52 protein-coding genes and 1 riboswitch (1 of these 53 running past the window's edge) are annotated in these 57,671 nt (G+C 58.4%); of the genes, 33 read left to right on the top strand and 19 right to left on the bottom strand.

Translation table 11 applies throughout. From position 1 onward, the window contains the following. From MWU60_RS17335 to MWU60_RS19605, 3 genes are all read right to left on the bottom strand, one after another. Positions 1–346 carry the 5' portion of a universal stress protein gene (locus MWU60_RS17335; RefSeq protein ID WP_247228656.1) on the bottom strand. The gene continues 89 nt to the left of window position 1, outside the view, so only the first 346 of its 435 coding nucleotides appear in the window; its start codon is at positions 344–346; the stop codon falls past the left edge of the window. An 87-nt stretch (positions 347–433) separates the two neighbouring features. Then, the gene (locus MWU60_RS17330; protein WP_247228655.1) at positions 434–745 is read right to left on the bottom strand and encodes a chaperone modulator CbpM; all 312 of its coding nucleotides are present in this window, start codon (positions 743–745) and stop codon (positions 434–436) included. Positions 746–749: 4 nt separating this feature from the next. Beyond that, complete coding sequence (locus tag MWU60_RS19605; RefSeq protein ID WP_247228654.1) at positions 750–1,634, bottom strand: DnaJ C-terminal domain-containing protein; 885 nt, start codon at positions 1,632–1,634, stop codon at positions 750–752. 123 nt (positions 1,635–1,757) lie between these two features. On the opposite strand from MWU60_RS19605, the gene MWU60_RS17320 reads away from it, so the two are divergent. The 4 genes from MWU60_RS17320 (at position 1,758) to repC (ending at position 6,235) form a co-directional block, all read left to right on the top strand. Continuing rightward, complete coding sequence (locus MWU60_RS17320; RefSeq protein ID WP_247228653.1) at positions 1,758–2,609, top strand: universal stress protein; 852 nt, start codon at positions 1,758–1,760, stop codon at positions 2,607–2,609. 158 nt (positions 2,610–2,767) lie between these two features. After that, positions 2,768–3,958, top strand: a complete 1,191-nt coding sequence (repA, locus tag MWU60_RS17315) for a plasmid partitioning protein RepA (RefSeq protein ID WP_247228652.1) — start codon at positions 2,768–2,770, stop codon at positions 3,956–3,958. Continuing rightward, on the top strand, positions 3,948–4,868 hold the full coding sequence (gene repB / locus MWU60_RS17310) for a plasmid partitioning protein RepB (RefSeq protein ID WP_247228651.1): 921 nt from the start codon (positions 3,948–3,950) through the stop codon (positions 4,866–4,868). The genes repA and repB overlap by 11 nt, the downstream gene beginning before the upstream one ends. 182 nt (positions 4,869–5,050) lie before the next feature. Then, positions 5,051–6,235 (top strand): plasmid replication protein RepC, encoded by a 1,185-nt coding sequence (gene repC / locus MWU60_RS17305; RefSeq protein ID WP_247228650.1) that lies wholly within the window; start codon positions 5,051–5,053, stop codon positions 6,233–6,235. 19 nt (positions 6,236–6,254) lie between these two features. Here repC and MWU60_RS17300 read toward each other — a convergent pair whose 3' ends face one another. The 3 genes from MWU60_RS17300 to MWU60_RS17290 are packed head-to-tail and all read right to left on the bottom strand — an operon-like array spanning position 6,255 to position 10,547. Continuing rightward, positions 6,255–7,472 (bottom strand): HlyD family efflux transporter periplasmic adaptor subunit, encoded by a 1,218-nt coding sequence (locus tag MWU60_RS17300; protein WP_247228649.1) that lies wholly within the window; start codon positions 7,470–7,472, stop codon positions 6,255–6,257. 4 nt (positions 7,473–7,476) lie between these two features. Continuing rightward, entirely contained in the window at positions 7,477–9,840 is a 2,364-nt protein-coding gene (locus MWU60_RS17295) for an ABC transporter permease (protein WP_247228648.1), read from the bottom strand. Continuing rightward, complete coding sequence (locus MWU60_RS17290) at positions 9,840–10,547, bottom strand: ABC transporter ATP-binding protein (RefSeq protein WP_247228788.1); 708 nt, start codon at positions 10,545–10,547, stop codon at positions 9,840–9,842. Before MWU60_RS17290 ends, MWU60_RS17295 begins: the two co-directional genes overlap by 1 nt. A gap of 156 nt (positions 10,548–10,703) precedes the next feature. Between MWU60_RS17290 and MWU60_RS17285 the strand changes: the two genes are divergently transcribed. Genes MWU60_RS17285 through MWU60_RS17270 form a run of 4 tightly spaced genes read left to right on the top strand, consistent with a single transcriptional unit; the run spans position 10,704 to position 12,070 of the window. Then, entirely contained in the window at positions 10,704–10,919 is a 216-nt protein-coding gene (locus MWU60_RS17285) for a DUF2892 domain-containing protein (protein ID WP_247228647.1), read from the top strand. A gap of 14 nt (positions 10,920–10,933) precedes the next feature. Continuing rightward, positions 10,934–11,284 (top strand): spore germination protein GerW family protein, encoded by a 351-nt coding sequence (locus MWU60_RS17280; RefSeq protein WP_247228646.1) that lies wholly within the window; start codon positions 10,934–10,936, stop codon positions 11,282–11,284. Position 11,285: 1 nt separating this feature from the next. Then, positions 11,286–11,837 carry a DUF2953 domain-containing protein gene (locus MWU60_RS17275; RefSeq protein WP_247228645.1) on the top strand — a complete coding sequence of 184 codons (552 nt, stop codon included), beginning with the start codon at positions 11,286–11,288 and terminating at the stop codon, positions 11,835–11,837. After that, complete coding sequence (locus MWU60_RS17270) at positions 11,834–12,070, top strand: hypothetical protein (protein WP_247228644.1); 237 nt, start codon at positions 11,834–11,836, stop codon at positions 12,068–12,070. Before MWU60_RS17275 ends, MWU60_RS17270 begins: the two co-directional genes overlap by 4 nt. A 24-nt stretch (positions 12,071–12,094) precedes the next feature. On the opposite strand, the gene MWU60_RS17265 is transcribed toward MWU60_RS17270, so the two are convergent. The 5 genes from MWU60_RS17265 to MWU60_RS17245 form a co-directional block, all read right to left on the bottom strand. Beyond that, complete coding sequence (locus MWU60_RS17265) at positions 12,095–12,763, bottom strand: TenA family protein (RefSeq protein WP_247228643.1); 669 nt, start codon at positions 12,761–12,763, stop codon at positions 12,095–12,097. Further along, positions 12,760–13,566, bottom strand: coding sequence for a bifunctional hydroxymethylpyrimidine kinase/phosphomethylpyrimidine kinase (thiD, locus tag MWU60_RS17260; RefSeq protein WP_247228642.1), 807 nt, complete (start codon positions 13,564–13,566; stop codon positions 12,760–12,762). Before thiD ends, MWU60_RS17265 begins: the two co-directional genes overlap by 4 nt. Beyond that, the gene (thiE, locus tag MWU60_RS17255; RefSeq protein WP_247228641.1) at positions 13,563–14,177 is read right to left on the bottom strand and encodes a thiamine phosphate synthase; all 615 of its coding nucleotides are present in this window, start codon (positions 14,175–14,177) and stop codon (positions 13,563–13,565) included. Before thiE ends, thiD begins: the two co-directional genes overlap by 4 nt. After that, positions 14,174–14,962, bottom strand: coding sequence for a hydroxyethylthiazole kinase (gene thiM / locus MWU60_RS17250; protein WP_247228640.1), 789 nt, complete (start codon positions 14,960–14,962; stop codon positions 14,174–14,176). The genes thiE and thiM overlap by 4 nt, the downstream gene beginning before the upstream one ends. A 50-nt stretch (positions 14,963–15,012) precedes the next feature. Beyond that, positions 15,013–15,109, bottom strand: a riboswitch (TPP riboswitch). 111 nt (positions 15,110–15,220) lie between these two features. Beyond that, positions 15,221–16,252 carry an extracellular solute-binding protein gene (locus MWU60_RS17245; protein ID WP_247228639.1) on the bottom strand — a complete coding sequence of 344 codons (1,032 nt, stop codon included), beginning with the start codon at positions 16,250–16,252 and terminating at the stop codon, positions 15,221–15,223. Positions 16,253–16,439: 187 nt separating this feature from the next. On the opposite strand from MWU60_RS17245, the gene MWU60_RS17240 reads away from it, so the two are divergent. The 5 genes from MWU60_RS17240 to MWU60_RS17220 all read left to right on the top strand — a co-directional run bounded on the left by MWU60_RS17240 (position 16,440) and on the right by MWU60_RS17220 (position 18,501). Beyond that, positions 16,440–16,604: a hypothetical protein gene (locus MWU60_RS17240; RefSeq protein ID WP_247228638.1), complete on the top strand. Its 165-nt coding sequence runs from the start codon at positions 16,440–16,442 to the stop codon at positions 16,602–16,604. Next, positions 16,604–16,771 (top strand): hemin uptake protein HemP, encoded by a 168-nt coding sequence (locus MWU60_RS17235; RefSeq protein WP_247228637.1) that lies wholly within the window; start codon positions 16,604–16,606, stop codon positions 16,769–16,771. The genes MWU60_RS17240 and MWU60_RS17235 overlap by 1 nt, the downstream gene beginning before the upstream one ends. Then, entirely contained in the window at positions 16,768–17,250 is a 483-nt protein-coding gene (locus MWU60_RS17230; RefSeq protein WP_247228636.1) for a hypothetical protein, read from the top strand. Before MWU60_RS17235 ends, MWU60_RS17230 begins: the two co-directional genes overlap by 4 nt. 90 nt (positions 17,251–17,340) lie before the next feature. Then, on the top strand, positions 17,341–17,592 hold the full coding sequence (locus MWU60_RS17225; RefSeq protein ID WP_247228635.1) for a DUF1289 domain-containing protein: 252 nt from the start codon (positions 17,341–17,343) through the stop codon (positions 17,590–17,592). Positions 17,593–17,664: 72 nt separating this feature from the next. Next, positions 17,665–18,501, top strand: coding sequence for a patatin-like phospholipase family protein (locus MWU60_RS17220; protein ID WP_247228634.1), 837 nt, complete (start codon positions 17,665–17,667; stop codon positions 18,499–18,501). Between the two features lie 54 nt (positions 18,502–18,555). On the opposite strand, the gene MWU60_RS17215 is transcribed toward MWU60_RS17220, so the two are convergent. Then, on the bottom strand, positions 18,556–19,026 hold the full coding sequence (locus MWU60_RS17215) for a DNA starvation/stationary phase protection protein (protein WP_247228633.1): 471 nt from the start codon (positions 19,024–19,026) through the stop codon (positions 18,556–18,558). A gap of 108 nt (positions 19,027–19,134) precedes the next feature. Further along, positions 19,135–19,563, bottom strand: coding sequence for a hypothetical protein (locus MWU60_RS17210; RefSeq protein WP_247228632.1), 429 nt, complete (start codon positions 19,561–19,563; stop codon positions 19,135–19,137). A 162-nt stretch (positions 19,564–19,725) separates the two neighbouring features. Between MWU60_RS17210 and MWU60_RS17205 the strand changes: the two genes are divergently transcribed. Next, positions 19,726–20,250, top strand: a complete 525-nt coding sequence (locus MWU60_RS17205; protein ID WP_247228631.1) for a DUF523 domain-containing protein — start codon at positions 19,726–19,728, stop codon at positions 20,248–20,250. Between the two features lie 29 nt (positions 20,251–20,279). Here the strand turns inward: MWU60_RS17205 and MWU60_RS17200 are convergent, their stop codons facing one another. Continuing rightward, positions 20,280–20,906, bottom strand: coding sequence for a LysE family translocator (locus MWU60_RS17200; protein ID WP_247228630.1), 627 nt, complete (start codon positions 20,904–20,906; stop codon positions 20,280–20,282). Positions 20,907–20,981: 75 nt separating this feature from the next. Beyond that, positions 20,982–21,647, bottom strand: coding sequence for a DnaA N-terminal domain-containing protein (locus MWU60_RS17195; protein ID WP_247228629.1), 666 nt, complete (start codon positions 21,645–21,647; stop codon positions 20,982–20,984). A 410-nt stretch (positions 21,648–22,057) separates the two neighbouring features. On the opposite strand from MWU60_RS17195, the gene MWU60_RS17190 reads away from it, so the two are divergent. Both MWU60_RS17190 and MWU60_RS17185 read left to right on the top strand, forming a co-directional pair. After that, positions 22,058–23,368: an AAA family ATPase gene (locus tag MWU60_RS17190; RefSeq protein ID WP_247228628.1), complete on the top strand. Its 1,311-nt coding sequence runs from the start codon at positions 22,058–22,060 to the stop codon at positions 23,366–23,368. Continuing rightward, positions 23,365–24,435: a ParB N-terminal domain-containing protein gene (locus tag MWU60_RS17185; protein ID WP_247228627.1), complete on the top strand. Its 1,071-nt coding sequence runs from the start codon at positions 23,365–23,367 to the stop codon at positions 24,433–24,435. The genes MWU60_RS17190 and MWU60_RS17185 overlap by 4 nt, the downstream gene beginning before the upstream one ends. A gap of 60 nt (positions 24,436–24,495) precedes the next feature. Here the strand turns inward: MWU60_RS17185 and MWU60_RS17180 are convergent, their stop codons facing one another. Next, the gene (locus MWU60_RS17180; protein ID WP_247228626.1) at positions 24,496–25,551 is read right to left on the bottom strand and encodes a tyrosine-type recombinase/integrase; all 1,056 of its coding nucleotides are present in this window, start codon (positions 25,549–25,551) and stop codon (positions 24,496–24,498) included. Between the two features lie 395 nt (positions 25,552–25,946). On the opposite strand from MWU60_RS17180, the gene MWU60_RS17175 reads away from it, so the two are divergent. The 15 genes from MWU60_RS17175 to MWU60_RS17105 all read left to right on the top strand — a co-directional run bounded on the left by MWU60_RS17175 (position 25,947) and on the right by MWU60_RS17105 (position 51,842). Then, entirely contained in the window at positions 25,947–29,390 is a 3,444-nt protein-coding gene (locus tag MWU60_RS17175) for an endonuclease/exonuclease/phosphatase family protein (protein WP_247228625.1), read from the top strand. Positions 29,391–29,542: 152 nt separating this feature from the next. Beyond that, positions 29,543–33,241 carry a DUF4132 domain-containing protein gene (locus tag MWU60_RS17170; protein ID WP_247228624.1) on the top strand — a complete coding sequence of 1,233 codons (3,699 nt, stop codon included), beginning with the start codon at positions 29,543–29,545 and terminating at the stop codon, positions 33,239–33,241. A 33-nt stretch (positions 33,242–33,274) separates the two neighbouring features. Beyond that, positions 33,275–36,988 (top strand): DUF4132 domain-containing protein, encoded by a 3,714-nt coding sequence (locus tag MWU60_RS17165; protein WP_247228623.1) that lies wholly within the window; start codon positions 33,275–33,277, stop codon positions 36,986–36,988. Further along, the gene (locus tag MWU60_RS17160) at positions 36,982–38,073 is read left to right on the top strand and encodes an AAA family ATPase (RefSeq protein ID WP_247228622.1); all 1,092 of its coding nucleotides are present in this window, start codon (positions 36,982–36,984) and stop codon (positions 38,071–38,073) included. The genes MWU60_RS17165 and MWU60_RS17160 overlap by 7 nt, the downstream gene beginning before the upstream one ends. Then, entirely contained in the window at positions 38,066–40,456 is a 2,391-nt protein-coding gene (locus tag MWU60_RS17155; protein WP_247228621.1) for a DUF5682 family protein, read from the top strand. Before MWU60_RS17160 ends, MWU60_RS17155 begins: the two co-directional genes overlap by 8 nt. After that, on the top strand, positions 40,429–41,565 hold the full coding sequence (locus tag MWU60_RS17150) for a VWA domain-containing protein (protein WP_247228620.1): 1,137 nt from the start codon (positions 40,429–40,431) through the stop codon (positions 41,563–41,565). Before MWU60_RS17155 ends, MWU60_RS17150 begins: the two co-directional genes overlap by 28 nt. Beyond that, positions 41,562–43,481 carry a hypothetical protein gene (locus tag MWU60_RS17145; RefSeq protein ID WP_247228619.1) on the top strand — a complete coding sequence of 640 codons (1,920 nt, stop codon included), beginning with the start codon at positions 41,562–41,564 and terminating at the stop codon, positions 43,479–43,481. The genes MWU60_RS17150 and MWU60_RS17145 overlap by 4 nt, the downstream gene beginning before the upstream one ends. Before the next feature lie 111 nt (positions 43,482–43,592). Beyond that, positions 43,593–44,270, top strand: a complete 678-nt coding sequence (locus tag MWU60_RS17140) for a DUF4129 domain-containing protein (protein WP_247228618.1) — start codon at positions 43,593–43,595, stop codon at positions 44,268–44,270. Beyond that, a complete protein-coding gene (locus tag MWU60_RS17135; RefSeq protein ID WP_247228617.1) occupies positions 44,267–45,583 on the top strand; it encodes a hypothetical protein in 1,317 nt (438 codons plus the stop codon). Before MWU60_RS17140 ends, MWU60_RS17135 begins: the two co-directional genes overlap by 4 nt. Next, positions 45,573–46,529, top strand: a complete 957-nt coding sequence (locus tag MWU60_RS17130) for a MoxR family ATPase (protein ID WP_247228616.1) — start codon at positions 45,573–45,575, stop codon at positions 46,527–46,529. The genes MWU60_RS17135 and MWU60_RS17130 overlap by 11 nt, the downstream gene beginning before the upstream one ends. 32 nt (positions 46,530–46,561) lie before the next feature. Beyond that, on the top strand, positions 46,562–47,815 hold the full coding sequence (locus MWU60_RS17125) for a DUF58 domain-containing protein (protein ID WP_247228615.1): 1,254 nt from the start codon (positions 46,562–46,564) through the stop codon (positions 47,813–47,815). Then, positions 47,815–48,816, top strand: coding sequence for a stage II sporulation protein M (locus tag MWU60_RS17120; protein WP_247228614.1), 1,002 nt, complete (start codon positions 47,815–47,817; stop codon positions 48,814–48,816). The genes MWU60_RS17125 and MWU60_RS17120 overlap by 1 nt, the downstream gene beginning before the upstream one ends. Beyond that, positions 48,813–49,748 (top strand): RDD family protein, encoded by a 936-nt coding sequence (locus MWU60_RS17115; RefSeq protein ID WP_247228613.1) that lies wholly within the window; start codon positions 48,813–48,815, stop codon positions 49,746–49,748. Before MWU60_RS17120 ends, MWU60_RS17115 begins: the two co-directional genes overlap by 4 nt. Positions 49,749–49,855: 107 nt before the next feature. Then, positions 49,856–50,644, top strand: a complete 789-nt coding sequence (locus tag MWU60_RS17110; protein WP_247228612.1) for a hypothetical protein — start codon at positions 49,856–49,858, stop codon at positions 50,642–50,644. 106 nt (positions 50,645–50,750) lie between these two features. Continuing rightward, entirely contained in the window at positions 50,751–51,842 is a 1,092-nt protein-coding gene (locus tag MWU60_RS17105; RefSeq protein ID WP_247228611.1) for a helix-turn-helix domain-containing protein, read from the top strand. Between the two features lie 51 nt (positions 51,843–51,893). Here the strand turns inward: MWU60_RS17105 and MWU60_RS17100 are convergent, their stop codons facing one another. Beyond that, complete coding sequence (locus MWU60_RS17100; RefSeq protein ID WP_247228610.1) at positions 51,894–53,126, bottom strand: MFS transporter; 1,233 nt, start codon at positions 53,124–53,126, stop codon at positions 51,894–51,896. 66 nt (positions 53,127–53,192) lie between these two features. On the opposite strand from MWU60_RS17100, the gene MWU60_RS17095 reads away from it, so the two are divergent. Beyond that, entirely contained in the window at positions 53,193–54,203 is a 1,011-nt protein-coding gene (locus tag MWU60_RS17095) for a helix-turn-helix domain-containing protein (protein WP_247228609.1), read from the top strand. Between the two features lie 287 nt (positions 54,204–54,490). On the opposite strand, the gene MWU60_RS17090 is transcribed toward MWU60_RS17095, so the two are convergent. Both MWU60_RS17090 and MWU60_RS17085 read right to left on the bottom strand, forming a co-directional pair. Then, positions 54,491–55,528, bottom strand: coding sequence for an NAD-dependent epimerase/dehydratase family protein (locus tag MWU60_RS17090; RefSeq protein WP_247228608.1), 1,038 nt, complete (start codon positions 55,526–55,528; stop codon positions 54,491–54,493). Between the two features lie 201 nt (positions 55,529–55,729). Continuing rightward, positions 55,730–56,449 (bottom strand): hypothetical protein, encoded by a 720-nt coding sequence (locus MWU60_RS17085; RefSeq protein ID WP_247228607.1) that lies wholly within the window; start codon positions 56,447–56,449, stop codon positions 55,730–55,732. Between the two features lie 160 nt (positions 56,450–56,609). Here MWU60_RS17085 and MWU60_RS17080 point away from each other — a divergent pair, with 160 nt between their 5' ends. Then, on the top strand, positions 56,610–57,482 hold the full coding sequence (locus tag MWU60_RS17080) for a LysR family transcriptional regulator (protein ID WP_247228606.1): 873 nt from the start codon (positions 56,610–56,612) through the stop codon (positions 57,480–57,482). The last annotated feature ends 189 nt before the right edge of the window (positions 57,483–57,671 follow it).

Genomic DNA, 57,671 nt, shown 5'->3' with positions numbered 1-57,671 from the left:
CGCGCCTGCCCGTCACGATAAGATCAGAACCGGTCTCTTCGGCGGTGCGCACGGCCTCTGCTGAAGGGGTGCCGTTGCGAACGAATTGGCTGGTCGGTTCCACCCCCGCGTCGCGCGCAATGGTTGCCGCTTCTGCCATGACAACCTCACCCGCTTTGGCGATTTCGGCATCTGTTGGTGGGATTTCAACGGCACCTGACCCAACAGCAAGGCCGGTTGATCGAAGCTCGGGGGTGTGTATCAGATGGATTTTGCCGTCATAGTGCTTGGCCAGATCGCAGGCGATGCCCAGTGCTTTCCAAGCATGGTCTGATCCATCAATGGCAACGGTGATGTTCTTAAACATAACAAAGGTCCTCCTGTGTTCCTATGTTTATAGGTCCCCAGACAGGGTCGGACTTGACCAATATCAATTGCAACTATGGTCAATCCTTCAAACCGCCATCCCCAAGGTCGCCAGTTTGCGCGCCAGCGCGTCGCGTTCCTCAATCAGGTCCAGCACAAGGGCCACCCCCGCCACGTTCAACCCCAGATCGCGCATCAGGCGCGCGGCTTTGCGGGCGCGGGCGATATGGGTGGGGGTAAATTCCCATTCGGCGGTGTGGCGGGCAACCGGGGTGACGACGCCGTGGTCCACAAGGGTCACGACCCAATCCGCATTCGCGTCACAAAACACCATGAGTTCAGTCAGCGACAGCGTCTCGACGATATCAATGCGGGGGTTGCGGGGTTTTGCTTTTTTCATGGCGTTATACTCCTAGTTTCATACGGGGATTGAAGCTGTGTTCTTTGGCAAGCTGCTGATACAGATCGCGGGCTTTGGGTGACAGTTTTGGCGGGTTCACGATGTGCAGTTCGGCATAAAGATCGCCCTTTTGCGCGCCGGGCAGCCCCCTGCCCCGCAATCGCAACTTCTGACCTTGTTTGGCATCTGCCGGGATCGTCAGATCAACGGCCCCTGATGGCGTCGGCATCTTGACCTTGCCACCCAAGGCCGCCTCCCACGGGGTGACGGGCAGGTTCACATAAAGGTCACGCCCTTCGATGCGGTAGACGGGGTGCGGCTTGAATGCGATTTCCACGAACAGATCACCACCATCGCTGCCCTGCCCCCGCAAGCGCAACTGCTGGCCGGGCAAAATACCCTTGGGCACGCGCAGATCGACATTTCGGGTTTCAAGCGTCATCCGCCCTGCGTTATCAATCTGCGGCACCTGTAGCGTCAGGGTATGGCGTGCCCCGGCGATCGCGTCCTCAAGCGGGATTTCCAGCCGGGCATGTTGATCCTGGCGCATGCCCCCTGCCCCGAACCGCTGGCCAAAGAAGTCGCGGAACATGTCGGGGTTGATGTCGCGTTCGTCAAAGGCAAATCCACCCGGCCTGCGGGCCTCTTGCGCAGCGTCCGGGCGAGGTTGGTCCCAATTGGCACCATAGCGGTCATAGGCCGCCCGTTTTTCAGGGTCGCTCAGCACCTCATAGGCGGCACCTGCTGCCTTGAACTTCGCGTCGGCCTCCGGGCCGGGGTTCACGTCGGGATGATACTTGCGGGCCATCTTGCGATAGGCGCGTTTGATGTCATCCGCAGAGGCATCGGGTGGCACGCCAAGGGCCTGATAATGGGCTGTGTCGGTCACGGTGTTGTCTCGCTTTATTCTGCCGCGACACTGTCACGGGGCCGGGTGCGTGCAATTGACTAATCTCAATCAAGCATCTGGCCGCTGACCTAGACTGGGGGCCGCATAACCAAGAGGCACATCATGAAAAATTTCACATTCCTCGCGCTGCAAGGCCCCAATGGAAAACCTGACGATCTGGCCCGTATCGCAGAAAAGGCTGTCGCTGTGGGTGGGCGGCTGAATGTGCTGCACCTTGGGCCAGTGCCCCTTTTGCCCTACGCGCTGACGCCGCACCCTTACGGGATGCCGACGATCCCCGACAGTTGGGTTGAAAAGCGCAACACCATGGCCCGCAATCTGGCGGAGCATCAAAAAGAGACCCGAGAGTACCTTTTGAAACAAGGGCTTTCTGGTGAGGTAAGTACATTCTGCGTCGAACCCAGCGCCTTTCATGACATTGTCGGCCTGCGATCTATCTTTTGTGATGTGGGCATCGTGCTGGACAGTTTGCGCAGCAGCAAGGTGACGTTTGACAACATCGTCTATGGTCTGCTTTTTGATGGACCGGGTCCGGCGATCCTGAACACCGAAAAAAATCCCAAAGCGCTGTCGCCCGACAATGTGTTCATCGCGTGGGACAGCAGTGTGCCTGCGATCCGGGCTGTGCGCGCGGCCCTTCCATTGCTCAAAGAGGCCAAAGAGGTGACGATCGCTTGCCTTGACGCCGATCCGTCACGCTATGCGGACGGCCAAAGCCCGGGCTCTGATCTGGCCACATGGCTTAGCCATCACGGCGTGAACGTCACCGTGCAGGAATACGCCACCGGCCATGATAACGTCGGCGGCGCATTGCAAATGCGCGCCAAGGAAACAACCGCTGATTTGGTGGTCATGGGCGCCTATGGGCGCAGCCGCTGGAACGAGCGATTCTTTGGCGGCACCACCGAAACCATGATCGCGCAGCGTGACTTACCGGTATTGCTGGCGCATTAACCATCGCATTCTAACGATTTCTAGGGATTTGCGCCCCCTGCCCTACTATATCTAGACAAAACGCTTGCTCGAATCTCTCACCTGCGCCATTCATATACGCTAAGAGGCATATATAACGACAAAAACCGTAACAAGCGGATGTCGAATGAGGGTGAGCGATGACCGTTGAGCGGGACCGCATTGATTTTCTTGTGGGCGACCATGCCCAAAAGCTGTCCGAGCGTCTACAGGCGCATCGCGCACAGCTGTTTCCGCCTGACGCCAAGCGTGAGCTGCGCAAGTTCACCAGTGGCGAGGCGGCAGACCTGCTTGGCGTGAAAGACGCTTATCTGCGCAAGCTGCATCTTGATGGCCGCGGCCCCTCGCCCGAAGTACGCACAGGTGGGCGGCGCTATTATTCGCCCCATGATCTGCAAGCGCTGCGCGATATGCTGGAAGTCGGGGCCAAAGCACCCGGCACCTATCTGCCCGGACGGCGCGGGGATGATCATTTGCAGGTCATCACCGTCATCAACTTCAAAGGTGGCTCGGGCAAGACAACCACGGCGGCCCATCTGGCGCAGAAAATGGCGCTGGATGGCTACAAGGTGCTGGCGATCGACCTTGATCCGCAGGCCAGCCTGTCAGCCCTGCACGGGTTTCAGCCTGAATTTGATCTGCTGGACGGCGGCACGCTTTATGACGCGATCCGCTATGATGACCCTCTGCCTTTGCGCGATGTGATCCAGAAAACTTATTTTACCAATCTCGATATTGTGCCGGGAAATCTGGACCTTATGGAGTTTGAACACGATACACCTCGCGCGCTGTTGCAGCGCGACGGCAACCTGTTCTTTACCCGCGTCGGCGATGCGCTGTCCGAGGTTGAGCAGGATTACGACGTGGTGGTCATAGATTGCCCGCCGCAGCTTGGCTACCTGACGATGTCTGCACTGTCGGCGGCAACGGCGGTGCTGGTCACGGTGCATCCGCAAATGCTGGACGTGATGTCGATGTGTCAGTTCCTGCTGATGGTATCGAACCTGCTGGGCGTCGTGTCTGACGCGGGCGGTGACATGTCCTATGATTGGCTGCGCTACGTCGTGACCCGCTATGAACCCGGCGACGGGCCGCAGAATCAAATGGTTGGCTTTATGCGCAACATTTTTGGTGAACACGTCCTCAATCACACGGTTCTCAAATCAACCGCCATTTCAGACGCCGGGATCACAAAGCAGACGCTCTACGAGGTCGAAAAAGGCCAATTCACGCGGGCGACTTATGAACGGGCCCTGGAAAGCCTGAACGCGGTCAATGGCGAGATCGAAGGGCTTATCCAAGCAGCATGGGGGCGCACAGATGGCGCGTAAGGATGTGATGAAAGGCCTGATGGGTGATGCGGACGGCGGCGAAAACCCCCCTGCCCGCGTGGATGCGGCGAAACCGCGTTACACCAAGGGGGCCATCGGCGCGGTCAGCCGGTCGATTGAAGATCTCAAGCGGCGCTCAGTGATCGACGTTGACGCCAAGATGATTGATCCGGCGGGCCTGAAAGACCGGCTGGACGACACTGATCCTGATCTGGCCGCACTGATGGACTCCATCCGCAGCTATGGCCAGCAAGTGCCGGTGCTGTTGCGCCCCAATCCCAATGATCCCGAACGCTATCAGATTGTTTATGGCCGCCGCCGTGTGGCAGCACTTCAAAAGCTGGGACAGCCGATCAAGGCGCTGATCCGCGATCTGGACGATCAGGCGCTTGTGCTGGCCCAAGGGCAGGAAAACAGCGCGCGCAAGGATCTGACCTTCATTGAAAAGGCCAACTTTGCCCGGCAGATGCGCGACGCGGGGTATGACCGCAAGATCATGTGCGATGCGCTGGCGATGGATAAAACCTTGATCTCGCGGCTGTTGTCTGTGGCTGACCGGGTCCCTGTGCGCCTGATCGAGGCGATTGGATCAGCCCCCAACATCGGGCGCGATCGCTGGCTGGCGCTGGCTGACAAGGTCAAGGACCGCGACCTGGTGGAACAGGCACAGGGCGATAGCTCTGACGCGCGGTTTGAGGCGGTGATGGCAGCGTTGCGCCCACCCAAGGCGCGGGTCAAATCGCCCAGGCAGGTCAAAGCATCCGACGGTCACGTGGTCGCCGAAGTGATGCGCAAGGTCGGTAAGACGACCCTGACACTGTCGGCGAAAACCTCAGACGGTTTTGACGACTGGCTGGTGGATAACCTTTCCGAAATTCACCGCGACTGGGCCAAGACCCGCGGCGAATAACCCGAGCAAAAAAGAACAAACAAGGAGGCACGACTAAGACGAAGAAATAAGAAAGCCCCCCGGAATACAGTCCCGAGAGGCCTTTGGTTCGTGTTTTGCACCTCTGAATCTAAGGTCTAAAGTTGACAGCTGTCAACAGGCGTCAGTTCTGGCGGACCATAAACTTTGTCTCGTGATCAAATATGGACCTGATTTCAACCACGCCCTTTGGGCCGCGGCCGGTGACGGCTACCCTGATGAAACGTGCAGCCGAGGCGCAAGCGCCCGTCGATGTCCCGCATATCGACAAATGGTCGTTGTTCCGCGATCTGTGCACCGCGCGCCACGCCTACGGCTTGACAGACCGCGATTTGACCGTGCTGAACGCCCTGTTATCGTTCCTTCCGGGCAAGGCGCTGTCCGATAACGACAGTCTGATCGTCTTTCCATCCAACAAGGCGCTGTCAGATCGTGCACACGGCATGGCCGAAAGCACGCTGCGCCGTCATTTGGCGGCTCTGACGCAGTCCGGCATCATCCAGCGCCACGACAGCCCCAACGGCAAACGCTACGCAGCACGCGGGCAGGGTGGCGACGTCGTGCGCGCCTTTGGCTTTGATCTGCGGCCCATGCTGGTGCGCGCCCGCGACATCACTCACGCCGCGTCTGAGGCCCAGGCGGCGGCCGATAGACTGCGCCGGGTGCGTGAAGAGGTGGTTATTCTCAAACGTGACGCGCTGAAACTCTGCATTTACGGGCAGGAAATCGGTGCCCCGGCACCCTGGGACGCCTATCAAAGGCAACTGCTCGACATTCACAAGCAACTACGGCGCAAAACGCCAGCTGACGTTCTAGAAGACCTCTGCGCGGTGTTGCGTCAGTTGATGACAACAATCAATGGTGCGTTGCAAACAAAAGAAATGGACGGCACTGACAGTCAAAATGAGCGTCACCATCAGAATTCAAATGAAGACTCTTCTGTATTTGAACCTTGCTTAGAAAAAGCAGGGGGCGAAATCAGTCCTGACCAGGAAACCACACCGCCCGACGACAGAGCAAGACAGGAACCAAACCTGCCTTTGCCTTTGGTTCTGAAAGCCTGTCCAGATATTTTGCCCTATGCGCAAGATGACATTCGCCATTGGCACCAGCTCATCGCTGTTGCGGGCTTTGTGCGTGGCATGATGGGGATCAGCCCGGACGCGTGGCGGCAAGCGCAACAAGCAATGGGCCCCGAGGTGGCCGCAATCACCGTGGTCGCGATGTTGCAGCGGGTGGCAGATATCAAATCACCGGGCGGTTACCTGCGGGCACTGACGCGTAAAGCCACAGACGGAGCGTTTTCGCCGGGGCCGATGGTGATGTCGTTGCTGAACGCCGGGCAATAAAGTTGACAGCTGTCAACTTTCAGTCGATCAGGTCGCTGCGTTCAACAATCCGCCCACCAGAGGCCAGTTGGTCATTGGGGTGCGTTACGACCTGCGTCCCAGCGGTTAACCCGTCCAGCACTTCGGCGAATTGTGCGCTTTGGCGTCCGATGCGAATAATCTGTTCTGTGGCGATCCCATCGGATGCCGCGAACACCGCCCAATCGCCGTTACGTTTGAAAAGCGCACTCAGCGGGACTTGCAGCACGTCGTCCTTACGCCATTCGCTGATCCGCAGGAACACGGCAAAGCCATCGCCCAAGGCAGTCCGCTCTGCGGCGGGTGTCGTGATGTCAAAGACCGCATCAAGGCGTTGTTCTTCGATGCCCAAGGCAGAAACCTTCGTTTCGGCGGAAGGTGCGATGCTGGTCAGCGTGGCCGACAAAGGGAGGGGCCCGCCCCAACGTTCCACAACAGCAGGCGCACCCGGTTGCAGGCGCACCGCATCGCTGGACAACAAATCAGCGACGATTTCTAGCTCGGCTGGGTCACCCAATCGCAGCAGCGGCGCGCCGGTTAGAACGGGGCGTTCGCTGGTCTCAACCACGCTGAGGATGACACCGTCGGCGGGGGCGGTGATCTGCACACAGCAGCTAACATCCGCCTCTTCCTGCGCGTCGGGCACCAGCAACATGGTGCGCGCACGGTTCAGCGTGCTTTGCGCCATGTCGATGCGGGCCTCTGCGGCTTCGACTGTGCTTTGGGCCAAGGCAAGGCGTTGCACGGCGTCTTCCAACTGGGTCAGCGAAGCGACTTCGCGTGCGATCAGCGTTTGGGTGCGTTCAAATTGGGCGCGGGCGACGTTGCGTTCTTCGGTCGCGCGGGCCAGATCGGTTTGGGCCACATGCAGGGCGGCTTCGGCTTCTTGCACGCTGGCCTGGGCTTGCAACATTGTGCGGCTGTCCAACAGGGCAGGCGCCGCAGGGCGCACAACGGCGATGACGGTTTCGCCGGCGATAACCGGATCACCCACGGCAACGGGGGATCGCAGCGCAGTGCCGGTGATCGGGCTGGCAACATCGTAAATTTCCTTGATCCGCGTGACCCCATCGGCGTTGATCGTCACCTCAAGCGGGCCGCGGGTCAGTTGGTGCAGATCGACAGGAACCGGGTCGTCCTGAAAGGCGACATAACCAAGGCCCACCATCAAAGCAGCACCAAGGCCAAGCAATCCAATTGTGCGCGGTTTCCAAGACATGAGGCTATTCCCTTATTTTCATTACAGAAACGAGGTTTTGTTTATCCAACCGGCGACGCACCAGCATGACCGATGCAAAACTGGCCAAAAGCACGATAAAGCTTGCCTTGGCAAAGATCGCCGGGTGCAGAACGACGGGCATGTTATAAAGATCGCTGGAAAAACTGTTGGCCATGGCAATCGCAATCTGCGCACCAATCCACCAGCCAAGCGGCTGTGCGAGTATGGCCAGCAGCATGGTTTCCCCGATCAAAATGTAGGACACCTCGGACCTTGTGAACCCAAGGATACGCAGGCTGGCCAGTTCGCGGGACCGTTCGGACAGTTGGATGCGCGCACCGTTGTAGGTGACGCCGATAGTGATCAGCAGCGCAATGATGATGTAGATGAGATTCATCGCACCGATGCTTTGCTCGATGGTTTCCGAAAACGATCGCCGCGTGTCGGTCATCATCACGATGCCCACCAGATTAGGGATGTCCTTGAGGGCCGCGTGCAGCTCGGTCACTTCGGCCTCATCAAGCGAGACATTGATCAGCGAAATGCGTGGGGTCTGGCGCAGCAACCCGTTCACATAGTCAAGGTCCATATACGCGCCCAGCCCAAAGTATTGTGCGATGGTCCCCGTCACGATCAGCTGATGCGTTTCCCGTCTGCCGCCCAGAAATTCAGCCGAGACCTGATCGCCGATCCCGACCTCCAGATATGTGGCAAGCCGTTCGGTCAGCACAACGCCACCGGGGGCGACGTCTATCGCGATACCATCACTGTCGATGACACGCGCAAGGTCCGCACCGGGTTGGCTGGCCTGGATCGCAACGCGCTTTTCATGGATGCCATTGCTCAGGATGACAGGGTGATATTGCTGTCCTTCGGTTTGCAAAACGGCGGGCAGGGCGGCGGCTGTGGACAGCACGCTTTCGGGCATATCGTGTGACATGACCAGCATCGCGTCTTGCCGCGCACTTTCGTAGAACGCGCTATCGACGATCTTATCCAAGGCATAGTCAAAGAACGACGGCGACACGATGGTCGACACTGCCAGCGCGAGCCCCAGCATCGTCAGCCCGCTGCGCACTGGCCAGCGGATCAGGCTGCGCAGGATCATGATCGTCGGTTGGCTAAGCTTCATTGCAGCCATCGCGCGGTCAATCAGCGAGCGTTTGAACTGCGGCGGGGCAGGGGGCTGCATCGCGATGGCGGGGGCGAGGGTGGCGGCTTTGATCGCGGCCTGCGCCGCCCCCAGCGTGGTTGTCAGCAGCGCCGCCATGCCAGAGGCCGCATAGACCCAAAGCGACGTGCGGAAAATCAGGAAGGGAAAATCGAAATACTGCGCATATTGCCATGCCATCAACCGCGCCAGCCATGTGCCCGCGAACCACCCGATGCCCACACCCACAACGGCGATCAGTCCCGCCAGCATCAGATAGTGCAGGCAGACCTCAAGGTTGGAATACCCTATCGCCTTCAGCAGGCCGATCTGGCTCCGCTCCAGCATGATAATCCGGCCCATGACCATGCTGACCAGAAACGCCGAGATCCCAAAGAAGATCGGCGGCAGGATCGAGGCCATGTTGCGTAGCTGCGCGATCTCTGCGTCGATAAAACTGTCTGACACCTGCAAATCACGCCCGTAAGCCCCCAGCGATCCGTAAGGGTCCAGCAGACGGTCCACCGCGTCGATGACATCTTCGCGTTGTGCTCCAGTGGCCAGCTTAAGCGAGACATCGTTGAACGCCCCCGTCATATCAAAGGCGGCCGCAACGGCAGGCTGCGGCATCCAGATGATCCCGAAGGTTTCATTGTCAGGCATCAGCGCGCCGGGGCCGGTGGTATAGATAAACTCGGGCGATTGGGCGGTGCCGGTGATGGTCAGTTGCCGTTTCTGGCCGTTGAGGTTGGCAAAGAAATGGTCGCCAAGCGCGAACGCATTCGCGATGGCGAAATTGGCGTTCACCATAACCTCGGTGGTTGAAATCGGATTGGGCAACCGCCCGCTTTTCAGGATTGGCACGTTCAGCCGGGGTTCCCCGTCGATAGGTAGCGAGAGGATGCGACCCGTGGCACTGCGCGTGTTGCCGGGGATGTCCAGCACGGTGTTGCCTGCCGTGCGGGCCTCGACCGCCCAGACGCCATCAATCTGAGCCAGTTCTGCGATCAGGCGTTCAGGCGCGCGCTCTACGGTGACAAAGATATCGGCAAAGCGGTTGCGTTCGTAGTACGTCTCGCGCGTGTCAGACAAGGCGGTGTACATGCCCAAAGCGGTCAGCAATATCGCCACACCGCAGGCCAGCACCATGGCAATGGCCAGCGCCTGTTTCCATAAGCGTCTGAAATCGCGTAAAAGTTTACGGTCGAGTGCTTGCATCACCAGACAATCTCGGCTGGGGCAAGGCGTTCATCGTTGGTAGAGACGCTGCTGATCCTGCCATCCTGAAACTGAATGACGCGATGGGCCATGCGTTGAATTTCGGCGTTATGGGTGATGATCACCGTCGTCGTGCCAAAGCGTTCGTTGATGTCTTGCAAGACCTCCAACACCTGCACACCGGTGCTGCTGTCCAGCGCGCCGGTGGGTTCGTCGCACAGCAAGATCTCGGGGCGTTTGGCGATGGCGCGGGCGATGGCGACGCGCTGTTGTTCGCCCCCCGACATCTCGGACGGGAAATGATCCATGCGAGAGCCCAAGCCCACTTGGGCCAGCGCCTCTTCGGCGGGCATCGGGTCGGGGGATACATCCGTCACGAGTTGTACGTTTTCACGCGCGGTCAGGCTGGGGACCAGATTGTAGAACTGAAACACAAAGCCCACATGATCCCGGCGGTATTTGGTCAGACCACGGTCGGGCATATCGGTGAGCTCGGTTTCGCGGAACCAGACGCGGCCGGATGTGGCATGGTCCAGACCGCCAAGGATATTCAGCAAGGTGGATTTACCGCTGCCGGACGGGCCCAGAAGGACGGCCATTTCGCCTGCGTAAAGCTCCAGGTCCACACCGGCGAGCGCAAAGACCTTTACCGCGCCGGTCTGATAGACCTTCGTGACATCCTGGGTGCGAAAGACGACTTCTGGCACGGTGCTGGCCTTTTGGTTGGGGGCTTTATCGCTGGTGATATTGCAGGCCCCTGCGCCAGCCATATTGACGAAAATCAATCGCGCTATCGCATTGGGCCCTACCATTGGCGGCATAAACGCGGGCACAGGTCCGCTTGTTCTGCAAAGGAGATGACGATGGCTGCGAATGTGGGAACTGTTGATCGCGCTCTGCGGTTGATCATTGGGGCTGCTTTGATTGTGGCGCCGCTGCTTAATCTTATGGGGCTCGGGGCCAACACGATGATCGCTTACGGCATGATGGTCGTGGGCGGTATCTTGGCCCTGACGGCAGTGTTCGGGATGTGTCCGCTTTATAGCGTTTTGGGCATTCGAACCAATTCCGATACTTAGAATAGGAGCTTGCGATGACTGACGTTGAACAACTGCTTAGGAATACCGTCGAAGAATTGGATCGTCTTTTGAACGCCAAAAACGTGCTGGGCGATCCGATCGAAAAGGACGGATCAACCGTGATTCCGATTGTCAGCTACGGCTTCGGCTTTGGTGCTGGCGGCACCGATGGGGCCAAAACCGGCAACGGTGGTGGCACCGGTGGTGGCGGCGGGATCAAACCTATCGGCGCGATTATTCTGGACCAGAAAGGTGCCCGCGTCGAAGCGATCAAAGGGGCGATTTCAGGTCTGACAGAGGTGCTGGGCGATGCCGCAGCGCAGGCTTTGGATAAGCGCGCGAACGGATCGCCAAAAGAGGCCTGAGATGGCCTTGCAGATTCTGCTGTGGTTTGGCGTGGCCCTGTTGGCCTTGATCACTCTTACCATGATCTTGCCAATCCACGCCGTGCTGTCATGGCAGAGCGACCCCGCCAAACAATCGACGGTCCTTCTGCGTCTGTTTGGCGGGGTATCGCCTGCGATCAAGGTCTATGACAGCAGCAGGCCACCCAAACCCAAGACAAAGACCGCAGGTAAGGCCCCTCAGCGCCGCAAGGAACGCGGGCGCGGGTGGGTGGCAAAGGGTGACGTGCTGGCAGAGGGCGTGGCCCTGCTGCGGCGCTTGCGAGGGGCTGTCCACATTGATGTGTTGCGGCTTGATGCAGAGGTGGGTCTTGGTGATCCCGCACAGACCGGCCAGTTCTATGGCCAGCTTTGCCCACTGATCTATACGACAGGCGGGCATGTGTTTGTGCGGCCCAATTTTGATCAGGCCTGTTTGCGTGGGTCTGCGTTGGCGCGGCTGCATTTCACGCCTCTGGGCCTGATCTGGCCTTTTGTCCGTTTTGGCTGGCGCATGTTTGGGCCGGTCCGATGAGTTATGTTCTGGGCAAACCCTTTGTGGCGGGCCGTTTTCGCGTTGCCATCATTTCGCGGCATCTTGTGAGCGGGCATAGGGTCGGGCGGCAGGGCATTGCGTTGCATTGCACCAAAGCGCCAGCATTTGTTGTGGTGCAAGACGGGCAGGGCAGGGCGGTTCTGGATATGACCGGCGCTAAGGTCGCCATGGAAAAGGTCAGTGCGCTATGCCCAGAAGTGACGACGCTTTGACGGGTGGGGTTTAGGGTCGTGACCCTAAGACGCCTCTGGCCAGCCCATCTGGTGATACGCGCTGTGCCAGAACATCCATTCGTGCCATGACGACCGGGCGAAGGCCGTTTGCATTGCCCTGCGCGTGTCTGCGTCCGCCGCTGCCGCCAACTGGTCCGTCAGATCAAGCATGCCTTGCACAGACGCCGCGAAAGCCTCGCTCGCGTAGGTGTCTATCCACGCGCGATACGCATGGTCGGCGGCGGCTTTTTCGTGGATCGCGACGCCAACCCGGTGATAAATCCAAAAACACGGCAAAAGCGACACCACGGCAACCGGGAACGGATCAACGGCGGCCGACCGGATCAGGAAACTGACATAGTGATCGCAGGCCTGCGACGGCGGTGTTGCAGCGAAATCATCCCGCGAGACGCCGTAAAGCTTCATATATTCATCATGCAACTGCCGCTCGACTGCGATGGCCCCATTGGCCGACCCCGCCAGACGGGCAATGTTTTCAGGGTCAGGCGCGCGTGATGCTGTCAGTACCAGGGCCCGTGCGAAGCCTTCCAGATAATGCGCATCCTGAATGATGTAGCCTTGAAATGTCGCGGGCGGCAGCGTGCCTTGGGCCAGTTCGGCGTTAAAGGGCATGGTGCTGATCGTGTCTTGCAGGTCTTGCGTGTCTGCCCACAGGCTTGCGGTAAAACTCATGTCTGGTCCTTTGATTGGGTATGAAAATGATGCACCGGCCCGTGCCCGCCCCCGACGGACAGATCACCTGCCGCAGCAATGGCGCCCGTGATATAGGCCTTGGCGCGGCGTGCAGCCTTAGGCAACGGATGGCCCAGCCCGATATGGGTGGCCAGGGCTGACGACAATGTGCAGCCGGTGCCATGCGTGTTGCGGGTGTCGATGCGCGGGGCAGGAAACGCCTGCACCCCTTGCGCCGTGACCAGCAGGTCGGTGGCTACCGCGTCAGACAAATGCCCGCCTTTGATCAAGATCGCAGCACAGCCCAAGGCGCGCAGTTGCACCGCCTGTTCACGCATGTCGTCCAACGTGGTGGCTTCGCTAACCCCAAGCAGATCAGCGGCTTCGGGCAAGTTCGGCGTCAGCACCGTGGCGCGCGGCAGCAACCTGTCGCGCAAGGCTGTCACCGCGTCAGCCGCCAGCAGCCGGTCCCCGCCTTTGGCCACCATCACCGGGTCCAGCACGATCGGGGCATCCAACCCATCAAGTGCCTGCGCCACGGTTTCAATCGTGCGCGCATCGCCCAACATGCCGATCTTGACGGCGTGGATGGCGATATCGTCACGGATGGCCGCGATCTGCGCGGTGATCATATCCGGGCTGACCATTTCCACCGCCCGCACCCCGCGCGTATTCTGCGCCGTCAGCCCGGTGATTGCCGCCATCGCATAGCCACCATTGGCGGAAATGGCCTTGATATCCGCCTGAATACCGGCCCCGCCTGACGGATCAGAGCCTGCAATAGAAAGAATGTTGGGGATCATATGTTGTTCCATTCATCCATAAAGGCGCGGGCCGCCGCCTGCGGATCATCCGCTCTTGAGATCGCTGAAACGACGGCAATGCCTTCGCATCCGGCACGGCGCACCGCCGCTGTGTCTGCGGCCTGAAGCCCGCCAATTGCCATGCAAGGCAGGTCGGTTTTGGCTGTGATAGCGGCCAGTCCGTCAAAGCCCAAAGGGGCCGCGTGATCAGCCTTGGTCGCTGTCGCACGCACCGGCCCAACACCCAGATAATCAACACATGCCTGTGGGACAGCCGACACATGCGCCCGCGTTTCAATCGACAACCCCAGCACGGCGTCAGGCCCAATCCGGTCGCGGATCAGTGCGGGATCGCCGTCAGATTGCCCTACATGCAGGCCAACACCGCGCATGGCACAGGCCACCTCAACCCGGTCGTTGATGATCAGTCTCACGCCCAGTGGCGCCAGCCGCGCCAGCACCGCGCGGGCCAGTTCGGCAAAGCCTGCATCGTCCAGCGTCTTGTGGCGCAACTGCACCCAAGCCGCGCCACCACGCGCGGCCTGTTCCGCCTGATCGGGGATCGGCAGCACGGCATTCGCATCCGTTATGAAGCACAGCGGCGGGATCATGCGGCGGTGATCCGTGCCATGGCGTCCAGCTTGGCGCCGGTCATCGCGTGCAGCGCATCAAGGAATGCCACCTGAAAACTGCCTGGACCTTTTGCGTCATGCGCCGCAACCTCGCCTGCCGCACCGTAATAGGCCAGTGCCGCGACGGTCGCGTCAAAGGGGGGTGCAACAGCAGCAAAAGCGGCCACGATCCCGGTCAAAGAACACCCCAAAGCGGTCACAAGCGGCATGATCGGATCACCATTGGCAATCCGCACGGCCCGGCTCCCATCGGTGACAAAATCCACCGCACCGGTTACCGCGACAACAGCACCCGACTGCGCCGCCAGATCACGCGCCGCAGCCTCGGCCGCCGCAACAGGATCAGTGGCATCAACACCGCGCCCATGGGCGGCGACCCCCGCAAGTGCGAGGATTTCCGACGCATTGCCCCGGATCACCGTTGGCCCCAAACCCAGCAACCGCGCCGCCACATGGCGCCGTAGCGCCGTGGCCCCAACCGCGACCGGATCAAGCACCCAAGGCGTGCCGCTGCTACCCGCCGCATTTGCCGCCAACGCCATGCAATCGGCCCATTCGTCATCCAACGTGCCGATATTAATGCTCAGGGCTGACGCTATGCCCGCAAACTCAGCCGCTTCACCGCGCGCATGCACCATCGCGGGTGACGCGCCCGCGGCGAGCATGACATTTGCCATGACGTTCATTGCCACGTAGTTGGTGATGTTTTGCACCAAAGGTGCTGCGGCGCGCATGGCGTTCAAATGCTGTGATGGTTCGTTCATTGGCATCCCTTTGTGTTTCGGCAGGGATGTCGGGCAGTCGCACCAAAACGGCGGGGCCACACACAACTTCCTCCGCCGGTATGAGCCGGTTCAGGTTCAAAGGGTACGTCTCAACCCGGCCGATGCCGGATGCCCCTGTTGTATGGATGAAGGTAACGGGATCGTGCCGGTTGTCAATTACCGGCAGCCGGGTCTGAACTACAAAAAAGGGGCGCTGCTTTCGCAACGCCCCCTTCGGCTGGTTGTAGTAACGGGGGTCTATTCCCAGCCGACCTGGTTGAAGATGACCTGCGCTTCCGGCACATTCTTGGCAACCGCACTCAGGTCCACCGCATCAGGCCGGAACAGACCCATCGCAGCAACGGATGGCGACAAACCAACGCCCGGCACGGCAGGGTATTCGTCGTTACCGGCGCTGAAGTAATCCTGCGCCCGATCAGAGGCGAGGTATTCCATGAACTTGATCGCATTCTCGCGGTTTGGCGCATTTGCGGCGACGCCGCCACCTGACAGGTTCATATGCGCGCCTTCGGCGTTTTGTGCAGGGAAGATCCAGCCGATATTCTCAAGCGCATCGGCGTTCAGACCATCGACATCTTTGCGCAGCGCACGGGCAAAGTAATAGGTGTTCGAGATCGAAATATCGCATTCCCCGGACACCAGACCGCGCAGCTGGTCAGTGTCGCCGCCTTGCGGATCACGGGCAAAGTTGTTCACAAAACCCTGCGCCCATTCGGTCGCGGCTTCTGTGCCAAAGTTTTCGATAATGGCGGACAGCAATGTCTGGGAATAGACATTGGTGGATGACCGGTGGCAGATCATGCCTTCATAGGCCGGATCAGCAAGGGACACGTAATCCATCGGCGGGTTTTCGACATCTGTCTTGTCGTAAAAGACAATGCGCGCGCGTTGGCTAAAGCCGAACCACTGGTTATCCGCATCTTGCAGATAGGACGGGATACGGGTCTCAAGCACATCGCTTTCGATGGCTTGCAGAACACCCGCTTCCTTGGCGCGTTCCAGACGGGATGTATCAACTGTCAGCAGGATATCCGCAGGAGAGTTTGCACCTTCGGCCTGCATCCGCGCGATCAGCTCGTCGGCGTTGGCTTCAATGCGGTTGATGGTGATCCCGGTCATGTCGGTGAAGTCGGAATAAAGACGCTCATCGGTGTCATAGTGGCGCGAGGAATAGAGGTTCAGTTCACCTTCGGCCACCGCAGATGAGGCAATCGCAGTGGCAGTCGTTGCGCAAACAAGCAATGCAGTCGTTGTCAGTTTCATAGTCATTTCCCTTTTGGTGAGTCTTTTAGTCAGGAACAGGTTTAACGGCAAAATTCGTCTTGTCCAGTATCCTGATAAAAATTGTCGGATTGACAGACCTGATAAAATCACTCAGGTTTAAACTCAAGCTCCAGCCACCCCGTCCACCAATGGGGAAGCCCGACATTTCTGCAAATGAAAGGACTTCTTCGTGATGCAAAAGACCTTTGACCAAAACAAGACGCCGGTGCGCGATGACCAGTTGCAAGTGCCCACCAAGGAAGAGATTTTGACAGCCCTGCAACAAGACAGCGCCCGCGGCGGCCTACAGCTTGAATGGATGCTGGACCGTTGTACCGCCCGCGAAGGGACGCAGTGATGGGCCTTCAATCTGTTGTTCCCACCAGTCAAGCGTCCACGCCGAAGCTGCCGAAATATGACGCGCGCGACCTGATCACACATGGCGAACAGGCCAATATCATCCTTGATGATCAGGTCTATGTCTTGCGGATCACTCGCGCCGGTAAGCTGATCCTGACCAAATGACACCTGCACCAGATCATCGGGGCGGGGCCACCGTCGGCCATTTGCAGGATTATGACGCGATCACGGCTGCATCCATCGTCTACCTGCGCATGTGGTGCAATAGCGCAGATACGCAGGCCAGCATGGCCCATGATTTGATCGCTACCCTGGGTATCGGGCGCGGGCGCAAGGCGGTTGAGGCTTTTGCCGAGCTTTGCGGCATGTGCGTCCAGCACGGGCGCCGCCCGCTTTGCCGGCACGCCCTGCATTGCAAATGCGTCGGTGCAGATGAGGCCAGTTTTGCCCATTTCATTGCCGCGGCCACCGAGGGTGACCGCGACGACGCAATGCTGATCGCAATCCTTCTGGTGCGGCCCGACGTCGCCCCCATCATCACCAGCCTTGCGGCTGATTTTGGTCTTGCGCTGAAACAGATGAACCTGGCCACACCCCGTGCGATTGCCCAGATGCCCCCACAGCGTCAAACAACACTCCACTGACAACAGGCGTGACACCTTCCATTCGGCCTCTGCCCTTCCTAAATGACCAAGGCGGCCACCCAAAAGACCGCCTTTCATACCGGAGCATGCATGCCAAAAACACCCAGCCCCTGCATTGATGTGTGCAAATACAAACGACACGGTCACTGTATCGGCTGCTCAATGACCAAGACGCAAAAGTCGATGTTCAAATCGCTCAAGAAAGACAGCCACAGGGCGGCGTTCGTCGACATGCTGATGGCGCAACAGGCACACTTGGGCAAATACGGCGGTTGGCAAATGGCCTATGCCAGGAAATGCAAGAAGAAGGGCGTGAAAGTGCCGTTTGATCACGGCAGCTAGACGTACCGGTTTCTATCCACCCATCACAGCCCTATGGTCAGCGCAATCTGCGGACAAAAAACGGAGCGCGCCATGACTGATATAGCACTCGCCCTTGGCGCTGGCGGGGCGCGGGGTCTTGCACATATTCACGTTATCAAGGCGTTTGACGAACTGGGCGTGAAACCCGTGGCTGTTGCAGGCACATCCATCGGGTCCATTATCGGGGCGGCCTATTGCGCGGGCATGTCCGCAGATGAAATGACCGACCACGTCGAAAGCACATTGCGCGATCCTTTAGGCACATTGCGCGATATTTTCCGCGCCGGTCCCAACAGTCTGAGCACATTCTTCAAAGAAGGTGGCCCGCGGATTGGAGAACTCAACCTTGAACGGGTTCTGACAGCAATACTGCCTGACGAAGTCCCCCATAGTTTCGATGACTTGCAAATCCCGCTGCAAATTGCAGCAACAGATTTCTACGGCCAATGCCGGACGGTTTTCGACAGCGGCGATCTGCGGTTTGCGATGGCGGCATCCTCAGCGATTCCGGCGGTGTTCTTGCCGGTTGAAAGGGACGGACGGTTCTACATCGACGGCAACGCAACAGACCCTTGCCCTATCGACATCCTGCAAGACCGGGCAGACCGGGTTATTGCGATTGATGTCTCAGGCGGTTCCAGCGGCGATCCTTCAAAGCGCCCCAGCAAGATGGATGTCACCTATGCAGCCAGCCAGATGATGCAGCGGTCCATCATCCGCAACGCGGCCTCGCGCTATCCTGACACCATATTGCTGCGCCCCCCGGTGGACGCGATCTGGTCGCTCGACTTTTTCAAGGCGCGTGAGATTCTGGACCATACCGCATCGCTCAAGGATGAGGTGAAAGCAGCGGTGTCCAGGGTTTTTGAGGTCAAAAGCCAAGCATAGAAAAAAGCGACCCCATGACAGGGCCGCTTTCACATCAAAAATACGTCGCTTGGATTACCCCAGATGCGACCGCAGGAACCACGCGAATTTCTCATGCGTCTGACCGCGCGCGATGCACAGGTCTTCGGTCAGCGTGTCGCCATGTTTGGCTGCCAGTGCGCCACAACCGGCAAGCGTGGCTGCAAGCGTTTCCTGCGCGTCCAGCATCATCTTGATCATCTCTTTATCGGTCGCATGGCCGTCATGTTCACCAACCTTGGACCGCTTGAGCATACCGGCAAGCATCCCTTCGGCATGGGCGTCAATCGCGCGGATACGCTCGGCCAGATCATCCTGAGCGATAAAGTGGTCTTCGTAAATCTGCTGGAACAGCTCGTGCAGCGGGGCAAAGGCCATGCCTTTGACGTTCCAGTGAAAGTTCTGGGCCAGCATTGTCGTGACAGCGGTTTCGGCCACTGACTGATTCAATGCTTCGGCGATTTGTGATTTGGCGTCTGTGCTCAGCGTGATGGCTGTCTGTGTCATAGCGGCTCTCCGAATTCTGGTTGGATTAGCTGGCTGGCGTCTGGCTGGCTCGCTTGGGACCATACATAAACCAGCTTCAGCGCCGGGCAAGTCCTTTTTAGAACTATTCTAATCTGGGGCAAACTGACGGGCAATGCCATTGATCAGAAACGCGATGTTGCGTTGGTGAATTTTCGCCACCCGCGAGCGGATCAGAAAGGCCAGGCTGTCACCATCGCCCTGTTTGGCGGCCATCAAGGCGCGGATCAACCACGCCTCATCAAAGGACAATTCAACCGTGCCGGGCTGGAAGAACACAGGCTTGCCACGGACCGCTTCGCGCAGGCATTTGAACAAGGCTTGGGCAAAGGCATCGCGGGCGGTGTCCTGCGTGCTGGAAATCAGTGCGCAGGCCTCAAACAGATCTGTATGGGCCGCAACCCGGCAGTCCAGCGCAACAAGGCGCAGGGCATTCAACACACCGCGCCACTCGCCCGGCAAGAACGGTGCAGGCCGTGGGGCCGACGCTGGTTCAAATTGCTGTATGACGGATAACATCGGCGTATCGGGCTTTCGTGTTGCTGGTTGGAATCAACCGGTGCTTCTAGTTCCTGACTATATTTATAAGGAATTAAGAAAAGGCGAAAGGGGCGTTGTGTCTCACCCATCCAAAACCATCTTCGGCTTGGCGGTCCGGACGAAAGCCGATAGCGTATTCCAATGGATCGTATTCTTGTGTCTGCCTGCCTCATCGGTCGCCCCGTGCGCTATAATGGGACTGACAAAAAGTCGGGCGCGGCGGAAATACTGGAACGGTGGCAGCAAGAGGGGCGTCTTGTGCCGGTCTGCCCTGAGGTTGCGATAGGTTTTCCGACACCGCGTCCTGCGGCCGAGATACGCGCAACGCCCGGTGGCGGCGCTTCAGATCGTCAAGGTGCGGATGTACTCAGCAGACAGGCGGTCGTCGTGGAAGACAGCGGGCGCGACGTGTCTGACCTTTATGTGCAAGCGGCACGGGATACAGTTGCTTTGGCAAAGCGGAACAATTGCGACCACGCCGTGCTGACAGATGGGTCGCCGTCATGCGGATCAACCTTTATCTATGACGGCACATTCTCGGGCATCAAAAAGCCTGGCATGGGATCGACAACAGCCGCCTTGCGCGATGCCGGTATCACTGTCTGGGCTGAAACGCAGATCGCAGCTTTGGACGCTGAACTGCGACGCAGGTCCGCAACTTCATAGCTTTTGTGATTACTGCCAGCGCCAATCAATCAACGCCGGTCAAACGCCAGCTTGGCCGCCAGCCCCACAAAAACCAGCCCTGTCAGATATTGCAGGCAGCTTGCAGCCTTTGCGTTGCGGGCCAAAAAGCGCCCGATGCCGCCCGCGAAGATACCGATCAATGCGTTGATAACCGTTCCACCGACATTCAGGATCGTGCCGAAAATAAGAAACTGAAGAAGGACGGACCCTTTGTCCGGATCGACAAATTGCGGCACGAGGGCGAGCATGAAAATCGCAACTTTGGGGTTAAGAAGGCAGACGAGAACGCCATCTTTCCATGCTTGCCAACTTCGGGACGCCCCAAGCACCTCTGGCTTCAAAGCGTCAATCGGGGACGTAAAAGCTTTGAGCGCCAGAAAAAGGAGATAGCCGACACCGGCCCAACGGATGACCTCAAACGCTACCGGGTTCGCTGCAATGATGGCCGCAAGTCCCATACCGCCCACAAACGCATGAATAAACGAACCAGTCGCTATGCCCAATGCAGCGGCGCTTCCCGCTTTGGGGCCCGACTTCGTACCTTGGCCCAGACAGAACAGCATATCCGCGCCCGGCGTCAGATTGAGAGCAAGCGCAATGGGGATAAACAGCAACAGTGTTTCAAGATCGACCATATCAAGAAGCGTAAGGGCGAATTCGGGAACGTGCTACACTGCATTTCCGCAAACCGGGCAGTTGTCCTGCGCCCGTCACGTCAGCACAGTGATACGGATACGACGGCGCGGTCCCAATGTCGCCTCAACCGCTTCATGCAGGATCGGCATCAGGTGGGTCTGGATGTAATGGGCGACAAAGGTGTTATGCGCCGTCAGCGCAAGTGTCTCTTGATCATCGGACCCAAAGGACAGCAAGGCAATCCAATTGCGATAGTGTTCCGGGTGCAGATCTTTCATCCGCTGGCACGCTGCACGCCATGTGGTCGTGTCCTTTTGCGCAACAGGATCCTGTGGTGTGGTCCCCTTGTTGCGAAAATCAACGGCAACGACTTTGGCCTCTTTCACCGGATGGGTCTCGGTCATCCGTTCCTGAAAATCTGGCCCGACGCTTTGCCAGTACGGCGCGGATAGCCGGTAAATCTCGGCATAGTTCAGACGGTAGGCCCCTACCTTGCCGCGCACCCCCTGCCGTTTGCAGATGACAATCCGCTTCTCCAACCAATACTTGATCTCGCGTTTGACGGTCCGTTCAGTGACATTCCACATCCGGGCCAGATCGCGTTGCCCGACGCAAAATTCATCCAAGCGCCAATTGTAGCGCGCGGTAATCAATAAGGTCAGCCGTGCGGTTGAAATCTGGTGACGTGCATCAAGATGCAGCCCTGCGACAGTCAAAGCCGTCAATAGGTCGTATTTCAAGGAACTGGCTTTGACGCCAGTCAACCGCTTTGCATCCATGTTGACGTCTCACTGTCTTGCCTCAAGCGCCGGCTGTTATCGCCGATTCTGCTTAGGCTCGATCAAGACACGAATTCCCGTTTTCTGTCAACAAGCGGGTAAGAACGAGAAAAGTAACCAAATCAGTCTAAAGATTATGAATAAGGTTTATATGGTTAAGGGGGACACGCCCTATGTCACCTTATTTGGCACTTCATGTCACCATATCGCGTGGTATCGTATTTTTATGTCACCAAATACAGCGCAGATTATGTCGTTTCGGCCTTAAAAGCCCGGACTTTGCCGAAAAACAGGAATTTCCAAAATAGCGTTTTGCAGTTTTCCTCATTTCCCGTTATTCAGCAGGTAGCAGGAAAAAACAAGAGCACACCATGAGAACGCATTCCGACCTTCAAGCCATGAACGAGCGCAGCCTGACACAGCAGGCCGCTGTGCGCCGCGCGACCTTCTCTCCGGGTGAGGTGAAAACCCTTCGTCCTTTCTCGATCTGGGAAATCAGCCAGTTCATGTTCGATGTCCCCGCAGACACGCTGCGCAAGAAACTCGCTGATGATCCCTCGCTGCCTCAGGGCGTGACAGAGGATGATGGGCGCCAGCGTTGGTTCAGTCTGGATGAGATCAATGAACTGCGCCGCCGGATCAAGTTTCGCGGCAAGTCACTGCTGCCCAAACGCCCCAAAGGCCGTGCTGTGCGCGTGGCGGTCAGTAACTTTAAAGGTGGCGTTGGTAAAACAGTTGTCGCGCAACATCTGGCAAACGCTGCGGCCCTTGATGGCTACCGCGTGCTGTGTATCGATTTTGACCCGCAGGCGACGCTGACCCATTCGATGGGCATTGTTGAGGTCAAGGAATGGAACACGGTCTGGGGCATTATGTGCCGCGATCTGTGCCGCGAAGCGGATCGGATCACCGAAAGCTATGACGACCCTGACGACTGCCCCTATCCGTCCTCCAACGAATTGCCGGAAGACGTGCAATCCATCGGCGCGCAGCGGTTTCAGGACTTCATCCAGCCAACCTGCTGGCCAACGATCGACATCATCCCGTCTTGCGCCAACGCAGCCTTTGTCGAATTCGCCAGCGCGCAATACCGCAGCCTGCATAAAGCGTGGAGCTTCTTTGGCTGCGTCGCGCGATACCTGGATGAACTGCCCGACGATCAGTACGATCTGATCATCTTTGATTGCCCGCCCGCGATTGGCTACCAATCCCTGAACGCCGCTTTCGCGTCCGACATTCTCTATATCCCATCCGGTCCCGGCTACTGGGAATACGACAGCACGACCAGCTATCTAGGGCAGTTGGGCGATGCGATGGCGGATATCTCTGAAGGGTTTGGCGGGTTGGCCGAGGATGCGGGGCTGACATTGCCCAAGACATTTATGGATGTCCGGTTGCTGATGACACGGTTTGAAACGACGAACCCGCTGCACATCGCGATGATGGAGGCGTTTCGCAATGTCTTTGGTGCGGATGTCTGTCTGAACCCGATTGAGATGACCCGCGCGGTTGAACAGTCGGGCCGTTTTCAGATGAGCGTCTATGAACAGGACTACCGGCAGATGACGCGCGAAACCTGGAAGCGGGCAAGGCAAAGCTTCGACCGGGCGTATAACGAATTCAAAACGACTGTGCTGAAGTCTTGGGAACAGGACAGCACGAAAGTGGAGGCAGCTGAATGACATCGAAAAACAAATTCGGTTTTGGACCGCTGGAAACGCCCGCGGCACCCAAGTCGCGCGAACGCAATGTGGGCCCGATGGGGGCTGCGGTGCGGGATGCGGCGGAAAGCCTGCAGGAAACCACCGAAGCCAAGGTTGAGCAGCGGCGCCAGAACGCGACCGACGCCAAGGCGTATCGCACCGCACAAGACGAAGGCAGGGTGCTTTCAACGGTGCCTTTGGCCGATGTCATGACAACAGATTTGCCCCGCGACCGGCTTGATCTTGAAGCGGTCGCGGCTTCGACCGAGATGGAGGAACTCAAAGCCTCGATCCGCGAGCGTGGCCAGAAAGAACCGGTGGAGCTTTATCGTGATGCGGCCGGTCAGTTGCAGCTGAAGAAAGGCTGGCGGCGGTTCACTGCCTTGTCCCAGCTTTTCGCTGAGACAGGCGACGATGCCTTCGCGACAATCATTGCTCGCATCGAGGCGGGCGAAAGTGATCGGCTGGCGCGCTATATTGATATGGTCGAAGAAAACGTGGTGCGCGAAGACCTCAGCTTTGCCGAGATGGCGCAGGTTGCGATCCTTGCCGCACAGGATGAGGGCACCGATGAGGTGGACCCTGACGCGATGGTGCTGCGGCTTTACGGGTCACTGCATAAGATGAAGCGGTCCTATATTCGCAGCTTTGTGTTTCTGTTGTCTGCGCTGGAAGATGACCTGAAATGGCCCAAGGCCGTGTCGCGTAACCTGGGTGTCGATGTCGCGCGTGCGCTGAAATCCGTTGAGGGTGCAGCAAAGCTGCGGGGCGCTTTGCGCGGCTGTGCAACGGTTGAGGAACAGACGGCTGCCCTGGCTGCATTTCTAGAGAAGAAACCGAGTGTGGCGCAGCCGCCCAAGCAGGTGGAGCGGAAGGAAAAACGCGAGTTTCATGTCGGCGACATGAAGGTTACCGCGCGCAAGGGTGAATGCCGGATCGTCTGTGATGACGACTTTGCGGGGCTGCCAAAAGCCCAGTTGGAATATGCTGTTGAAGCATTTCAGCGCGCGCTGCGCGAGGGTAACCCACGGGTTACCTCGCTTTAACACGGGTAGGGTAACCCATGGGTTACCCGCCTGACGCGACCGACCAAGGTAACCCATGGGTTACCCCAGCAGATCGGTCGCTGGGTTCTCTGTAATCTCGACATCATCATAGTATTTCTGCGCCTGCGCCAGGCTGCGGTGCAGTGACAGCCGCATGGCGGCCTGGATCGGCGCGCCGTCCAATGCGGCTTGGGTCAGGAAGCCGGAACGCAGCCCGTGGGGCGTGGCAAAACCTTTGGGGAAGCCGGCTTGCATGACCCGCTTTTGCACGATCTGGTAGATGCCGTCGGGTGACAGTTTGCGCTCTAGGGGGTCGTCGTTTTGCGTGATGGGTCGGAACAGGGGGCCGCCTTCAATGCCTGCCATCTCAATCCAGAAGGCCAGTGCTTTTGCGGCCCGCCCCTTCAGGACCAGCTTGGGTGTCTTGCCTGTGGCGGTCGTTTTAGTAGCGATCATGTTGATCCAGATCAGCCCATCGCGGTCATAATCCTTCAGGTCCACATCGGCGCGCATCAGCCCCGCAATCTCGGACCGGCGGCGTCCGCCCGAGGCCCAGCCCAGCATCAGCACCGCGCGATCGCGGATGCCCCGCAAGGAGTGGTCGCAGGTCGCCAACACGGCCTCCAGCACCTTGCGGGTGATGGGATTGGCGGACTTGGGCGTGGTCCGCTTGGCGGCCGCTTTGCGGGCCTTCGCGCGGGTCTGGCGTAGCAGCGGGGCCTCGAACGGCGAGGCGAGGTTTTTCATCCGGTGGAACGCCCGCCACGACGCGATGCGCCGGTCCAGCGTGGACGGGGCAGGGCAGGCGAGGCTTTTGCGCAGGCCCTGGCCGATCAGCGTTTCCGCGACGATCCGGGCGGGGTCTACTGCGGGTAAATCCGCAAGGTTGCGGCTGTGGTCAAGGATGAAGCGCAGGGCGACATCCTCGCGTTCGGGCCACATCAGCGCCGTGTCGAAGGCAGCGTTGGCCCATGCGGTGATATAGATCAGATCCCGTTCATAGGCACGCAGCGTGTTGGGGGGCGTGCCGCGGATGTAGAGATCCGTCAGCGCGGCCTGATCGGCGTCAGAGATGGTGGGGGCGCTGGGTTGATAAGCGGTTAAGGCATCGGTCATAGGTGTGATTTTTGCGCATGAATCGCACCAAAAGCAAGAGGCGTGATAACTGTAACTTATCATGTTTGGTTATTCGGTTCTAGGAATCACCCCAGTAATGTGCAAAATACAGTAATAATGCATGGTATGCGAAATCAGCGCAAAATTTCTTTCAATGAAATTGAAAGCCTGTAACTGCTGGATCGGGATACGTCGGCTGGGCGTTCTTCCGACGTGACGGCCCTGATAACCGTTTGAAAAACCAGCGGTTGCGCAAAAACCAACCACTTTAGGCGGAGAACGGATCACAACTGACATCTCCCCGTTGCAATGGCGGCGTATCCCGGCGCAGACTTGATCTGTTCAACCGTGGGGGCGGGGTGTGCGCTCTCTTCATATTGCAAGGACGAAATAGCATGTCAGATTTGATGATCACCGGCGTTATTGACGGCGACCTTTCGGGCGGATTGCCCAAAGCCATTCAGCTTACCGCCATCAGCGATATTGCCGATCTTTCGGTTTATGGCGTTGGGTCAGCCAACAACGGCAACGGGGGTGGGGTGGTTGAGTTTACCTTTCCAGCCATTCCTTTGCCCGCAGGCACGACGATTTACATCGCAAGCGAGACCGATAGCTTTACCGCTTTCTTTGGGTTCCCGCCGGATTTCACAGGTGGTGTGGCCAACATCAATGGTGATGACGCGATAGAATTGTTTGAGAATGACATTGTTGTCGACGTCTTTGGTGATGTGAACACCGACGGCAGTGGCGAGGTTTGGGAATACATGGATGGCTGGGCGTCGCGTCCGGTTGATGGTGGCCCGAACCCGATTTTTGACCCCGCCGCATGGACCTTCAGTGGTCCCAATGCGCTGGATGATGTGACGGATAACGCCAGCGCGCCCAGTCCGTTCCCGACACCGGGTGTTGTTCCGCCAGAGGCGACTGTGGCGATCAATGAGTATCGGATTTCGTCGCCGAGCCCTGATGATGACACCTCGAACTTTGTTGAGCTGTTCACTGATCCCGGCGCGTCTCTGGCGGGCAAAACGCTGCTTGTGATCTCGGGCGAGTTTGCCCCCGGCACCATCGACTTTGCCATTGATCTAAGTGGTGCTGTGGCCGACGAGGGCGGCTTTGTTCTGATTGGTAATGACCAGAACCCCAACCTTGGGGTGGGTGATGTCGGGGTTGCCGGGCTTGATTTCTTTGGCTCGCCTCAAAGCTTTCTGATCGTGGATGGTTTCACGGGTGCTGCGGGTGATGATCTGGATGTTGATGATGACGGTGTTTTCGATGCTCCACCTTGGGACGCGGTCCTTGATAGTGTGTCGGCTGTCGATGGTGATCCGAACCCGGATGTGAATTACTCTGACACGATTGTGCCTGCTGATGGCAACTTCCCTGCGGCGGGTGCGGCCCGTGATGTGGATGGCACCGGTGATTTTGTCCCACTGCCGTTTGGTGATCAGGCGGGTGATACGCCCGGATCGACCAATGATCCTGATATCCCTGCTCCGCGCCTGACCATCATGGAAATTCAGGGGGCCGGGCATGTCTCTGGCCTGATCAGTGACAACCCGCTTGATCCCTCGACGGGCCAAGGCAGCGCGCCGGTGATCACCGGCGGGATTGTCACGGCGGTCGATTCAAACGGGTTTTATATGCAGGACCCGGATGGTGACGGCGATATCGCCACATCGGACGCGATCTTTGTCTTTACCGGCAGTGTACCCGGTGTGGCCATTGGCGATGCGGTGGATGTCAGCGGTACCGTTAGTGAGTTCTATCCCGGTGGCCAAGGCAGCGGTAATCTGAGCACGACGCAGATCGGGGGCAATCCTGAGATCACCGTGCTGTCCAGCGGGAACGCTTTGCCTGCTTCCGTCATTCTGGGCGCTGATGGGCGACCTTTGCCGTCCGAGAATATCGAGGATGATAACTTTACCTCGTTTGATCCCACAACGGATGGCATTGATTTCTGGGAAAGCCTTGAAGGTATGTTGGTGACTGCGCCGCAACCCGTGGCGGTGTCCGGCACCAGCGGATTTGGTGAGCTGTTTGTTGTTGTCGATGGCGGCGAAGGCGCGACCGGTCTGTCGGATCGCGGCACGCTGAACATCTCGCCCGATGACTTCAACCCAGAGAAGGTCCAGATCGACTGGGACTTTGGTCTTGATGCGATTGATGTGAATACCGGCGCTGTTCTGGACGATGTCACCGGCGTCGTGTCCTATGACTTTGGTAACTTCCAGATCAACCCGACTGAGCAGATTGTGGTGGTTGAGCCATCATTGCTGGAGCCTGAAAGCACATCGCTGGCCGGGTCCGAGAACCAGTTGACGATTGCCAGCTACAACGTCCTGAACCTTGATCCAATCGTTGAGGATCAAGCGCTGACCAACAATGGTGAGGCACGCAATGTCGATGATGATGTGGGCGATGGTCGTTTCGATACGATTGCGAACCAGATCGTGAATAACCTTGGCAGCCCCGATATCATCGGGTTGCAGGAAATTCAGGACAGTACAGGCGGTGAAACCGGTGACGGTGTTGTGTCGGCGGCGCTGACGTTTGAAACCCTGATTGATGCCATTGATATGGCTGACGATGGGATCATGAACGACAGTTCCGGTTACGCCTATATCGACAATACGTTCATCACCGATCTGGCCAGCGGCGGTCAGCCGGGCGGGAATATCCGCACCGGGTTCCTTTATAAAGAGGACCGGGTCAGCCTTGTGGAAGGCTCAGTTCAGACGATTGGGTCGCAAGACCCCGGTGGTGCCTTTGAAGGCGCGCGTTTGCCATTGGTTGCGACCTTCGCGTTCAACGGCGAGGAAGTGACCGTTGTGAACAACCACTTCTCATCCAAGGGCGGCAGTGCGCCGATTTTGGGTGTGGAGCAGGACTTTGCGGATCGCCAGGAAGATGTTGATGTCAACGGATCGCTGGACGAACGGCAGGCACAGTCCGAGGCTGTGGCGGCGTTCGTTGCGGATGAACTTGCCGCTGACCCGCAGGCGAATGTGGTTGTCGTGGGTGACTTTAACGAGTTTGAGTTCGTGTCGCCCGTCACTGGCCTTGAAGATGCGGGGCTGACGAACCTGACCAATACGTTGCCAGAGGATGAACGGTACACCTTCAACTTCCAAGGTAATAGCCAGGCCCTTGATCATATTCTGGTGTCGGATGGATTGGCCGCTGACGCGCAATTTGACATCGTACATGTGAATTCGGAATTCGCGGATGCCGATGATCGCGGCAGTGACCATGACCCGCTTCTGGCACTGCTGACCATTGGTGATGTGGCACCCGATACGGTGGATGTGGCTGTTGCCTTTGACAGCAGGGGGCTTTTTGGCACCAAGGCGACCGAGAGCATTGATGGGGTGGCGGTGGATACTGACAAGCTGTCATTGTTCAAGAATGCCGTGTCATTCCGCGATGTCGATGTGCGGCTGATTGCCGAGGCGCCGGGACGCGAGAAACTGACCTTCATTGATGGTGAGGTTGGTGTATGGTCGCGTGGCGACAGCTTCTTTCGCGGCGAGATTGGCCTTGTGAACGACGATGAAGCGCTGTCGTTCAAGTTGCAGGATGGCGACTTTGGCGATGCGACCGAGGCGTTCTTTGACTTTGGTGATCTGCGCGGCAATGGCGACGTCGAGGTGCTGTTCCTGAATGACGGCATGATGATCGGATCACAGGTGGTTGATGCCAGCGCTGGCGCGATTACCGCGGGTCAGGATGGCGCGGCCTTTGATGCGGTGCAGATCCGCGCGGTGGGTGACACCGCGTTTTCATTGGATGGCTTCGGCTTTGAGCGGCTGGTCGAAGACGCATTCGTCTTTGCTTAAACTGCCATTGCGGGGTGGCCCTCGTGGTTGCCCCGCAGTTGACCCTGCCGCCTATTGTGCGAAATCAACGTTCCTGTTCGTGGTTTCCCTATTTTTGCCCAAGTTTGCGTGAAACTGCGCGTATTGCACGCAGATGTTTGGAGTGAAGAATTTTGCTAGGCCGTATTCTAAATAAGTTTCTAGGCGCCACCCCATATCCTGCCGGCCAGACTGCCGCGATTGACACCGGGCCCTTCGGGTTTCTTGATGCGGTGCAACGCGGGCTGGCGCACCGTGCCAAGGTCTATTTGGCGACGGGCGATGACCGTCAGGTGCTGGCTGATCTGCAAGCGAGCGTTGGCGCGAAACAGACTTACGATCTCGATCGTACCAATACCGGCTCTGTGACTGCGACCAACCAGCTTTGTTATGACCTTGATGGTCAGCCAGAGGCGTTGGCGCGCTATGCCGAACTGCGCCATGCGATGGGGATGGGGTTTAGCCTGACGATCCGCAAGGGTAGCGAACATTTGGCCAGCATCCCTGATGCTGTCCGTGTCTTGCTACATTTTTGCGGAACCACAAACCGTGAACCTGTCGAAACGCCGACCACATGGGATGATCTGCGCGCCGCTGTGAAGATTTTGGGTGGGCAGGACATTGATATCATCCTCCATTGCCTTCCTGCGGACCGCTACGTAGGACGCTTCATCACGCTGGATCCAAAAACCCAAGGCATTATGGGCGCGCAGTTTGATACCGTGACCTTTATCGCGGCCATTGAGCGTCAGGATGCAAAGGTTCGCGCCAGCGTTCTGGAGCGTTGGGCGAAGATGCCCTTTACCAAGGACCCCGGTTTTCTGCCGTTTCTGTTTCAGCAAGGTCATGAAACCTCGGTCACTTTGCGCAAGAACGCGGCAGCTTTGTTGCCCAAGCATGATGGCGCGGCAGTCACCGCGCTGGCCATAGAGATGCTGGCGGCGAAGACAGCGACGGCGCGGCATTTCGCTGTCGAGGCCCTTGGTACGGTGGGTAGCCCTGCGGCGTTGGACGCCCTTGCCGCCCATAAAGAGCATGAGAAATCGCAATCTGTCCTGACCACGCTGGAACTGTTTGTTGGTGCCCCCAAGACAGAAGCGCCGACCGTTGAGAGCGGTTATATTGATGCCAGCGGCGCCCATGTGCCGTTGCCGCCTGATGTGCCGCTCGTCGATGATGGCAGCAGCCCGCTGGATGACAGCTTTCTTGCGCAGTTCAGCGCGGTGGACGCCAAGATGCGGCAGACCGCCGAGGACAATTACGAGCGGCAACGCTTAGTTTGGATCAAGCACGGTAAGAAAACCAAAGAGCCGCAAAAGAGTGTCGTGGAACCGATTGGCCCGCATTGGCAAGAGTTGTTGAACACACCTGTTGTCCATGATGCGCCAGATGTTCGCTGGTCTGTGCCACGGATAGCGAATCGCTATGCCGACATTGTAAGCCCGATCATTGACGCCGCCCTTGACCAAATTCCCTTACGCCGTGTCATTGATTTGGCTTGCAAAAACGGAGGAAGCCTTTCGGGTGTTCTTGAATGGCAGCATGATCCGTTTTCAAATTATGTACGGGGTGCGATTGCCGATGGCCGCCTCAGTTTCGCGCAGGTCGTCAAGATTGCGAAACAGAACAAGGTCGGTTTTGAATACAGCACACCGGCTGGCGAACGTAAGCCGGAGCATTTCGAAGCGGGTTATGTCAGGCACGTCATCTCGACCCGGCGGTACCATGGCGGCCGCGGTTTCGTGCCGGGCGTATGGCAGATTGCGGCGGATCATCTGCCGATACTGATTGCAGCCCTTCCTCCGCGTGGCACTGATTTGCGCATGGCGCAGTGCGCGCTTGAGGTCATTGCTGACTTCCCCTCTTTGCCCGCTGATTTGGTCCAGCCTTTGCTGTTTGTGGCCATCGACGACCGGGCCCGCCTGCGTGATCCGGCCCAAAAGTTGCTGGCGGATGCCCCCGGCATTGATGACCAGTTGATCGCGATTTTGGCCGATAAGCGTCAGGCTGTGCGTGCCAATGCTGCACGCTTTTTGGCGGATCGCGGTGCGAAAGCGGCCCTGCCTGCTTTGGTCAAGCGGCTGAAGACCGAAAAATCGGAACTCGCCCGTGCTGATCTGATTTCAGCCGTGGCCCGGCTGGGCGGTGATACGACGCCCTATCTGGGCCGCGATGCCTTGATGAAAGAGGCCAAGACCTTTGTGGGCAAGCTGCCTGATGCAAAGCTTTCCTGGTTGGAACAGTCCACCGCACCGCGCCTGCAATGGGCAGACGGGTCTGCGGCTGATCCTGTTATTCTGGATGCGTGGTTGCGTCTGGCGCTGAAGCTGAAGTCGCCGCTGGGATCGCCGCTTTTTGGGTTGTACTTTGATCAGATGACACCGGACAGCGTGACGGCTGTGGCCGACTGGGTTTTGAACAGCTGGATTGGCTATGACACCGACAGGCCTGTTGGGCCTGCGGCCCGCGCCAAGGCTGAAGAGCGGGCGAAACGCGACATTGCGTCAAAAAGTAGTTGGATGGCGCATGTCGGCTATTCGCTGGAACAGATCACCGAGATCTATTTGCGCAGCATGGCGTCGGGCTATCCCAATTCGGGTGCGGATAGTAAGGGCATCCTTGCGCTGACCCATCGTGCGACCCCGTCCACCGCTGGCCCTGCAATTGCCCGCTATCTCAAGCAACACGGCAAGCGCGTGTCGCAGGCCAAAGCAATGGTCGAGACGCTTTATGGGATGGGCAGTCAGGATGCGGTGCAGGTGCTGGTCGCGACAGCCACCCGGTTCAAGCAACGCAGCGTGCGCGAACTGGCCGAACAACTGGTGGCCGATCTGGCCGAAGCGCGCGGCTGGACGCAGGACGAACTGGCTGACCGGTCGGTGCCTACCGGCGGGTTTGAGGATGACGGCACCATGCTGCTGGAGGTTGGCGAGGACGCCAAACCTTATGTCGCGCGTCTGGCCAGCGATCTAAGTGTCAAGCTATTCAATCCGCAAGGCAAGGAAGTGAAATCCATCCCCGCTGGCACGGATGCCAACACCAAAGAAGCCAAGGCACTGCTGAGTGCGGCGAAAAAGACGATCAAGACCGCGCAAGCCCAGCAACAGGCCCGACTTTATGACGCGATGGTCAGCGGGCGCAGCTGGGATCGCCAGACCTGGCAGGATGATCTGACGCATCACCCGATCATGCAGCGGTTGATTGAACGGGTGATCTGGCGCGGATTGGACGCGAACGGTGACCTGATCACCGGCCTGCGCCTGACCCCGGAAGGCGAGGTTCTGGATGCCGCTGGGGATGATGTTGATATGGCGGGCATAGCCAAGATCGACGTGGCCCATACCGCCAATCTGCCGGATGAAGATCGACAGGCTTGGTTGGATCACCTCAAGGACTTTGAGGTCAAACCATTGTTTGCCCAAGTGTCCCGTCCGGTGCGTGCTTTGACTGATATACAAAAGAACGACACACGACTGACCGACCGCGAAGGCTGGATGATGACGACGTTCAAGCTGCGTGCGGCGGCCAAGAAGGCGGGCTATGACCGCGCGCCGATTGGCGATGGTGGTGGCTTTGATGCTTACCGCAAGGAGTTCCGCGGTGCCCAAATTTGGGCTGATTTGTATTTCACAGGTAGCTACGTATCAGAAGAGGACATTCCCGCGGCGATCAAACACATGCAATTCACCCAGATGAATGACGGTGGCGCATCGCGTGCTTTGACGCTTGCCAAGGTACCCCCGCTCTTGCTGTCAGAGGTCTGGAACGATCTGCATGAGATCGCGAAATCCGGGGCCTTTGACGCAGATTGGGAAAGTAAAGGACTGTACTAGGTTGCAGCGCTTCAAAAGCAGATCGGATGTGAGATGAAATCACTGTTGAGCAGGCTGAACCCGTTTGGTGATGCGACCACGAAGCTGATCACCCATGATCTGAGCCGCCTGAATAAGGTGAAGGCGGGGATGGGTGATACAGCGGTCACATATGTGCTGCGCGGTGAACCTGAAACCGTTCTGTCGACCCTGACGCAAGCGGGCGGTGGACAGCAATTGCAGGTTGGCGTGTCTTACGTCGCCTACAACAACACCGAGGATTGCCATCTGCGGCGGCAGCTGTTGTTTCTGGATATGGCGCCTTTCAATGCTGATCTTCTGGCGCGTTATGCGCAGGTGCTGGCCGCTTCGATGACGGCCAAGTCCGACAGGTTGGTGGGATCGGCCAAGACCCCTGCTGCATTGCGCGTGCTGTTGACCGAAGTTGCGATTGGGGCCTGTGATCCTGGCAAACGGTGGCAGGCTGTGGCCCGTGAAACCCCGCCGAAGGGTCTGACTTTGGATCAGTTGGTGCCGATGACGCAGGCTTTGGACGGCACGATCCCGCAGTTGTTTGAAACCCTGTTTTGGGACAACAATGAATACGGCACCCCCAGCATCAAGCCTTATCGTGATTTGATCGACCTGCGCGCCCTGGTTCTGGCGCATACGGGTGATGCGCTGAAGGGTGTTGCGAAATCCCCGGCACAAGGCCGCGAGGCTTTTGTGAAGGCTTTGCACAAATGGAAGCTATCGGATCAGCAACCTTTCCTTGATTTTGTGTTGGCGTCTGCCGGTGATCCTTCGAAATCAGTGCGTGCGGCGGCGGTGTCCGTTTTGCGCAATCTGTCTGCTGATACCATTGCGCCATTGGCCGCCCAGCATTTAGCCAAAGGCACCGTTGGCGTGCGGGCCGGGATGGTTGAGATTTTGGCGGGTTTGGGGACGGAGGCCGCGACCGAAACCCTGCGTGCCCATCTCAAGACTGAAAAGACGGCGCGGATCATCGCGGCGATTGAAAACAGCTTTTCTGCGGGCGAAATGACCGGCGATAGCGATCAACCGGGTGATGATGCCACGGGCTATACCGCGATTGACGGCAGCCGTGTTGAAATCCCGCCGTTGCAGGCGTTGCAGGATGGTCCGGCGCTGACGCTGACTGCGGAAGATCGCAAGCAGTTGAAACAGGCGATCGCGGCGCAAAATGAAAAGACAAAGGCGCATAACGCGAAATATCCCAAGGGGTATCAGGCACCGACCCTCGGGCTAAATTTCATGAGCAAGTTAGAGGCCCATTTTGGCGACACGCTGAAGGACGATTCCGTCAAGCAACAGGTCCGACGGTTTTTGATCAGCAATCCCGGCGGCTGGACCGCACAGGCGCTGGATCGGATGGCCGAGAAGCAGGCTCTGACCTTCGGGTTCCGCTCTATCTATCATCTGCCCGGCTGGATCAGCCCCTACCGCCACGGCCCGTTTGAGGACTATTTCCAGAAATATCTGGCCTCTGACCATGCCGATTTGCGGGCTATTGATGCGCTTTGGCAAGAGATGGGTGTTCAGATCACTGTAGGCGGATGGGGTGATCGTCGCACGCGGAAGGCAGCCAAGGGTGACGTGTTGCGGCAGATGATGCCAGAGTATGCCAGCGTTGCTTATGATGCGCCCGCAATGCTGAGTGATGCAGCACTTTGGCCTTACATTGCGGATAATTTTGACGTGATGGACCATGCGATGGGGGTGTCGGCCAACACTGATGGGAAATTGAGCCAGACGATGGCGATCCGGTTCCTTGCCGCGCTGCCCAAGACGCCGATGCGGTATTTTGTGCCGCTCTTGGAAGTCGCCACGGGCGAGCGCAAGACTGGCAAGGCCGAGGCGCGCGCGCTGCTGGCTGATGTTCCACAGGTGACCGACCGTCTGATTACTTTGCTGAAAGACAGCCGTCAGGTGATCCGCAAGGGGGCTGCGGAATGGCTGGGCGCGCGCGGCAACGCAGAGGCGATCCCGGCGTTGAAAGCGCAGCTGAAGAAAGACAAAAGTGAGCTGGCGAAGGCTGCGATCCTGACGGCACTTGAGGCTTTGGGCGAACCGCTGGACAGTTATGTCGGCCCCGCCGCCCTGATCCGCGAAGCAGAGGCAGGGTTGAAAAAAGCCAAGTTTGACAAGCTGGAATGGCTGAAACTTGATCATATGCCACCGGCAAAGTTCAAAAATGGCAAGGCGGTGCCTGCGGATGTGTTGAAATGGTGGCTCTATCTGGCGTTCAAACTGAAGCAACCCGGCGGCAATGCGTTGTTTGAGATTTACCTCGATCAGCTGGCCCCTGACAGTGCCGCCAGTTTCTCGCAGTGGATTTTTGACAGTTGGATGACCTACGACACGGTTGTGCCCTCTGACGAAGAGGCGATTGCCCATGCTGACAAGCATATAGCCCAACGCCAGCAGTCCTATAAACGCTGGTATCCCGATATGACCCGTGACCAGATTTACGCGCAGCTTAAGCGCGAAATGAAGTCGCAGTATCAAAACACAGGTGCGGCGACCAAAGGCATCCTTGCTTTGGCGTCCCGCGTGCCCTCACAGATCGCGGCTGACCGGGTGCGCACCTATCTGCGCAATCACGGATCGCGCACATCGCAGGCGTCGTCCTTGCTTGAGGTGCTGGCCCATAAGGGCGATCCGGTGTCCTTGCAGGTCGTGATCGCGGCGGCCACACGGCTGAAGCAAAAGGGCGTGCAGGCATTCGCAAGCGAGCTGGTGCAGCGCGTGGCCGACACGATGAACTGGTCGCTGGATGAACTGGCGGACCGGACCATTCCTGCCGCCGGGATGAATGATGATGGCTTTGTTGATCTGCCTTGCGGGGTTGAGGGGAGTGCCTACCGCGCGACACTGGGTGATGATCTGACCTTTGTGCTGACCAATCCTGATGGCAAGGTGGTCAAAGCGCTGTCGTCCGGCACGGATGAGGCAACGAAAGCCGCGAAAAAGCAGTTGAGCGCGTCCAAGAAAGAGCTCAAGCAAGTGGTCACCATGCAGACGGCGCGGCTTTACGAGGCGCTTTGCGGTGAACGCGTCTGGCCGCTGGCCGATTGGCAGCGCGATCTGGCGGATCACCCGATTATGCGCCGGTTGGTGGCGCGGGTTGTCTGGCAGGGGCTGGACGCTGATGGCAGACTCATGGGCAATTTCCGCCCCACCATCGAGGGCGAGTTTACCGATGCCCAAGACGCCGATGTCGATATCAGCCGTTTTGCGGGCATCCGGCTGGCCCATGGTGCGACCTTGTCGGCGCAAGAGGCTGACCAATGGGCGACACATTTGCAGGATTATGAGGTCAAACCGCTGTTTGCCCAGTTTGGCCGCAGCCTGATCCGCTTGCCTGACGACCAAAGGGATGCGGTTGAGATCGTGGATCGCAAAGGCTGGGTGACCGAGACTTTTGCGCTGCGCGGTGCCGCGACCAAGCTGGGCTATGAACGTGGCCAGACCGAGGATGGCGGGTGGTTTTACAACTACCACAAGTCCTTCAAAGGTGTGGGGCTGACGGCAACGATTGAGTTTACGGGTAATTATCTGCCCGAGGAAAACCGCAATGCAGCGTTGATTTCGCTGAGTTTTGAAAAGGCCCAAGGCCGTTATGGACAGAAGGTGAAATTGTCCGAGGTGCCGCCTGTCTTGCTGTCTGAGTGCTGGAATGATTTTCACGCGATGGCCGCCAAGGCGAGCTATGATCCTGATTGGGAAAAGAACGTACAATGGTAGATGAGATACAACGCGCGCCCGCCGAGGTCCGCTATGGTGACGAAATCGCCCGGCTTTTGGCCGCCGATGCGGACCCCAAACCCAATGGTTGGCGTTTGTCTCCGCGTGCGGTGCGTCGGTTTATTCTGGGCGATGCGTCGCTGGATGTGCAGCAGAAATTCTTTGGTGATGATCCACTGGTGGACCGCTGCATCGTGTCGTTGATGGGCCATCAGGGCCTGATGCTGGTGGGCGAACCGGGGACGGCGAAGTCGCTGTTGTCGGAACTGCTTGCCGCGGCGATCAGCGGAACATCAAAGCTGGTCGTGCAGGGGTCAGCCGGGATTATCGAGGATCATCTGCGTTATGGCTGGAACTATGCCTTGCTGCTGGCCGAAGGGCCAAGCGAGCGTGCCTTGGTCGCGTCCCCCATCCTGAGTGCCATGCGCAATGGTCAGATTGCCCGGATTGAGGAATTGACCCGCTGCGCGCCAGAGGTGCAGGACGCCATTATTTCGCTAATGTCTGAAAAGACGATTGCGATCCCTGAACTGGGTGCAGAGGTCGAAAGCCGCGCCATTCCCGGTTTCAACCTGATCGGCACCGCCAACCTGCGCGACCGTGGTGTGCATGATATGTCCAGCGCGCTAAAACGCCGCTTCAATTTTGAAACGGTGCAGCCGATTGCGGATGCACAGTTTGAAAAGGAGCTCATCAACCGGCAGGTCGCACAGCGTATGGCTGACAGCCCGATTGCACCGGCGCTGCCGCCTGATGTGCTTGATCTGGTGGTGGATGTGTTTCGGGATTTGCGGACCGGCACGACCACCGATGGCGCCAGCGTCGCGATCCCCAACAGTGTGATGTCAACCGCTGAGGCCGTGAACGTAACCCATGCGGCCGCGTTGGAGGCGGCCTATCTGGATGACGGGACGTTGACGGCGGCGCATGTGGCCCGGCAGTTGGGTGGGACCGTTTTCAAGGACGATCCCGAGGATGCCCGCAAACTGCGCGCCTATGTGGATCAGATTGCCAAACCGCGTGCGCGCGGGTCGCGCGCATGGGCTGCGTTTTACAAATCGGCCAAAGAAAGCATGCGTGACTGATCGCGCGACATTTGCCCAACTTCGCGACGATCTGTTTCAGGCGGATCGCGGTCTTTATGTGGTGCCGGTCCGGCATCATTCGCCGGCCTGCGCTTGGGCTTTGCGTGCGCTGATCGCCGAGGTGAAACCGGCGCATGTGTTGATTGAGGCACCGGGCGACTTTGTCTCGCAAATTCCGCTGTTGCTGGACCCTGATACCAAACCACCCGTCGCCCTTGTCGCGTTGGTGGATGACGCGGGCGACCGCGGGCGGGTTGCCGGGTATTACCCGTTTTGCGATCACTCCCCAGAGTATGTTGCCTTGCAGGCCGGTGCTGCCATCGGGGCGGAGATGCAGTTTATTGATGCCCCTGCCGCGACCAAGGCGATGCGCGGTCAGTTGGATGGGACCGAGCCTGTTTCATTGCTGGATGAGCAGCGGTTTGACACCAATGACTACGTCAAGGCTTTGGCCCGCGCCACTGGCTGCCGGGACGGGTTTGAATTGTGGGATCACCTGTTTGAAACCCGGTTGGGGCAGTCTGACTGGCGCGGTTTCTTTGGTGATGTGGGCGTTTATTGTGCGGGTATTCGTGCGGCCACGCCGCAAGCGCAGATCGACGCGACCGGCGATACCATGCGCGAGGTCTATATGGCCCGCGCGGTCAAAAAAGCGCTGGCCGCTGGCGGTCCGGTTGTTGTGGTTGTTGGTGGTTTTCATGCGCCCGCTTTGTTGGGTGATCTGGATGATCTGCCCACGCCCGAAAAGCCCGTTGGCACGGCAGAGTGTTACCTGATCCGTTATGGGTTCCGCGCGCTGGATGCGCTGAACGGTTATGCCGCCGGGCTGCCGCAGCCGGGGTATTATCAGGCGTTGTGGGATCGCGCGCATACCAAGGAAACCCCCTATGATCTGGGGATTGATCTGCTGACGGATTTCGCGGGCCGGATGCGCGCAGAGGGGCATGACCTGTCCTTGCCTGCACAGGTCGAGGCGATGCGTGTGGCCAAGGGGTTGGCAGCACTGCGCGGGCGCAACGGTGCCATGCGCCATGATCTGATTGACGGGGTGCGCGCCGCGCTGATCAAAGGTGAAACGGCGGCGCAGGATATCTGGACGACGCGGTTTCAGGCGTTCCTCTGCGGGGATCTTTTGGGCGACGTGCCGGCCTCGGCTGGGTCGCCGCCATTGGTAGAGGACGTGCGCCGCCGCGCGCGTGCCCATCGCCTTGATATCAGCGATAGTGCGCAGCGGACCCGCAAACTTGATATCCGGCGCAAGGACAGCCATCTGGCTGCGTCCCGGTTTTTGCACGCGATGGGGCTGATAGGGTCACCCTTTGCAAGCCGTACCGGGGGGCCTGATTATGTCAGTGGCGTTCAGACCACGCTGCTGTTTGAGCATTGGCAATACGCGTGGTCGCCCCAGACCGAAGGCCATCTGATCAATCAGGCGGTTCTGGGGGATGAGTTGCCGACCGCTTGTCTGGTGTTCTTGCACCGCGAACGCGCGGCATTGATTGACGAAGGCCATGCCCGTGATCTGCCGAAACTGGTTGATATGCTGTTGCGTGGCCTTCTGGCGGGTCTTGGTGCGCAACTGGGCCCTTTCGTGGTGCAATTGGGCAGCGATATTCAAAACCACGGAACATTCGCGAGCGTGACTGTGGCGCTGCGCCGCTTGCTGTTTATCGTTCAATCCTCGGGTCCTTTGGGGGCGCCTGACGCGCTTGATCTGCGGGGCATTGTCGGCGCGGCTTATGGACGGCTGGTGTATCTGTGTGATGATCTGCCCCACACGTCCGAAGAGGATACGCAAGAGCGCCTTGATGCCCTGCGTATGATGAACGAAATTCTGCGCGATTGCGAGGCCATTGGCCTTGATCGCAGCCTGCTGGATGCGGCGATTGATCGGGTCGCTTTGGCCACCACCAACCCGGTTATTCTGGGGGCTATTCTGGCGGTTTGTGTGCAGGCGGGTACGCGCCCTGCGGCAGAGCTGGTGCAGGTCATGGAAGGCAAACTGACAGGGGTCAGCCTTGATACCGCCGATCAGATTGGCGTGCTGCGTGGCATCTTGCACACCAGCCCGCCGCTGTTGTGGCACGCGGATGGTTTGCTGGCGGTTGTGGACGCGTTCATTCGTAGCATTGATGAGGATCATTTTCTGGACCTGCTGCCTCATCTGCGGTTGGCGTTTACCCAGTTGAACCCGCGCGAAACGGATCGGGTGGCGCATGAACTGGCCGGGTTGCTGGGTGTGCAGGCAAGCGGGCTGATCAGTCACAACACCCAAGTGACCGACGCCGACCTGGCCGAAGGGCTGCGCGTTGAAAAGGCGTTGCGCGCCTCATTGGCGACGGATGCTTTGACCGAATGGATTACTGGGAAGGCCGCGTCATGAGCGAGGGTGCAAGACGCTGGCGTCTGGCGCTTGGGCGCTATGCCAATCAGCAGTTGGGTGGTCTTGGCGGCCAGGACGGGCGCATGGATCAATCGCTCGATTATCTTTACGGGCGTGAATATCAGGGGCGTGGGCTGGAACAGGATCGCGGACCCGGATCGCTGGACCCGACACAAATGCACGCACTGAACTGGCTGGGCAAGGCCAAGGGGCTGTTCCCGCAATCGGTGTTTGAAACGCTGCAAGGACATGCGTTGGACCGTTACGGGCTGACGGATTTGCTTAAAGATCCCGCGACGCTGGACAGTCTGGAGCCCAATCAGGACCTGTTAAAGGTGCTCTTGGGGTTTCATAACCGTGCTGATCCCGCGATCAAGGATAAGCTGCGCGAAGTCGCTGACCGGATCATTCGCGACATCATGGAACGCCTGCGCCATGATGTGATGCGCGCCTTCTCGGGTCGCCGGAACAGGTTTCGCCGGTCAAATATCCCTTCCGCTGCGAATTTTGACTGGCGCAACACGCTGCGCGAAAACCTCAAGACCTATGATCCCGATACGCGTCGGATTGTCGCCCAGACCTTGCGGTTCAACAGCCGTGAAAAGCGGCGGTTGCCGTGGACGGTGGTGCTTTGCGTCGATCAATCGGGGTCGATGACTGACAGCGTGATCCATTCTGCCGTGATGGCCACGATCCTGTGTGGTCTGCCGGGTGTGACGGTGAAGATGGTCTTGTTTGATACCTCAATCATTGATGTGTCCGATAAGTTGACGGACCCGCTGGATACTTTGCTGTCTGTGCAATTGGGCGGCGGGACGAATATCGGCCGCGCCGTGACCTATTGCGAGGATTTCATTACAGACCCCGAACGCACGGTTTTCGCCCTGATCAGTGACTTTGCCGAGGGTGCGTCGCCACGCGCGCTTTATGCAGCGCTTGCCCGGATGGCCGAGGCCCGCGTGCGGATGATCGGGCTGGTGGCTTTGGACGAACAGGCCACACCCTACTTTGATCCGATGGTTGCGGGCAAGGCCGCCGATATCGGCATGCAGGTGGGGGCGATGACCCCGGATAAATTTGCAGGTTGGCTGGCGGAGATCATGACATGACCCTGTCTGAGATGATCGCCGTGCATGATGAAACCGCCCTTGCCGCTCTTGTATCGGTGGGCGTTGTTCGCCGCGCGAAACGCGATTTCGAGGCCGGCAAGGCGGCTGTCGAGAGCCGCGACGAGGCGGCAGCAACGGTGACGGCAGACGGCAAGACCGTCATGATCCCGGCCAGCGGGCTGACGGCGGCGACATGCAATTGTCCCGCGACGGGGATTTGCCGGCATATTTTGCTGGCCACATTCGCGTTGCGCGAAGATGCCTCGGTTGAGGCGGCCCCGGTGACATCGGCCGCGGACGAATTGCACGCACTGGATGAGGTGGCTTTACGCAAATTCGCTGGTGCTGATTGGGACAAGGCGATCAATCTGGCCCGGATCAGTGGACGGGCCACTTTGACAGAAGATGGCGCAAACCTGTCGGTGCAATTACCCGATGTTGAGTTCCCGGTGGTGTTTCTGGCGGGGCAGGGGTTGGCGGGTGCTGTGTTTAAGGGGGCAAAAACCGCCAAGCGGCGGATGGCGGCTGCGGCGGCATTGATCGCCCGTGCGCAGTCCGGGGCGCAGGCGCTAGATCAGGTTACGCAGGATGAGGACAAGGTCGCGCAGATGTCACCTGCGTTTCTGGGCAAGGTGCAATCGGCGATTACCGCCTTGGTCACGGGCGTTTTTGGTGGCGGCGCTGTTGTGGCCGAGGATCTGGTGTTTGATTTGTCGATCTCGGCCCGCGCGCAGTCCGCGCCGCGCCTGACGGCGCTTTTGCGTGGGCTGGTTCAGCAATCGCGCCAGTACCGCGCCCATCACATTGATTTTCGCGAAGACCGGTTTCTGGCCGATGCGTCGCGCGCCTATGCGTTGGCCAAGGCGCTGGAGGCGCATCCCCAGGATACCCAACTGACCGGCACGCTGCGGCGCAACTACCGCGCCCATGATGATCTTGATCTGGTCATGCTGGGGGCCGTGCAATGGACTGCGGCCAGCGGTGCGCGTGGCTTGCGGGTCTATGGCTACGCCCCGCAGGAGGGCACCTGGTACACAACCGGGCAGGCGCGCGCCGCCGGGATGGACCCCGGGTTTTCCCCGCGCAACGCCTATGATGCGCCGCTTTGGTCCGGTGGTATCGCGCGCGAATTGATGGGCGCTCACGTGCATTTGCAGCAGGCGCGGGTGTCAGAGGACAATCAGATCGCATGGGATCATGGATCGGGGACCCGTCTGCCGATGCCTGATCTGATCCAAGCCGCGTTCCAGAACTGGGCCGAGGCGCGGGCGGATATCGCCAGACGCGCGTCTGTTGGGTTGCGCGGAACCGGTGCCCCGGTGCCCGTGTTGCTGGCCCCCGCCCATATCGGGGATGCGCAGTTCCACGATCTTGATCAGCGCTATGAGGTCAGTGTTGCGGACCAAAACAATGCGGCGATTGCGGTGACGATCCCTGCCGATCAGCATACGACTGTCGCTTGGCTGCAAAGCAATAAGGCCGCCGTGCGCGCGATGCTGTGCGAAGTGACAGCGGTGGATCTGCGGCAACAACTGACTTTGGTCGCGGTTCTTTTCAAAGCGGGCGATGGGACGTTGGCGGTCATGAACCTGACGCTGGATCAGCAGCCGCAGAAGAAGACTGCTTTTGGTGACCGAGCGCTTTCGTTTTTGAAGGATAAGGTGCGGTTTGGCGGGGTCGGGCCGGGTGCGTTACCTGCAGGGCAGGTCAGTGTGCTGTGCCATGCGGTTTTTGATAGCGTGGCCGAGGTGCTGCGGTTTGGGAAATCGCCGGGGCTGGGTGCGTTGACCGCGCGGGCCGATGATTTGCAACTGGCGCTTTTGGCGCAGGCCTTGCGCGATTTTGAAAAAGAAACGACGGCAGATCAGGCGATGCGCGTCAGCTATTTGGCCGCCCAAGCGGCACTGGCGGCATAGATGCGGAGGGCTGTGATCTTAGTCTGCAAGCGCTGGTTGCCACGCCAGATTCAGTTGACTAACGTCACGCATATGGCGTGCAAGCATTGGTTGATATTTTTGTTTCTTCTTATGGGGTTTGCCCCACCTGTGACGGCCCAGCACGCAGCCTTGAGTGAGGCGGAGGTCAGTGCTTCGGGTGAGGCCTATCTAAGTGCCATTCGGTTGCGCGGTGTGGACAGCCGTGTGGTTTATTATGATCCCACCCGACCGGCCCCGCCGTTGGAAACCACACAAGCCTTGCAGTCCGAACGCGAAGAAGACGCCGACGGTCCCGCCGGGCGTCTGACGTTTGAGGGTCTGCGTGTTTCTACCCTCGTGATCGCAAGCTTTATCCTGTTTGGCATCGTCTATCTGTTTGTGGTCTTCGGGGGCCGCTTGCCGGTGTCTTTCCTGCGCAATCCCGGTGATGGCGGCAAGGCAGGACACCGTCAGAGAGCGGCAAGCAAACCCGGTGATGCGCAGCCCCTGGCCATTGATGCCGTCTTGCGCATGGCCGACCGGCGTGCCGCACTGGTGGCACTGTGCAAAACCCTGCTGGCGCGCGCTGTCTCGGCTCAGGGTGTTTTGTTGCAGGATAGCTGGACCGACCGCGATGCGCTGCGCAGTGTGCCACGCAGCTTTGCGCAGCGTGATGCGTTGCAGGCGCTGGTGTTTGCAAGTGAACGTGTCCAGTTCGGCGGTCGTGACGTGACCGAGGATGAATTTCGCGGCCATCTGGACCGCCTGCGCCCGATGCTGACGCAATGACGCAGGTGGATCAAAACACCCCGGACGCACCAAAGATCGGGGCGGATAAGCTGATCCTTGGGTTGCTGGCCGTGCTGATTGTCGGCGCGCTGTTTTATGTGATGTCGCAGCGCCAACAGGCATTGCGCAGCTCACCCGCCGGATTGAATGGCTTACAGGTCTGGATGTCGTCGCAAGACGCGGATGTGCAAAGCTTTGTGGGGGGGTGGTCGCTGAATACAGATGACATCGGTTTGCTGATCCTTCCGCTTTATGACACCGACCTGACGGCGGATCGCGCGCTGCCAGAGACGCAAGAAGAGTTGATTATCCAGCAGGACGAATACGATCTTTTCCTTGATGTGGTGCAGGATAAGGCAAGTGAGGTTCCGACGATGCTGGTCCTGCCCAAGTGGCGCACCGGGATGCGGCTGACAGGTTTGGTGCACCCATTGTTGTTGGTCGAACGTGAGCGGTTGACGCAAACCCTGGATGATGTGCTGGACGTTGATCAGCTGGCGTTTTCCTATGGGCGTGAACCTTTCGTGTCCTTTTCAAACCGGCAAACTGCGGGCCCGCATGAGGCCGTGATCTATGCCGCACAGACCTTTGCGGCCAAGGGCTGTCGGCCCATTCTGGGCAGTGCTGATGCGATGATCCTGGCGGAATGTCCGCTGGCATGGACTGATTTGCAGGAAACGGTGCTGGTGCTGTCTGACCCTGATCTGATCAACAATCATGGGCTTGTTCTGGGCGGCAACGCCTTTTTGGTCCGTGATCTATTGACCGCGCTTGCCGCTGATAAGTCGATCGTCATCGACTATAGCCGCGATAACTGGCTGACCCGCATCGAAGATCAGGTGCAGCGCGACCGCACATGGGCCGACCTGATGCGGTTCTTTGAGCCGCCCTTTGCGTTGATGTGGATCGGCTTTGCGATTGCGACGTTCCTGACGCTGTGGCGCGCGGCGCTGCGGTTTGGCCCGCAGCGTCCCGAACCTGACGGCGTTGGGGCCAGCAAGATGATGGCCATCGGTGCGCGCGCCCGTTTGATGCGCCTGTCAAACCGTGATGGTGCGCTGGTATCGGACTATAGCAAGGCCCGGTTGGCTGCCACGGCAACGGCCCTTTTTGGTGCCGCCCACGCCCGCGCGCTATCAAACCCGCAGGCGTTTCTGGCCTATACCCAACGCCGTCATCCCAAACACGCCAAGGCCTTGGCTGAAATACTGAACCTGATGTGGTCAATGCCCGATAGCGCAACACCTGCGCAGGCCATGGCCGCCGTCGCTGACCTGGACAGAATACTGGAGCAAATCACGCATGACACTTGAAGAACTGACCGCACTTGCGGATCAACTGCGCGCCGAGATCGGCAAAAAGGTCCTGGGGCAGGAAGAGGTCGTTGATATGCTGATCACCGCCCTTTTTGCGCGGGGGCATGTGTTGCTGGAAGGGCCGCCCGGAACCGCCAAGACCTTGCTGGCGCGCAGCTTTGCCGCGGCCATGTCGCTGGACTTTGGCCGCATCCAGTTTACCCCTGATTTGATGCCGGGGGATGTGCTGGGCACCTCGATCTTTAACTTTCAGACCAATGATTTCATTCTGACCAAGGGTCCTGTCTTTAGCGAGGTTCTGCTGGCGGATGAGATCAACCGCGCCCCGCCCAAGACCCAGGCCGCCCTGTTGCAGGCGATGAACGAACAGGTGGTGTCGATTGACGGGGCGGATCATTCGCTGGGCAATAACTTTATCGTTGTCGCCACCCAGAACCCGATTGAACAGCAAGGCACTTATCCTTTGCCCGAGGCGCAGTTGGACCGCTTTTTGTTCAAGGTCATGGTTGATTTCCCGGATGAGGCCGCCGAAATGGCAATCCTGCAACAACATGCTGCCAAACCGGTGAACGCCTCTGGTGAAACCGATGGTATCACGCCGGTTCTGACCGCTGAAACCCTGGCCGCCAGCCGTGCAGTGATTGACGGGATCATTCTGGATGACAACATTCTGGCCTACATATTGCGCCTTGTCCGGGCGACGCGTGAGACTGCTGATATCGCTTTTGGTGCCTCAACCCGTGCGGCTGATGCGCTGGCTTTGGCCACGCGGGTGACGGCCGCGTTGAATGGGCGTGACTTTGCGATCCCGGATGATGTCAAACGGCTGTTTGCGCCAGCGCTGCGGCACCGTGTGGTGCTGGGCCCCGCAGCCGAGATTGAGGGGCAGTCGTCGGATATGGTGCTTGAAAACATCCTCAACCAGATCGAGGCCCCGCGCTGATACGCCCATCGCGCAGATTTTTGGCGGCTGCGGTGGCGGCGCTAACCTTTACCGTGCTGGTATCGGTCATTGGCGGCGCGTTACAGGACGTGGCCCTGTTGCCGTGGGTTGCGCTGGCGCTGATGTCTGTTGCTGATCTGGTCCTGTCACCGCGCCGGGTGGGGCCTTTGCGCAGTGAACTGCCGCCTGAGGTTTTCGTGGGTGAGAGTTTTACCCTGCGCCTGATGGATGACCCCAAGGGTGTCGCCCAACAGATGCGGTTTGATTGGCCCGAGGGGCTGAGTGGCCCTGCCGAGGTTGATCTTGATCCAATGCAGGACCGCGCCGATATCACTGTGCGTGCCAAACGGCGCGGCGTTTGGACCTTACCCTATGTGTGGTTCATTTGGCCGTCCCGGCTGCGCTTGTTTGAATTTGTGCCCAAGCGTGCCCTTGGTGCTGAAATCCGCGTGGTGCCGAATATCCGCGCGATCCAATCGGGGGCTTTGACTACAACGGTGGTCAGTACGCTTTTCGGGATGAAGGAAAACCGTGCCATCGGCGACGGGTCCGAGTTTCATCAGCTACGGGACTTTGTGCAGGGGATGGATGTGAAATCTATCGACTGGAAACGATCCGCGCGCAAACGGTCGCTGGTCGCCAAGGAACTGCGGGCCGAGCGTAACCACCATGTGATCCTTGCCATCGACAACGGGTTTTTGATGCGCGAGGAAATCGGCGGATTGCCCAAGATCGACCATGCCGTTACCGCCGCCCTTGCCGTGGCATGGGCCGCGTCCATTGGTGGTGATCTGGTGGGCCATTATGCCTATGACGTGCGGCCCCGGTCATTCGCCAAGCCGGAACCGGGGCGTGCCGCTTTTGTCCGCCTGCGCAGCTGGGCGGCAGAGCTTGACTATGTCAGCCGCGAAACGAACCACACGCTTGCCCTGACCGAATTGAACGCCCGCACGCCCAAGCGCAGTCTGATCGTGATCTTTACAGACTTTGTCGACACGACCTCGGCTGAGTTGATGATCGAAAACATCGGTATCCTGTCCAAGCGGCATCTGATCATCTTTGTCGCCATTCGTGACCCCGATATTGAAGGGATCGTGGATCAACCCCCTGATGATCTGTCAGGTGTTGCGACCCTTGTGGCCGCGAACCAGTCTATTGCGGAACGGCGGCTGGTGCTGGAACGGCTGAACCGTCTTGGTGTGACGGTGATTGATGCCAAGCCCGCGCAGGTCACGGGGCGGTTGATCTCGGCCTATCTGGACATCAAAGACCGGGAGCTGATCTGATGGTTGATAATGCCACATTGATCAGGTCGGCGCGGTTCCGTCAGGAACGCGAAGCCGATTGGCTGCGTCTGGAAGGGCTTGTCATGAAAGCCGAAAAATCCGGCGCGCAGACCCTGCAATTTGACGAGGCCCGCGATCTGGCATCGCTGTACCGGCAGGCGACGACGTCGCTGGCAATCGCGCGCGAAATCTCGCTTGATAAGGCGTTGCTGGCCTATCTGGAGGCTTTGGCGGCGCGCGCCTATCTAAGCGTTTATGCCCCGCAAGAGCGGCTTGGCGGTGTCTTTGGCCGGTTCTTTGCCACCAGTGCACCGCAGGCGATGCGTCGCTCTGCGCTTTATATCGCGCTGGGTTTCTTGTGCATGGGTTTGGGCGCCTTGGTGGGCTATCTGCTTTATATGGAAAGCGCTGACTGGTATTACGTCTTTATGCCGCCCGGGCTGGCCGATGGGCGCGGGCCAGAGGCGTCAACCGCATCGCTGCTGGCCGTCATCTACGACACCGACCCGCAGGCGGCGGGCCTTGGGGCCTTTGCCACTTTCCTGTTTTCGCACAACACGCGGATCGCGATTTTTGTCTTTGGGTTGGGTGTTTTTGCCTGCCTGCCTGCCATTTTGCTGACGTTTTACAATGGGCTGATCTTTGGATCGTTCTATGCGCTGCATGTGGATCGCGGGATTGGCTGGGATTTGGGGGGATGGCTGTCGGTGCATGGCGTGACCGAGCTGTCGGCGATCTGCATCGCGTGCGGGGGTGGTCTGCAACTGGGTGCTGCGGTCCTGTTCCCTGGACAGTACAGCCGCAAAGAGGCGTTGCGGCTGGCGGGCAAGGATGCCGTGAAGCTGGCACTGGTTGCCGCACTCATGCTGCTGGTGGCGGCACTGCTGGAAGGCTTTGCGCGCCAGTTGGTGCAGGACCGCACGACCCGCTATGTGATTGGCTGGGGTGTGGGGCTGTTGTGGCTGGCGTGGTTTACACTTGGCGGGCGGCGCAAGACATGAGTATCGCCATGACCCGCGCCCAAAAGCGTGCCGCACGCGCGCAATCCGCCGCGCAGATCATTCCGCCTGAGGGCGTGCCACTGACTTTGCCGATTGCAGGGGTTGGTGTGCGGATCGCGGCGCAATTCACGGATATCTTCATTACCGGTGCTTTTGCGCTCTCAATCCTGATCCTGTTGGGAATGTTGGGTTTGACCGGCGTTTCGGCGTTGGGTGGGTTGGCGGCGCTTTTGTTCTTTGTGATCCGCATCCCATATTACGTTCTGTCCGAATTGGCGTGGAACGGGCAAACCATCGGCAAGCGGATGCTGAAAATCAAGGTCGTGTCGCATACCGGCGGGCCTTTGACGACGCATGCGCTGGTCCTGCGCAATATCATGAAAGAGGCCGAGGTGTTTTTGCCCGGCACCTTGGTTTTGACCCTCGACCAAAACACGCAGATCGCATCTTGGATCAGCTTTTTGTGGATCATGATGGCCTTGGCGATCCCGTTTTTGAATCCGCATCGCATGCGCCTTGGTGATATGCTGGCCGGGACGCATGTGGTGCATCTGCCGCAGCCGATCCTGCTGGCCGATCTTGCACGCGCCAAGCCCGACCCGGCAGTATCGGATCAAAAGGGGTTCGTGTTCCTGTCGCATCAGCTGGACCACTATGGCCGGTTCGAATTGCAAACGCTGGAAAGCTTTCTGCGCGCCCAGCAACAACCCGGCAATAGTGCCAGCCACAAGCAGCGGCGCGAGACGCTGGCGGCCATTGTCGAACGGATCCGCAAAAAGATTGGCTTTGCTCAGGCGGTGCCGCCTGCCGACCACCTTGCGTTTTTGCAAGCGTTCTACAACGCGCAGCGCGGGCATCTGGAGCAACGCCAGTTATTCGGAGACCGACGCCACGACAAGCACTACAGCACAAAGGACACACCGGGCGAATGACCGCGCGTGATCCGAAAAAGGACTTGAAACCTCTTTATTGGAGTGTTGGACTTTGGTCTGTCGGGGGCGACAACGCGATCAAGGTATGAATTCATAAGGATACCATTATGACAGACACATTTAACCCGGCCCAGAAAGCACCCCTTGGTGTCGGTGCAATCATCTCAAGCAGCTTTTCCATCATGTTTGGGAACTTCGGCAAGGTCTTCCTGCTGGGTTTCATAGGTGCTTTTGTTGGCTTTATCGTCAATTTTGCCTTCCTCGGTTTCGGTATGGCCACCGGTGTCGGCGATCCCGTGGTTGATCCCAATACGATATTGATCGGGTCGATCTTTTCGATGGTGATCAACCTTGCGATTTACGGATTGGTGACCGCGTTGCTTATTCAGCTGGCCTATGATGCCAAGCTTGGGCGCAGCAACAGCTTTGGCACCTACTTCAAAACAGCACTGCCCGCTATTTTCCCGATCATCGTTTTGACGATTGTGATCACGATCCTGTCCGGCATTGGCGCCATTGCCCTGCTGATCGGGGCGCTTTGGGTTTATGCGGTGTTTTATGTGATGGCACCGGTGGCCGTCATTGAACGCGGCGGCTTTGGATCGCTTGGCCGCAGTGCCGCACTGACCAAGGAATACCGCTGGCCGATTGTCGGACTGTTCATCGTTGTCATGCTGCTGTCCGGCGTTCTGCAGTTTATCGCGACTTTCGCCATTGGCGCGTTGGGTGTGGCGGCCGGTGGCACTGGCGGGCAGTTGATCGCAGGCATTGGTCTGGCGATGATTTCGGGGCTGGCCTATGCCTTTGGTGGTATCGCAATCGCCTTGGTCTATGCGCGCCTGCGCGAGATCAAAGAAGGCGTTGACGTCGATCAGATCGCCTCAGTGTTTGAGTAACTGGCACTAGCACAGATACTAATGAAGGCACCGACAGCATGCAGCGTTGTCGGTGCCTTTTTGTATTTGCCAACCTGATCTTGTCGGTCATCAAAAACAGCGCATAATGCGCAGCATGCAGGCTGGCCCCAAATATCGCACACCCAAGGATGACGCTGTTGAGGCGGATATCTTCGATCATGATCCGGTAGACGAGGACGACCTGTGGTTCTTGCCCGGTCCCGATCATGCCACGCTGGATGCGCCACATGATCTGCCATTGCCGCAGGCCGACCAGACGCCCTTGGTGGATGTTGCCGCCTGGGTGGCGGCAGAGGCGGCTTTGGCCCGCCCGCTTGCCGATCTTGCTTTGCAGGTGGGGGCTCTGACGGCGCGATTGGCCGCTGGACCTGCGGGATGGCGGCAGCGATTGGCCCTGCGCGAGGCGGCTGATCTAAGCTGGCTTGCCGGGGACCGGGTCCCGATGGAGCGTTTGGCGTTGTGGCTGACCTTACGATTGGCGGGCGACAATGAGGATGCGCAAGCGCTGGCTCGCGCGGGCTGGGCTGTGCGCCGCCTGCAAGGGGGGGCCGGGCCTGCGGATGATCTGGCGGCGTTTCTGGGGCGGCAATCAGAAGAGGGCCAGGTGCAGCTCGACCACCAGATTGCCGACTGGACAGAGGTGATGGGACAAGCGCAGCAGTTGCACCCGCTCAGCCGGGCGGCCCTTGGGTTTCACATCTGGCCGGTTGTGGGCCTGTCCGCAGGGCACGCGATGGGCGGGGCGGCTCCGTTGCCATTGATGGAGGCCGCAGTGGTCGCCGCGCGCTATAGTTTACAAACCGGCGATGGGTTATTTGTGCCTTTGGCCTTGGGCGGAGCAGGGGGGCTGCGCGCGGGCGGCACGCCGCAGGACCGTTTGCAACGCTGGATTTCCGGGGCCGATCACGCAACACGGGCCGGGGTGCGGATGCTTGACGCGGTCAGCGCATGGGAAGCGCAGGCCAATGAGGTCTGCGCCGGACTATCAGGGCGCACACCGCCACAACTGCTCCGGCTTTTGTGCGACTGGCCACTGGTCAGCGCACCGATGGCCGAGGCGGAAACCAGCGCCAGCCGGGCGGCGGTGCAACGCAACCTGAACTGGATGACCAAAGCAGGCATTATCCGCGAGGTTACAGGGCAAGGGCGATACAGGTTCTGGACGGCAGCGGTGTGACGTGAGTGCAGCGGGTCTTGATGCAGTTTGCGTCTTCGAAACAGCCATCCATCAGTGCTGGATGAATGTCTGCTTGCCCATTTTTGGATCGTCCCGGATCAGGAACACCAGTACACCCGCAAATACCGCAAGCCACACCGAAGACCACCACACCCAGTGATATTGCGCATAGATATCATAGAGCAGGCCGCCAAAATAAGCGCCGAGAGCTGCACCAATCTGATGTCCTGCAGAGATTAAGCCAAACGCCAGCCCCATGACCCCTTTGCCGATATGTGTGGCCACAAGGCTCGCGGTGACTGGAACAGTCGAATAGTCCACCAAGCCAAAGAGGATGGAGAAGAAGATCAAGACTTCAAAACTGGTTCCTACGTTGATTAAGATGATGAAAGTCACTCCGCGGATCAGGTAGATTATGCCAAGCAAAAGAGGCCTGTTCATGCGGTCCGTCAGCCATCCGGCCAGGATCATGCCGAAAAGATTGACGGCAGACAAAAGCCCATAGGCGGTGGCAGATGGCACTGGCCCAAAGCCACAGAATGAAGCGTAAGGAAGAAAGTGCGTCTCAATCACGCCGGATGTGGTGTAGCCGCAGATGAAGTAGCTCCAGAACAATATCTGAAACGCGGGCAGTTTCAGAATGCGGCTGAGGTCTTGCCAGACGTTGGATTGCGCGAAAGCCGGTTCAGCACTGTCAGACGTTGATTTGGCGTGATTGGGAAACCACCGATAGACGCAGAACATGACAACAAGTGTTCCGGCACCAAGAGCCAAAAAAGCCATGCGCCAGTCATAAACGCTGATCAGCAGTGCCAGCAGGGGCACAAAGATGAATTGACCACCGGTTGAGCCGGATGTCGCAATACCTGTCGCCAGCCCTTTGTTTTCGGTGACTTCCTGTTCAACAGCGGTCGAGACGACATGCGTTGCAACCAGACCAAATCCGACCGCTGCGATCCCGCTGAAGGCGAGAAAGAACGCGAGCGGACTGGTGGTTGCGGCGACAAGAAAACACCCGGCCGCGAGGGCCGAAAGGCCGATCAACAAGATCGCCCGCGCGCCCTGTTTATCGACAAGCCGGCCACCAAATGGCGCGATCGCCGCCATAACCAACAAAGCCAAAGCCGCGGCACCTGATGTAAAACTGCGCGACCACCCCAACTCTTGCTCAAGGACGGGCATGACCAACCCAAGCGCTGCGCGGGCCGAGAACGTGAGCGCCAGAGCGACAAACGAGAGCCCGATAATGAGGACAGATCGGTGATTTTGGGATAGGTTTGCCACTGCTGTGCCTTCTGGTTGCTTGTGCGATTGTGTTTACACAGTCGCCAGCTTGGCCTAAATGACAGTATGCAATCAAAAACAGCCAAAGTAGATCTATCACAAGACCACGACGTCAAACGTGTGGTCTTTGTCATTTACCCCGGCGTGACACTGTTGGATGTCACCGGACCATTGCAGGCGTTTTCCAGCGCGAACACGACAGAGGTTGTGAACGGCAGCCGCATCTATGACGTCGTGATCGCGTCGCCACAGGGCGGACCGGTGATGACGGATTGTTTGGTCGAACTGGGCAGCATGTCGCTTGAGCAGGCATCGGCCTGCTCTATTGATACGTTGATCGTTGCAGGGGGTCAGGGTGTGTTCGATGCTGTTGAACAACAAGACCTCGTTGAATGGATACGGACTGAAAGTGCGCACAGCAGACGGGTGGCATCGACATGTATGGGGTCTTTTCTGACTGCTCAAGCTGGGCTGTTAAAGGGCCAAAGCGTCACGACGCACTGGCGTCAGGTGGATGAACTGCAAAGGCGGTTCCCAGACGTCGAAGTGAAACGTGACCCCCTTTTCGTGCGCAACGGGAACATGTGGTCATCAGCTGGCGTAACCGCTGGCATCGACCTCGCCCTTGCAATGATCGAAGAAGACTTGGGCCACGATGCTGCAATGCAGGTGGCGCAAGCGCTGGTTGTCTTTTTCAAGCGCCCCGGTGGGCAATCTCAGTTCAGCGACATTCTGAATATCCAAGCCGCTGAAACCGACGGGTTGTTTGCCGATCTCCATGCCTGGATCGCGGGCCATCTGCAAAGTGATCTGAGTGTTGCGAAGCTGGCCGAACGCTTGGCAATGAGCCCCCGCAGTTTTTCACGAAAGTACAAGGAAAAGACCGGCCTGACGCCTGCCAAAACGGTTGAAATGATGCGGGTGGATGCCGCTAAACGCGCGCTTGTTCGCAGCGATCTTTCGCTTTCCAAGATTGCCTTCAATGCCGGGTTTTCTGATGAACAACGTTTGAGACGGGCATTTCAACGGCATGTTGGTGCATCCCCAATGGCGTATCGCGAAACATTCGGTGAGTAGTGGACGTGATCTGCAAATGCCGGATAGCGCCACAAGGGTAATCCGCAGCGCGGACACGTCGGGTCAGACCCCAGCCACAGCGCAGAACCTCAGGAAACTCGCAAAACGCGTTGCGCATCCAGAACCAACAGGCTGACAGGAACAGCCCAACGGCAGCGCCAACGCCGACTTCTTCAACAGTATGCAGGACTTTGCGGACATTTGCGAAGGGTGCGCCCATGATCGCTCTTAGGAACCGCTGCTATTCACAACGAGAAACCAACGACGCTGCCGGTCTGCCGCCTGGGTCAGGACTGGAAATGCCTGATCATTGCGGCAACACCGTCGCGGTAGGAAGTGGGCACGAAGTCGGGAAATCGCCGCCGGAACTTGCCGTCTGACATGATGTAGTCGCTCTTGTATTGGTAGTTCATTTCATGAACCTCGCGGATCAGCGGCTTGAACACAGACAGACCGCGCAGGATCAAATCGGGAACATGTATCACCTTGTGGGAGGTTCCGAGCTGTTCGTTAAAAAGCGCGGCCATGTCTGACACGCGAACGGCTTGCCCGACAGGTAGATGAAATTCTTCGCCGTAAGCGGCATCGTCCAGCGCGAGTGTCACCAGTGCGCAGCCGATGTCTTTGGTATAGGCATATGTGTGCTGCGGGCCTTCGGGCATAGCAACTTGTGGCGGCTTGTCTCGCAGCATATTTTCAAGAAAGCTGATGTAGAAGGGCGAATTCACCGCGCCCGGGCCGTAGAAATCCGCCGCGCGTCCGACTGTCGCCCGCACGCGACCGGCACGATGCGCCTCCATCAGGATCTCGACCGCGGCCTTGCGCGCCGCGCCTTTTCGCGAAGGCGGTTGGCGCGACGTGGTCTCATCAAAGGGCACCGGGAGTGGTGCGGGCCCGTAGAGATAGATGTTGTCGAGATAAACAATCCTGGTCCCTGTTTTCTCACAAGCTGTGATCAAAGCCCGAGAAATTGCCGGAAAACCGGTCGTCCAGAGATCGGAATTGTAGGGCAGGCCGACGCAGTGATACACGACGTCCGCGTCGCTCAAGACACGCGTCAGGGCATTGGCATCCATCGCATCGGCATCGGCACGGGTCAGCGCTTTTCCATCAAGGCCGTTCGCCGCAATGGCCTCAGTGGTCGCACGACCGATGGCCCCATCGGCTCCGAGCACTGCGTGATATCCCATCCCCAGGTTTCCTTCCTGCCAGTGACGCTGTTTATCATCGAAAGGCGCCACGGAATAGTCGAAAGGCAATCGAAAGTGGTCGAGAAACAGTAGCATGTTGGGAAAGAAACCAGACACTCGTCCAAAGCGCAGCATTCGACGAAAACGACCGAACCTGCCGTTCGCTGCGGTTGCAAACGTCTTTTGGTTCAGTTTTGCACGCCGATGTCCGCAGTGCGGGACAGAGTGTGAATTCGCTCCGGTTACGCGAACGGCCGCATTAAGGTGAATTAAAACTCAAACAGCAGAGTGCCCGATGCGTTGCACCGGGCACTTCTTTCTCGAGTCACTTCAAGATTACTTGATAGCGAGGATGTCGAAATTGTGGACGTTTGCCACCACACCGTCATCCCATCCGCCCAAGACCAATTCTGAAGCCTTTTCATTCAGTAGTCCGGCGACTTGTCCGGCAAAGTGCGCTTCGCGGCCTGAGTTGTCGGCAAAGATGTCGAAGATGGCGAAGTTGTTCTCGTCAATCTGCAGCGCAGCCCAGAACAGTGTCTTAGGTTCGGTGTCTGCGACGATGGGGCCGGCTGCGGTCAGCAAGGCTGCCAATTCGGGGCCTTTGCCTGGTGCCGCTTCGAGCTTGATGTAAGTAGCGGTCGTTGCCGTGTAGAGATCAATCGGCTCTTTCACAGACAGGACATCGGAATTGTTGATATTCGCGACCACACCGTCGTCCCATCCCCCGGCGACCAGCGCGTCAGCGTTTTGGTTCAAAGCCGCGGCAACAGCTCCTGAAAAGTGAGCATTGCGTGCGTCCTCATCGGCGAAGATGTCAAAGATAGCGAGTGTATCGTCAGCTTGAAGTGCAAACCAAAGCACAGTGCCTGGCTCTGTTTCCTTCACAATCGGGGCCGCTCCGGTCAGAAATTCGGCGAATGCTTCGGTCTGGCCTTCAGCGGCGGGCATGGCGATGTAGCTGGCAGTGTGATTTTCCATTGGGTTGTCCTGTGCAGTTGCAGAAGTTGTGATCAAAGCCATTGCGGCGAGTGTCTGAAGGATTTGCGTTTTCATGGTCGTCTCCTGATTTGAAGTTCATCGTGTTTGGTTTCGATGCATTCTTTTCCCATGCCGGATGCCTCGGACTCCAATTCCGAATTTCTATTCTTTGATAGACATGGACTATCGAAGTTGTTTTGATGGACTAAATTGAAAGGTGACGGGAAACGCAGCGATGGAAATGAACCAGATCAGGTATTTTCTCGCTGTCTGCGAGCACCGAAACTTTACCCATGCCGCCAGTGCCTCCAATGTCTCCCAACCTTCCTTGACGACTGCGATCAAAAAACTTGAAGACGAGCTTGGAGGTGACCTCTTTGTAAGGGACCGAGCGGGATGCAGGCTTACGGCCCTCGGAAAACTCATGCAACCAAGGCTGCAGAAGGTTCATGATGAGACGCGACAGGCCAAGGCAGAGGCGGTCCGTCATGTGCGTTTGGAGCGGATTCCAATCTCTGTCGGTGTTGGCGAAACGATTGGACACAACAGAATTTCGGCAGCTATGGAGCGTATTCGTACGCGATTGCCGCAAGCCGAAATTGAATTGATCGTGGCATCATCTTCCGCGCTTCTTACCGGATTGCGAGATGGTGAATTTGACGTCGTCGTCACGGCAGAGAAGGTCAATGAAGACCTCTATCGCATAGATCAGCTCTATGAAGAGGACTACAAGGTAGTGGTGTCAAAGTCGCACCCGTTGTCTGAACGAGATGCCATTTCTCTTTCTACCCTTGCTGAAACTGACATGCTTGACCGACCAAATTGCGAAATGCGGGATGCTTTGCATGAGACATGTGCGGATCATGGTCACGAACTCTACGCGGCCTATCGGTCAAATCGCGTGGATTGGTTAGTTGAACTTGCGAGGCAAGGGTCAGGTGCGGTGATCTTGCCGACAACGGCAATTCCCGCAGTCATGGGTCTAGTGTCGATACCGATCGATGGCCTTGAAATATCACGAACTGTTTCTGCTCTTCGTTATCGGCACCAAACGACGAGGCCGGAGACAAATGATCTGATCCGCGAGATTGCGCGCGCGCAGGCGTAATAAAGTCGATAACCGACATTCGTGCGCTCCGCAGCATGCGGGTCTTTGGGCTTATTTCGTTGAAAAACTCTTTGTTGATCGCAGCCTAAGTTGCTGATTCAATTCTTCCTAGATGGAGGGATTGGCGATGATGGGACCGAAGCAGGAAGCGCAAGCTGCGCTGTTCTACGAGTTCTCGCTAGAAGGCCA

Origin of the sequence: Yoonia sp. F2084L (assembly GCF_023015625.1) — a bacterium.
In the GTDB taxonomy this organism is placed as follows: domain Bacteria; phylum Pseudomonadota; class Alphaproteobacteria; order Rhodobacterales; family Rhodobacteraceae; genus Yoonia.
This window is presented reverse-complemented; position numbering and strand designations above follow the sequence as displayed.

Bases quoted from the DNA above. Each gene is read 5' to 3' on its own strand.
- MWU60_RS17330 (WP_247228655.1), bottom strand. From the start codon at position 745: ATGAAAAAAGCAAAACCCCGCAACCCCCGCATTGATATCGTCGAGACG.
- MWU60_RS17320 (WP_247228653.1), top strand. From the start codon at position 1,758: ATGAAAAATTTCACATTCCTCGCGCTGCAAGGCCCCAATGGAAAACCT.
- repA (WP_247228652.1), top strand. From the start codon at position 2,768: ATGACCGTTGAGCGGGACCGCATTGATTTTCTTGTGGGCGACCATGCC.
- repB (WP_247228651.1), top strand. From the start codon at position 3,948: ATGGCGCGTAAGGATGTGATGAAAGGCCTGATGGGTGATGCGGACGGC.
- repC (WP_247228650.1), top strand. From the start codon at position 5,051: ATGGACCTGATTTCAACCACGCCCTTTGGGCCGCGGCCGGTGACGGCT.
- MWU60_RS17300 (WP_247228649.1), bottom strand. From the start codon at position 7,472: ATGTCTTGGAAACCGCGCACAATTGGATTGCTTGGCCTTGGTGCTGCT.
- MWU60_RS17295 (WP_247228648.1), bottom strand. From the start codon at position 9,840: ATGCAAGCACTCGACCGTAAACTTTTACGCGATTTCAGACGCTTATGG.
- MWU60_RS17285 (WP_247228647.1), top strand. From the start codon at position 10,704: ATGGCTGCGAATGTGGGAACTGTTGATCGCGCTCTGCGGTTGATCATT.
- MWU60_RS17280 (WP_247228646.1), top strand. From the start codon at position 10,934: ATGACTGACGTTGAACAACTGCTTAGGAATACCGTCGAAGAATTGGAT.
- MWU60_RS17275 (WP_247228645.1), top strand. From the start codon at position 11,286: ATGGCCTTGCAGATTCTGCTGTGGTTTGGCGTGGCCCTGTTGGCCTTG.
- MWU60_RS17270 (WP_247228644.1), top strand. From the start codon at position 11,834: ATGAGTTATGTTCTGGGCAAACCCTTTGTGGCGGGCCGTTTTCGCGTT.
- MWU60_RS17265 (WP_247228643.1), bottom strand. From the start codon at position 12,763: ATGAGTTTTACCGCAAGCCTGTGGGCAGACACGCAAGACCTGCAAGAC.
- thiD (WP_247228642.1), bottom strand. From the start codon at position 13,566: ATGATCCCCAACATTCTTTCTATTGCAGGCTCTGATCCGTCAGGCGGG.
- thiE (WP_247228641.1), bottom strand. From the start codon at position 14,177: ATGATCCCGCCGCTGTGCTTCATAACGGATGCGAATGCCGTGCTGCCG.
- thiM (WP_247228640.1), bottom strand. From the start codon at position 14,962: ATGAACGAACCATCACAGCATTTGAACGCCATGCGCGCCGCAGCACCT.
- MWU60_RS17245 (WP_247228639.1), bottom strand. From the start codon at position 16,252: ATGACTATGAAACTGACAACGACTGCATTGCTTGTTTGCGCAACGACT.
- MWU60_RS17240 (WP_247228638.1), top strand. From the start codon at position 16,440: ATGCAAAAGACCTTTGACCAAAACAAGACGCCGGTGCGCGATGACCAG.
- MWU60_RS17235 (WP_247228637.1), top strand. From the start codon at position 16,604: ATGGGCCTTCAATCTGTTGTTCCCACCAGTCAAGCGTCCACGCCGAAG.
- MWU60_RS17230 (WP_247228636.1), top strand. From the start codon at position 16,768: ATGACACCTGCACCAGATCATCGGGGCGGGGCCACCGTCGGCCATTTG.
- MWU60_RS17225 (WP_247228635.1), top strand. From the start codon at position 17,341: ATGCCAAAAACACCCAGCCCCTGCATTGATGTGTGCAAATACAAACGA.
- MWU60_RS17220 (WP_247228634.1), top strand. From the start codon at position 17,665: ATGACTGATATAGCACTCGCCCTTGGCGCTGGCGGGGCGCGGGGTCTT.
- MWU60_RS17215 (WP_247228633.1), bottom strand. From the start codon at position 19,026: ATGACACAGACAGCCATCACGCTGAGCACAGACGCCAAATCACAAATC.
- MWU60_RS17210 (WP_247228632.1), bottom strand. From the start codon at position 19,563: ATGTTATCCGTCATACAGCAATTTGAACCAGCGTCGGCCCCACGGCCT.
- MWU60_RS17205 (WP_247228631.1), top strand. From the start codon at position 19,726: ATGGATCGTATTCTTGTGTCTGCCTGCCTCATCGGTCGCCCCGTGCGC.
- MWU60_RS17200 (WP_247228630.1), bottom strand. From the start codon at position 20,906: ATGGTCGATCTTGAAACACTGTTGCTGTTTATCCCCATTGCGCTTGCT.
- MWU60_RS17190 (WP_247228628.1), top strand. From the start codon at position 22,058: ATGAGAACGCATTCCGACCTTCAAGCCATGAACGAGCGCAGCCTGACA.
- MWU60_RS17185 (WP_247228627.1), top strand. From the start codon at position 23,365: ATGACATCGAAAAACAAATTCGGTTTTGGACCGCTGGAAACGCCCGCG.
- MWU60_RS17180 (WP_247228626.1), bottom strand. From the start codon at position 25,551: ATGACCGATGCCTTAACCGCTTATCAACCCAGCGCCCCCACCATCTCT.
- MWU60_RS17175 (WP_247228625.1), top strand. From the start codon at position 25,947: ATGTCAGATTTGATGATCACCGGCGTTATTGACGGCGACCTTTCGGGC.
- MWU60_RS17165 (WP_247228623.1), top strand. From the start codon at position 33,275: ATGAAATCACTGTTGAGCAGGCTGAACCCGTTTGGTGATGCGACCACG.
- MWU60_RS17160 (WP_247228622.1), top strand. From the start codon at position 36,982: ATGGTAGATGAGATACAACGCGCGCCCGCCGAGGTCCGCTATGGTGAC.
- MWU60_RS17150 (WP_247228620.1), top strand. From the start codon at position 40,429: ATGGATTACTGGGAAGGCCGCGTCATGAGCGAGGGTGCAAGACGCTGG.
- MWU60_RS17145 (WP_247228619.1), top strand. From the start codon at position 41,562: ATGACCCTGTCTGAGATGATCGCCGTGCATGATGAAACCGCCCTTGCC.
- MWU60_RS17140 (WP_247228618.1), top strand. From the start codon at position 43,593: ATGGGGTTTGCCCCACCTGTGACGGCCCAGCACGCAGCCTTGAGTGAG.
- MWU60_RS17135 (WP_247228617.1), top strand. From the start codon at position 44,267: ATGACGCAGGTGGATCAAAACACCCCGGACGCACCAAAGATCGGGGCG.
- MWU60_RS17130 (WP_247228616.1), top strand. From the start codon at position 45,573: ATGACACTTGAAGAACTGACCGCACTTGCGGATCAACTGCGCGCCGAG.
- MWU60_RS17120 (WP_247228614.1), top strand. From the start codon at position 47,815: ATGGTTGATAATGCCACATTGATCAGGTCGGCGCGGTTCCGTCAGGAA.
- MWU60_RS17115 (WP_247228613.1), top strand. From the start codon at position 48,813: ATGAGTATCGCCATGACCCGCGCCCAAAAGCGTGCCGCACGCGCGCAA.
- MWU60_RS17110 (WP_247228612.1), top strand. From the start codon at position 49,856: ATGACAGACACATTTAACCCGGCCCAGAAAGCACCCCTTGGTGTCGGT.
- MWU60_RS17105 (WP_247228611.1), top strand. From the start codon at position 50,751: ATGCGCAGCATGCAGGCTGGCCCCAAATATCGCACACCCAAGGATGAC.
- MWU60_RS17095 (WP_247228609.1), top strand. From the start codon at position 53,193: ATGCAATCAAAAACAGCCAAAGTAGATCTATCACAAGACCACGACGTC.
- MWU60_RS17090 (WP_247228608.1), bottom strand. From the start codon at position 55,528: ATGCTGCGCTTTGGACGAGTGTCTGGTTTCTTTCCCAACATGCTACTG.
- MWU60_RS17085 (WP_247228607.1), bottom strand. From the start codon at position 56,449: ATGAAAACGCAAATCCTTCAGACACTCGCCGCAATGGCTTTGATCACA.
- MWU60_RS17080 (WP_247228606.1), top strand. From the start codon at position 56,610: ATGGAAATGAACCAGATCAGGTATTTTCTCGCTGTCTGCGAGCACCGA.